We start from the raw sequence: 54,174 nt of genomic DNA on the forward strand, positions 1-54,174 counted from the left end.
CCGTCAGTGGCAGGCTTGGTCCCGCAGACGTCAGGTCGAGCGCAAAATCGCTGGCGCCGTTGGGATTGATGGTGCCGGTGGCCTTGCCGGAAATCTTGTCGCCGGAAAGATTGGCATGGTCGAGGGCAACTCCGCCGGCCATCGTGTAGATGCCCGCGGCATCGAGAGCCAGCGAGCCCAGTCCCGCCTGGCGGGTCTGGCTGGTTTCGAGGTTGGCGAGCTTTGCGTCGAACCGGACTTCCGGCGCAGCCGGCGTTCCCGTTACCTGGGCGGAGCCGCCCAGCGTTCCGGCCGCATCGAGGCCCGGCGCGAATTCATTGGCAAGGGCCGCCGGCAGGTCCGAGAACGTGGCAGCGAGATCGAGCGTCTGGCCTGATGTGCCCGACAGCGTCACCGAACCGCCGCCGACGTCGAGCGCCAGGCTGTCGATGCTGGCCGTGCCGTTGGCGATGGAGAGCGAGGATGGAGCCGCGATTGCGACCTTGATGCCGCGAACCGTGGCCTCGCCCGAGGCAATCTCGACATTGGTGGTGCCGCCGGCGATTTTCACCCGGCCGGCGGCGGTCGCCGGAATGCCGGCGATCGTGGCGCCACCGGTAAAATTGGTCCAGTCGCCGTCGCGCTTCAGGTCGACGCCGATGCCGCCGATTTCGGTTGTTCCCGAGATGACCGCGTCGGCCTTGATGGTGCCGGAAATGGCCGGCGCCTTGAGATAATTGGCTATCAGCGCGTTGATGGCGATCGCCTTGGCCGTCACGTCGCCGCGCGCGACCGAGTTGCTTTTCGCATCAATGGCGACAGACGGGGCGTCGCCCTCCTTGGCGAAATTGATGGTGCCATCGATATCGCCCGTCACCGCCTGGCCGGCGAGCGCCGCCAGCTGGTCGATCGCGGGCGCGGCGAGCGTCAGGGTGCCCGAAGGCAGGAATTTGTCGTCGAGCGCGAGATCTCCCGACACCTTGTTGTCGCCGAGCGCGATCAGCAAGCCGTTGACCGAACGCCTGCCTTCGTTGGTTACCAGCGCCGCCTTGACGTTGAGCGGCTGATCGTTGACGGCGCCGGTCAGCGACACGTTGGCGGACGGGTTGACGATGTCGGCCTTGCCGCTCGCCGACAGCTTGATCGCCTTTACCGTGCGGCCAGAGGCGGTCAGGCTGTCGCTGCCGGCGGAGACGGTGAAATCGGGCGCGGAACGCGGGCCGGTCGCCGAGAGCTCGAAATCCAGGCCGCCGGCGACCGGCACGCCGACCATTGGCGACAGCACCGAGACGTCGCCCAGCGTACCCTTGATGTCGGCCTGGATATCGCTGCCTTGCGCGCTGGCGGTGCCGCTGGCGCTGAGCGAGCCCGACGTCAGCGAGATCGAATTGGCGGCGAAACCGCCTTGCGGATCGCGGGTCGCCGCGGCCGAGAATTTCACCCGCTCGCCCAGCACCGAGCTGATCTGTGGCGGCAGGGCGGTCGACACCGCATCGGCATTCATCTTGAGCTGCACCGACAGATCGGCCAGCGCCACGGTCATGGTCAGGCCGGCGTCGAGCGCATCGGAATGCAGCGTGCCCTTGTCGATGATGATGGCGTCCTTGCTCAGCGATCCCGCGAGGTCGACAGCGACCTTGCCGGTGATCAGCGGCGCCAGCGTCGCCAGGTCCGTCTTCAGGCCGCCGGCCTGCAGCTTGACCGCCAGGGGCCCGCTGCGGTTCTGAATGTCGAAGCCGTCGGAATGGATCTGCCCGGCCAGATCGTTGAGCTGGGTACCGCCCGCCACCACCGAAGCCAGCGAAGCACCGATGTCGACGATCGGCGCCTTGCCGTCGCCGAACGCGCGCGCGGTGGCGTTCCTGATCGCAAGCGTGATCGGCTGCGCGGCGCTGCCCACCGTGATCTGCACGGGCGCGCCCTTGGCGGCGATCTCGACCGAAAGGTCGCTGGCGCCCGCCGGATCGGCGATGCCGGTCGCGGTGCCGTGCACGGCATCGCTTTCGATGCTGGCCCGGTCGATGCTGACGCCGCCTGCCACCGTGGCGGTGCCCGCGACATCGAAACTGGTCTTGCCGGCAAACAACGGCTTCAGATTGTCCGGCAGGAAGCGGGCGAAGTCGCCGTCACCCTTGGCCGTGACGTGATTGCCCTTGTCGGTCAGCTTGTGGGTGCCGGACAGTTGCGTGACCACCTGGCCGTCGACGGCGAAAGTGCCGGTGCCGCTCCAATTGCCGAGCGGCCCCTGCCCCGAGACCGCTATGTCGACGGGCGGGGCGCCGGGCAGCTTGAGCAGATTGGCGATGATGCCGCCTGCCGGCTCCGACGCCTTGAGGTCGAGGTCGAGCTTGTTGTCGGCCGGCGAGAAATGGATGTTGGCATCGACATTGCCCTGCTTGCCGTCATGGCGGGTGACGTTGAGCACGCTTTCCACCGCCAGCGGCGTGGCATCGACCTTCACGGTGCCCTTCGCCGCGAGTTCGGCGATACCGCTGCCGGCCAGTTGCTCGCCAAGCGCGATTTCCGGCAGGTCGATCTGCTTGATGTCTATGGAAACCGGCAGGGTCGTCGTGCCGCTTTGTGCCGGCGGCTGCTTGCCGGCCACCGGCAGGCGGGCGAGTTCGATGCGCTCGGCGGCAATGCGCTCGGCGCTGAAATTCTTCGACAACAGCGCCATCGGCGACCAGTCGACCGCCACCTTGCGCGCCACCAGCCAGGCGCCGTTGCGATCCTCAAGCACGACATTGTCGACGCTGAGCGCTCCGGACCAGATGCCATCTATACCGTTGACGGTGACCTTGCGGTCGTCGCTCGAGGCCAGCCGCGAAATGATGGCGGCGAGATTGTCGCGTCCGCGCTCGGTCTTGGTCAGCACGACAAGCGCGCCGACCGCGCCCGCGACCACGATAAGCAGCGTGTAGAGAACAATGCGAAGGATGCGCCACACCGTCTTCATTCAGAATGCCTGTCCGATGCCGGCATAGATGCCGAAGCGCGGATCGCCGGGACCACGGTTGAGCGGCAGGGCGGCGTCGATGCGCAGCGGTCCGAACGGCGTGACATAGCGCAGGCCGACGCCGGCGCCCACCTTGACGTCGGAGAAATTGGGAACCGATTTGGTCGACACCGTGCCGGCATCGACGAACGGCACGATGCCGATCGTGTCGGTGACGGCGATGCGCATTTCGACGGAAGTTTCAAAGAACGACAGGCCGCCGGTCGGCTGGCCGGTGAAGTCCTTCGGACCGATGCCCTGATAGGCATAGCCGCGCACCGAGCCACCGCCGCCGGAGTAGAAGCGCCGGTCGGCCGGCACGCTTTCGAGCCCGGTGCCGACGATCGAGCCGCCCGCGACGCGTTCGGCAAGCACGAACTTCGAGGCCGTATCCAGCGATTGATACGCCGAACCCTCGCCCTTCAGCTTGAGGAAGGCGGCTCCGCTCAGGATGTCATAGCTCGGCTCGGCATAGGCCAGCACCCTGAAGCCCCGGGTCGGGTTGAGGCGGCTGTCCCTGTTGTCATAGACATATTGCAGCGGAACGCTGGCGATCAGATAGGTGTGCTTGCCGAAGGCGTCGCGGATCCGGGAATAGTCGAGCGCGACCTCCGCCGACACGGTCTGCTTCTTGTCCAGTTCGTAGGACAGGCCGGCACTGCCCTTGACCGAGAAGTGGTCGTAAGCGTCGGGATGCTCGAAGACCGTCTTGACGTTGGCGAAGAATTTCGAGGCCGGCCCGATCACGCCGGGTTTCTCGAACATGATGCCTGCATTGTAGTTGAGGCTGGAGAGATCGTTGCTGCCGATGCCGCTGATAGCGCCGTCGATGCGCAGCTTCTCGGCCTGGCCGAACAGGTTCCGGTGCCCCCAATAGCCTTCCAGGCCGAGCCCTTCCGTGTTCGAGAAGGTGCCGCCCAGGCCGAAATAGCGCGGCTTGCGCTCGCTGACCTGGACGCCGATCGGAATGTTGCCGTCGGCGTCGAGCTTGTCGGCTTCCTTCAATGTCACGCTGTTGAAGACTTCCAGCGCCAGCAGCCTGTCGCGGGCGTCGCTGATTTCCTGTGGCGAATATTGCCTGCCGCGCTTCAGCCCGGTCATGTATTCGGTGAAGTCGCGGTCGACCTTCTCGGTGCCTTCCACCGTGGTCGCGCCATAGCCGGCGACGGGTCCCGCGGCGACGATCAATGTCACGTCGAGCGTCGAGGTGGCATGATCGGCGACGATCTTGCGGTCAGTCACCTTGGCCAGCGGCCTGCCCTCTTCCTTCAGCGTCCGCACGATCAGCGCCTCGGCCTTGAGCACCGCGCCGGATCCGGCATCGCCGCCCGAGATCAGGCCGTAATCGGCCCCCATCAGCCCCGCCGCGTCGCCCTCCAGCCGGATGGTGCCGAGGGTGAATTTGGGGCCGGCCGCGACGTCGATGGAAACGGGGATAGGTTGCGGCCCTTTGAATTCGGCGTCCGGCGGCAGGTCGTCGAGAGGCTTGCCGTCGATGGTGACGGTGACGACGCCTTCGTAGCGGGCGTCGGCATAAAGGGCGGCGACAAGCTGTTCGCGATCGCCGCGCGCCTTGGCCATCAGGCCGAGCGAACCGGACACCGGGCGTTTCTCGTCGCTCTTCAGCGCCGAGGCGTTTTCGAGCTTCTTGACCAGGTCCTTGTCGGCGTCCGGGGCCGAGATCGTCACGGAATAACGGAGCGGGTCGACAATGTCGGCATCCTCGTCGCTGGAGGATCCCCACAGCTTGATGCCGAAAATCTCGAACGCGGCCACGGACCTTGATTCGGCAACCAGAACGGTCGAGCACATCATGGCCAAAAGCAGGGCGCGCGGAAGAGCGCGCCCTGGCGCGATCCTTCCTGACATCTGCTTTTCATGCGCCGGCATTAAGACAACCTAGGTTACAAAACTAAAATTGGAATGAAGTTCTGAAGCGCTCGTAAAGGGGCCACAATCCAATTGTCTGAAATAGGACGGGCTTGGAATTCACACCTTCTGCGCTTCCGCAAGAAAGCGTGATCCCCGTCCTATGGAGGTTACTGTCCGCATACCGGTCCTTGGCCGGAAAATAAACCGTTGGCAGGCGGAACCTGCCGCGTCCGCGCGTTGACAAGCCAGACTGAAGCTTGAACATGTCCGGACGTCTGCAAATTGTCCGGAGGGTGTTATGGCAATGCGCGCGGCTCGTGGTCTGTCGATTCTTATCCTTTTTTTCGTCGCCTGGGCCAATGTCCTGGCCTGGAACGGCGTCGCGCAAGCGGCCGAAGCCCGGCGAATCGCGACAACGGACAATTCCGACTATTTCGGCTTTGACCTCAGATCCGACCAGAATGTCACCCTCGACCAGTGCAAGACGACATGCCTTGGCGATCCGGCCTGTCGCGCCTTCACCTACAACACCAAGGCCAAATGGTGCTTTCTCAAATCCGACTATAACCAGCTGAAGCCGTTCAACGGCGCGGTGGCCGGCAAGATCGTCAACATCGACGGCGATCCCGATATCGGCGCCCCGCCGGAACTCGCCTTCTTCCCCAACTGGATGGCCGATCAGGCCCAGCAGTACCGCAACAAGCTGCTCGGTCCGGCCTTCGACAAGCCGACCGAGGGCATGGCGGCCCTGATCGGCGCCGCCGAACAGGCGGTCCAGACCGGCGACCATCGCTCCGCCATGCAGAAATACGAGGCCGCGGTCTCGGTGATGCCGGACGACGGCAAGCTCTGGCTCAACCTGGCGCGCGAGACGCTGGCCGTGCAGCCCGCCGCCAACACCTCCGAAGCATCCACTTTGCCGGCAAACGGCACCTCCGCCGCCTTCAATGCCTACAAGCTGCTGCGCACGGGCAAGACCCGCGCGGATGTGTTGGCGCTGCTCGGCGCCGGCCTCGACAAGCGCGATCTCTACCGGCCCGCTTTGCAGGCCTATGAGGCGAGCCTTGCGCTGGTGCCTTCGCCTGCCGTCCAGGCCGACTATGCCGATCTGAAAGCCCGCAAGGGTTTCCGCGTCATCGACCACAGCGTCGACGCCGACACCAGCGCGCCGCGCATCTGCGCCCAATTCTCCGAGGAGCTGGTCAAGACCGGCGTCGACTATGCTCAGTTCGTCACCGTCGACAACGCGCCGCCCAAGGGCGTCGAGGCCAAGGACAAGCAGATCTGCGTCGAAGGGCTCCAACACGGCCAGCATTACGACGTCACCTTCCGTGCCGGCCTGCCGGCCGCGATCGGCGAAGTCACCGCCGCGCCCACCGTGCTGTCGATCTATGTGCAGGACCGCGCCCCGTCCGCCCGCTTCACCGGCGACAGCTTCGTGCTGCCGGCCGGCGCGCGCCGCGGCATTCCGGTCGTCACCGTCAACATGAACGCGGCCCAGATGAAGCTCTATCGCATCGGCGACCGCTCGCTGGCGCAGCTTCTGTCGGGCTACCAGTTCCTGCACCAGCTCGACGGCTACGACATCTCCAACATTTCCGAGCAGATGGGCGCGCCGGTCTGGCAAGGCCAGCTCGACATCGTCAACGACCTCAACAAGGAGGTCACCACGTCCTTCCCGGTCGACGAGGCGCTGCCGCAGCGCAAGCCCGGCGTCTATGTGCTGACCGCTCAACCCGTCAACGACAAGAGCGACAGCTACAATTCGCTGGCCACGCAGTGGTTCGTCGTCTCCGACATCGGCCTGTCGACCTATACCGGCCAGGATGGGTTGAACGTATTTGCCCGTTCGCTGGGCTCCGCCAAGCCGATCGCGGGGGCCGAACTGACCCTGGTTGCCAGGAACAACGAGGTTCTCGGCACCGCGACGTCGGATGCCGAGGGCCACGCCGTGTTCAACCCGGGCCTGACGCGCGGTGACGGCGGCATGGTGCCCGCCGTGCTGATGGCCAAGCAGGGTGACAATGACTTCGTCTTCCTCGACATGGCCAAGGCCGGCTTTGACCTCTCCGATCGTGGCGTCACCGGGCGCGCAGCACCCGGCGCGCTCGACGTCTATGCCTGGACCGAGCGCGGCATCTACCGCGCCGGCGAGGATGTCCATGTCGCCGCCCTTGCCCGCGATGGCGCCGCCAAGGCGGTGGAGAACCTGCCGCTGACCTTCATCTTCTCGCGTCCCGACGGCGTCGAGGACCGTCGCATCGTCAGCGACGGGGCATCGGCCGGCGGCCACGCCGTCGACCTGCCGCTCGAACCCAATGCGATGCGCGGCACCTGGTCGGTTTCGGTCTACACCGATCCCAAGCAACCGGCGGTGGCCAGCCAGATGTTCCTGGTCGAGGACTTCGTGCCGGATCGCATCGAATTCGACATGAAGGCCGACAAGCAGGAGATCGCGCGCGGCGAAACGGCCAACATCAACATCGACGGCCGCTTCCTCTATGGCGCGCCGGCGGCGGGTCTTGCCCTGGAAGGCGAGTTGACGCTGTCGACCTCGCGCGACTGGGACCGTTTCCCCAACTTCTCCTTCGGCCTCGCCGACGAACAGTCGGCGGAACCGACGGTCACGCCGCTCACCGATCTGCCGGTGGTTGGCGATGACGGCAAGGCGACCTTCCCGGTCTCCGTCGACCAGTTGCCTTCGACCACGAAGCTCGTCGACGGCAAGGTGACGGTGCGCATGCGCGAGACCGGTGGGCGCGCCATCGAGCGCTCGCTCAACATCGGCATCCGCCCGCAAGGCCATATGATCGGCATTCGTCCGGATTTCGCCGATGGCGAGGTGCCGCAGGGCGGCACCGCCAAGTTCAGCCTGATCGCGGTCGATCCGGATGGCAAGCGCGAGGCGCTGAAAGGCGCGCAGTGGACGCTGGTCAAGGTCGAGCGCAATTACCAGTGGTACCGCTCCAACAATTCGTGGAGCTACGAGCCGGTCACCTTCACCAAGTCGATCGCCAACGGCCAGATCGACCTTGGCGCCGACCGCGACGCCACCGTCTCCGTTCCGGTCGACTGGGGCCAGTACCGGCTCGAGGTCGAAACCGCGGATCCGGAAGGCCCGGCGACCAGCTACGAGTTCGACGCGGGCTGGTATGTCGCCTCGACGACCACCGAAACTCCCGACGGCCTGGAGATTGCCCTGGACAAGGACAATTATGCCGCCGGCGAAGTCGCCAAGCTCAAGGTCTCGCCGCATTTCGCCGGCGAACTGCTGATCAACATCGGTTCCGACAAGCTGCTGAAGACCATCACGGCGTCAGTGCCGGCCGGCGGCAGCACCGTCGATATCCCGGTCGGCGACGACTGGGGCGCCGGCGCCTATGTGACGGCGACCCTGTTCCGGCCGGGCGATGCGCAGGAAACGCGCATGCCGGCCCGCGCCATCGGCGTGAAATGGCTTAAGGTCGATCCCGGCGCCAAGAAGCTCGCGGTCACCTTGACCCCGCCTGACAAGACCATGCCGCGCCAGCAGCTGTCGATCCCGGTTTCCGTTGCCGGCGTGCAGCCGGGCACCAACGCCTATGTCATGGTCGCCGCTGTCGATGTCGGCATCCTGAACCTGACCAACTACAAGGCTCCGGATCCGGAAAACTGGTTCTTCGGCCAGCGTATGCTGGGCATGGAGATCCGTGACATCTATGGCCGCCTGATCGATGGCTCGCTCGGCACCACCGGCAAGCTTCGGACCGGCGGCGACGGCGCCAACATGCAGACGCAGGGCAGCCCGCCAACCGAAAAGCTGGTCGCCTTCTTCTCCGGCCCGGTGCAGCTCGATGCCGACGGCAAGGCACGCATCGACTTCGACATTCCGCAATTCAACGGCACGGTGCGCGTCATGGCCGTCGCCTGGACCAAGGAAGCGGTCGGCCATGCCCAGTCGGACGTGATCGTGCGTGATCCCATAGTGATCACCGCCGGCCTGCCGCGGTTCCTCGCCCCTGGCGACAACGCCGTCATGCGGCTGGACGTCGCCGACACCGACGGCCCCGCCGGCGACTACGCGCTGTCGATCGACACGACGGGAGACCTCTCGACGGGGGACAAGCCCCTGCCCCAGAAGCTGACGCTCGCCCAGGGCAAGCGCCAGACGCTGACCGTGCCGCTGATCGCGAAAACGCCGGGCAATGCCTCGCTGACCATCAAGCTGGCGCATGCCGACGGCACCAAGGTCGAGCAGACGCTCTACGTGCCGGTGCGACCGGCGCAATTGCCGGTCACCACGCGCCTCGTGGTCGACCTCAAGGGCAATGGCGGCGCGCTGCGCGTCGACAAGGAACTGCTGGCCGCCAGCCTGCTCGACGGCGCGTCGGTCAGCGTCGGCGTTTCGCAGGCGGCTGCCTTCGACGTGCCATCGCTGCTGATGACACTCGACCGCTACCCCTATGGTTGCGCCGAGCAGACCACCAGCCGCGCCATGCCGCTTCTCTACGTCAACGAGATGGCGTCGGGCATCGGCATGGAAAGCGACCCGGACCTGCATGACCGCATCCAGGACGCCATCTACAAGGTGCTGAGCTACCAGTCCTCCAGCGGCAGCTTCGGCCTGTGGGGCCCCGGCTCCGGCGATCTGTGGCTCGACGCCTATGTCAGCGAGTTCCTGACCAGGGCGCGGGAGCAGAAATACGATGTCCCGGCGCTCGCCATGAACCAGGCGCTCAACAACCTGCAGAACTCGCTCGGCTACGATCAGAGCGTACAGGACCGCGGCAGCGAGATCGCCTACGCGCTCTACGTGCTGGCCCGCAACAAGAAGGCCTCGATCGGCGATCTGCGTTACTACGCCGACACCCAGCTCGAAGCCTTCTCCAGCCCGATGGCCGTCGCCCAGCTGGCGGCGAGCCTGGCGCTCTACGGCGACACGCAGCGCTCGGAGGCGACGTTCAAGACCGCGCTGCAGCTGGCCAAGTCGCAGACCGACTATGACTGGTACCGCTCCGACTATGGCTCGGCGCTGCGTGACGGCGCCGCGATGCTGTCGCTGGCGGCGGAGTCCAAGCCGGTCTCGACGATCGTGCCGGAGCTGATCAAGCTGGTGACCCGGGAACGCGCCGAAGTGCGCTGGACCACCACCCAGGATGATTCCTGGATGCTGCTGGCCGCCCGCGCGTTGAAGGAAGGCAACGACTCGATCGCGCTGACCGTCAATGGCGCGCCGCATTCGGGCGGCTATTCCAACCAGGTCAGCGGCTCCGACCTGGTGGACAGCCCGCTCGAAATCGCCAACACCGGCAAGACCCCGCTGCAGGCCGTCGTCACCACCGTGGCGTCGCCGATCCAGCCGCTGCCGGCCGGCGGCGACGGCTTCACCATCGACCGTACCTATTACAAGCTCGATGGCACCGAGGCCAATGTGACGGAGGCGACCCAGAACGAACGTTATGTCGTCGTGCTCAAGGTGACCGAGCAGAACAGCTGGCCGTCGCGCCTGCTGGTCACCGACCTTCTGCCGGCCGGCTTCGAGATCGACAATCCCGGACTGGTCTCCAGCGCGCAGCTGTCCAACTTCTCGTGGCTGGCGCAGACCGACGCCGCGCATCTGGAATTCCGCGACGACCGCTTCGTCGCGGCATTCAACCCCGCCGACGGCGACCACGACCACAATCTGACGCTCGCCTATGTCGTGCGTGCCGTGACGCCCGGCACCTACGCGCATCCGGCGGCGACGGTGGAGGACATGTACCGGCCGCAGTTTTCGGCCCGCACCGCCACCGGCATGATGGAGATCAAGGCGCCGTAAGGTGCCCTTGGTGGATATGAACGTGAGGTTTGCGCTGCCCCTCATCCGCCTGCCGGCACCTTCTCCCCGTATAGTGACGGGGAGAAGGGAGCTGTCACGATCGTCGGCGCCAGGTCTGCAACTTTCGACGTTGGCGAAAGCCTCTGCGAAGGCTCCTTTCTCCCCGTCTCCATGCGGGGAGAAATGCCCGGCAGGGCAATGAGGGGCGGCGCCATGCTCTCAAGAAAATTCCTCCGCCGCGCAACCATAACACTGGTGTCCTGCGCCGGCATTCTGGCCCTTTCGGTCGCCTCCCTCTGGGAGCTCGACCGTGCCTTCCCGCCTCCACTTCCTGAAAAGCTGACCGTCTCGACCGAAGTCTGGGATCGCGACGGCCAGCTGCTTCGTGCCTTCGCCACGCCGGACGGTTACTGGCGGCTGGAAACCCGCCTGGACCAGGTCGACAAGCAGTTCGTCGACATGCTTGTCGCCTATGAGGACAAGCGCTTCTGGGATCATGAAGGCGTCGACGTGCTGGCGCTCGGCCGCGCGGCGGGCCAGCTCATCACCAGCGGCCATATCGTCTCCGGCGGCTCGACGCTGTCGATGCAGCTTGCCCGCCTGATCGAACCGCGCGAAAGCCGCAGCATCGGCTCCAAGATCAAGCAGATGCTGCGTGCCATCCAGATCGAGCGGCGGCTGTCCAAGCGCGAGATCCTGGAGCGCTATCTCACGCTGGCGCCTTATGGCGGCAATCTCGAAGGCGTGCGCGCCGCCTCCCTCGCCTATTTCGGCAAGGAGCCAAAGCGGCTGACAGTATCGGAATCAGCCCTGCTCGTGGCCTTGCCGCAACTGCCGGAGAGACGACGGCCCGACCGCAACCTGGAGATCGCGCACGCGGCCCGCGACCGAGTGCTGACCCGCATGGTCTCGTCGGGCCTGATCGGCGAGCGCGAGGCGGCGCGCGCGGCACTTGAAGATGTTTCGGGCCTGCGGCGCACGCTGCCGGCGCTCGCCCCGCATGCATCCTATGCGATGCTGCCCAAGGCCGTTCCGGGCCAACCGCTCAAGCTGACGATCCGCAAGAGTGTCCAGCAGGGTCTCGAACAGGTGGCCAGGGACGCAGCCACCAGGCTCGGGCCGCGGCTCTCCGTCGCCATGGTGCTGGCCGACTCCCGCACCGGCGATATTCTGGGCGAAGTCGGTTCAGCCAATTTCTTCGACTCCAGCCGCTCCGGCTGGATCGACATGACCAAGGTCGTGCGCTCGCCGGGCTCGACGCTGAAACCCTTCATCTACGGCCTCGCCTTCGAGCAGGGACTGGTGGCGCAGGAAACGCTGATTGAGGACAGTCCGGTCGATTTCGGCGGCTACCGGCCGAGGAATTTCGACATGGGCTACCAGGGCGATGTCTCGATCCGCCAGGCGCTGCAACTGTCGCTCAACGTGCCGGCGATCCGGGTGCTCGACGCCGTCGGCCCGGCGCGGCTGACGGCGCGCTTCCGCCAGGCAGGCGTCAACCCGATCCTGCCCGTCAACGAGGCCCCGGGGCTTGCCATCGGCCTCGGCGGCGTCGGCGTGACGCTGCGCGACCTCGTCCAGCTCTATACGGGGCTCGCCAATGGCGGCAAGACGCACACGCTGCACGACGGCACCGAACCGGCCAACGCCGAGACCACAACCGCCACCATCCTCAACGAGCAGGCGAACTGGCAGATCATCGACATCCTGTCGGGCGTGAAGCCGCCCGAAGGCGCCTCGCAGCGCGGCATCGCCTACAAGACCGGGACCTCCTACGGCTACCGCGATGCCTGGTCGGTGGGTTTCGACGGCCGCTACGTGCTGGGCGTCTGGGTCGGCCGGCCCGATGCCGGCGCGGTGCCGGGCCTTTCCGGCTATGTCTCCGCCGCCCCCATCCTGTTCGAGGGTTTTGTCCGTTCGGGGCTGGCGACGGTGCCGCTGCCAGGCAAGCCGTCGGGCGCCTTCACGCCGCGGCGCAACGAATTGCCGGTTACGCTCGCCCGCTTTGGCGCCGGCGCGGACGGCCTGGTGCAGGCGGTGGCGACCGAACCCGCGCCGACCATCATCTTCCCGCCGGACGGCGCCCGCGTCGATCTCGCCACCAACTCGGCCGACGCCTCGCCATTGGTGCTCAAACTGCAAGGCGGCCGCGCGCCATTTCGCTGGCTGGCCAATGGCAAGCCGCTGGTCGGCCTCGATCGCCGCCGCACCGCGACCTGGCTACCCGACGGAGCCGGTTACTCGACGCTGACTGTAATCGATGCGGCGGGACGGGCCGCGAGTGTGAAGGTCTTCGTTCAATAGACCGGTCCAAGTGATTCATCGAACTGGGTTTCGAGGTCCGCGCTAATGGGATACTCGCCCATGCCTGTTCCAAGGCACCTCCCTCTGGCCTGCCGGCCATCTCCCCCGCAAGGGTGGAGATCTGCAGCTTCGGCGCTCCGCTCATTCCTGCAACGATGTAGACTGGCGAAAGCGGCTGTGCGCTCAATCTCCCCCCTTGCGGGGGAGATGGCCGGCAGGCCAGAGAGGGGTGCTTCGCGCAACCTTTTCTCATCGGCAGCCTCAGCACTGGCGGCAACAATCCTTGTCACGGCAATTCCTCTCGCCGCTCTGGCCGACGCCCTGCGTCAGGGCTTCGTCCGCCTCGCCGAAGTCGACGCTTCGATCCGCCAGGACATACGCTACGCCGGCACGGACAACTTCCTCCACCGCAAGGTCAATGGCTATGACGCCCCCGACTGCATCCTCACCCGGCAAGCGGCGTTGGCTCTTGCCGGCGTCCAGAAGGCGATTGCCTCCGAAGGCCTGACATTGGTCGTCTTCGATTGTTACCGCCCTGCCCGCGCCGTCGCCGACATGGGCAACTGGGCCGCCCAGGGCGGACCGTCCGACCCGCAATGGTACCCGAAGGTCGGTCGTGGCGATCTCATCGCCAAGGGCTTTCTCGCCCGCCTGTCGGCGCATTCGCGCGGCTCGACCGTCGATCTCTCCATCGCACGGATCAACGATCGCTCCATCGAGAAGCCTGCCTGCGGCGCCATCGATGCCGATACGCTCGACTTCGGCACCGGCTTCGATTGTTTCGACCCCGCAAGCGAGACGGCGCACCGCCCTCTTGGCAAGCAAGCCGTGTCAAACCGAAAATTGCTGGTCGAGGCCATGCAAGCAGGCGGCTTCAAGAACTATGGCCGCGAATGGTGGCACTTCACACTTGTTGGCGAACCATTCGACGAACAGCGTTTCGACTTTCCTGTCAGCCGCGATTAGAGTTGGGCGTGAGTGGTGATCGCCTGTGTTTGCAAGAGACAAGCTGGCTAAATTGTACCTGTACAACAGTAAATTAGCGGGTTGTTGCATTAATACAACATAATTTATTGATCACTAAAATTCCCACTGCGAATGTAAGACTCAAATTGCATTTTTTTTGTGCAGGCGTACCCCTGTCCAGGGTTGGGAGGGCTTTAAATGGGTTTGTCCGCTGGTTCTGACGCTGCATTTTCGCGCGGCAATGTCCAATCATGTCCAAGGCGCCGCCATTTGCTGCTCCTCGGCACGGCGCTCGGCTCGACGCTGATAGCATTCTCCGCCTCGCCCTCCTTGGCCGCGAATTGCACGCAGCCGGCCTCGCCGTCGCCGATCACGGTCACGGGCGCGGCGACACCGATAGCCTGCACCAACACCGTTCCGCGCACGGCAACCGTGGCCGGCGACAATGCGATCGGCATCGTCACGACCGGAAACGGCAACACCGTCGACATCACCAACAGCGGGCTGCTGACGACGAATTCAACCGCCCTCATCCCCGGCCCCAGCTTCGCGCAGTCGAAAGGCGCACGCGGCATCTATGCCGGAACCAACGGCATCGGCGCCGACATCACTATAAACAACACCGGCGCGATCAACTCCTACAGCGACAGCATAAAGGCGGTCAGCGCCGCCACGAGCGGCCCGGTTTCCAGCAGCGACACGCATATAAGCATCACCAATTCGGGCGCCCTGAACGCCGGCCCCAACGCCGAGGGCATCTTCGCCAACGCCAGCTACGGCTCCAACAATGCGGTGACCATCAACAACAGCGGCGCCATCCAGACCGGCGCCAGTGCCTCGTTGAGCGGCACTTCGTCAGGCATCTTCGCCGATGTCGATGGTGACAATGGCAAGATCAACGTGACCAACAGCGCCGCGATCAGCACGTCGGGCGCAAGTGCCGCCGGCATCTCGGCGATCGCCAGTTACTATCATGGCGACAACAGCAGCATCGTCATCAACAACAAGGCGGCCGGCACGATCACCACCACGGGCGCCAGCGCCTACGGCATCTTCGCCCAGGCCGGCAGCATCAATCCGAACAACTCACCGCCCAATCCCGACAATGGCGGCACCATCAAGATCACCAACGCGGCCACCATCAGCGCGGGCTACACCGGCGTCGCCGGCTTCACCTATGGCAGCGGCGGCAACATCACCATCGACAACAAGGGCAACATCACCTCCGGCACCGGCGGCGCCGACGGATCCGACGGCATCAAGGCGTCCGCCAACAGCGGCAACTCCACCATCACCGTCACCAACAGCGGCAACATCGACACCACCAGCGGCGGCGACAAGTCGGTCGGCATCGAGGCCGTCAATGGTCCCGGCTTCACCGGTTCGAACCTTGCCATCTCCGTCACCAACTCCGGCAACATCACGACTGGCGCTGAGTCCGCCGGCATCAAGGCCGCCTCGACCGGCGACAATGGTTCCGTGACCGTCGACAACAGCGGCGCCATCCAGACCGGCGCCAGCGTTTCGACCATCGGCGGTTCGACCGGCATCTTCGCCGATGCCGACGGCGACAACACCAAGGTCAGCGTCACCAACAACGGCGCCATCAGCACGATCGGCACCAGTGCGGCCGGCATTTCCGCCATTGCCAACTACTATCATGGCAACAATGGCAGCGTCGTCGTCAACAACAAGGCTGGCGGCACCATCACGACAACGGGCAACGAAGCTTACGGCATCTTTGCCCAGGCCGGCAGTATCAACCCGACCAACTCGCCGCCCAATCCCGACAATGGCGGCACCGTCAAGATCACCAATGCGGCCACCATCAGCGCCGGTTATATGGGCGTTGCCGGCTTCACCTATGGCAGCGGCGGCAACATCACCATCGACAACAAGGGCAACATAACCTCCGGCACCGGCGGCGCCAACGGGTCCGACGGCATCAAGGCGTCCGCCAACAGCGGCAACTCCACCATCACCGTCACCAACAGTGGCAACATCGACACCACCAGCGGCGGCGACAAGTCGGTCGGCATCGAGGCCGTCAACGGTCCCGGCTTCACCGGTTCGAACCTTGCCATCTCCGTCACCAACTCCGGCAACATCACGACTGGCGCTGAGTCCGCCGGCATCAAGGCCGCCTCGACCGGTAACAATGGTTCCGTGACCGTCGACAACAGCGGCGCCATCCAGACCGGCGCCAGCGTTTCGACCATCGGTGGTTCGACCGGTATCTTCGCCGATGCCGACGGCGACAACACCAAGGTCAGCGTCACCAACAACGGCGCCATAAGCACGATCGGCACCAGTGCGGCCGGCATCTCGGCGATCGCAAACTACTATCACGGCAACAATGGCAGCGTCGTCGTCAACAACAAGGCCGGTGGCACCATCACGACCACGGGCAACGAAGCCTACGGCATCTTCGCGCAGGCGGGCAGTGTCAACCCGACCAATTCACCGCCCAACCCTGACAATGGCGGCACGGTCAAGATCACCAACGCGGCGACCGTCAGGGCCGGCTATATGGGTGTCGCCGGCTTCACCTATGGCAATGGCGGCAACATCACCATCGACAACAAGGGCGACATCACCTCCGGCACCGGTGGCGCCGGTGGCTCCGACGGCATCAAGGCGTTTATCCACGGCAATGACACGACCATCACGGTCACCAACAGCGGCGACATCGACACCACCGCGGGCGGGCTGAAATCGGTCGGCATTCAGGCCCTTGGCGGCAGTGCGTCCACCAACTCCAATGTGAATATCTCAATCACCAACTCGGGCGACATCCGGACCGCTCAGAATTCCGTCGGCATTTTTGGCAACGCGGGCGGTCTCGATGCCGTCGTCACAATCGACAACAGCGGCCGTATCGAGACCGGGGCCAGCACGTCGACTTCTGGCGGATCGAGCGGCATCTTTGCCGATGTCGACGGCGAGAATGGCCAGGTCAACGTCACCAACAACGGCGCGATCGTGACGACCGGCCTCACCGCCGCCGGCATTTCCGCAATCGCCAATTACTACAATGGCAACAACGGCAGCATCGTCATCAACAACAAGGCTGGCGGCGTGATCACGACAACCGGCAGCGATGCATCCGGCATCTCGGCCATAGCCGGCAGTTTGAACGCGGTCGGCACCGGCCCCAACAGCAACGACAACGGCACCATCGACATCACCAATGCCGCCCGGGTCAATGCAGGCGGCAAGGGCATTGCCGCTTATACCTACGGTTCCAACGGCACCATTACCGTCAACAACAAAGGCGATGTCTATTCGGCAAATGAGGAAGGCATCTACGCCAAGACAAACGGCGCCGACGCCACGATCATCATCACCAATGACAGTGATGTTTACGGCAAGACTGCCGGCATCAGGGCCGATTCCATCGGCGGGTCCACCATCAATGTCGGCACGTCGGGCTATGTCGGCGCCGACAACTATCTCGCCATCAAGTCCATGGCCGGGACGGCTCAGATCAACGACAACGGCATCATTGCCGGCCGCGTCGAATTGAGCGACGCCGGCAATGTCATGAACATCAACGACAAGGGCGTCTTCCGGGCCTTCACCGACAGCAAATTCGGCGCCGGCAATGACACGCTCTACAATTCCGGCATCGTCAACGCGTCAGGCAGCTATTTCGGGTCTGCACCAAACACGGTCAGCATCACCGGCCTTGAGAATTTCGTCAACGGCAGCCTTGGTTCCGGCCGAGGCATGACAACGATGATCGACGGCGTGGTCGGCGACAAGCTCACCACCTCCGGCAACTTCACCGGCCGGGGCAATTCCAAGCTCGGTGTCGACACAAACTTTGCGAACAACACTTCGGACACGCTGACGATCGGCGGCAACTCCTACGGCCACACCAATCTGGTGGTGAACGTCACCGCGATCGCGCCCGGCGTGCCGACCGCGACCTTCATCCCGGTCGTCACCGTCACCGGCACGACGTCGGACAGCAATTTCGACGTCCCCGCCCCGGTCAACGCCGGTCTCTTCGCCTACGACCTGTTCCTGCAGGGCAACCAGCATGGCCTGCGCTATGTCGGCCTCGGCAACGCCGCCTTCGAACTGCCCGCCGGCATCACCGGCGCGCAGGATGTGTGGGAGGACACCACCGGCTTCTGGCAGGACCGCATGGCCGACCTGCGCAGCGACGCCACCGGCACCCACAATGCCGACATGCCGGAAGAACATCTCGCCGCCCGCATGGGCGGTGTGTGGGCCCGCGCGATGGGCGACTGGTCGAGCCGCGACGCCGATACCAGCTATACCGATCCGATCTCGCAGCAGACGGAAACGCTCAATCTCGACCGCAGGCAGCGCACCGGCGCCTTCCTCGGCGGCATCGACATGGGCCTGCAGGGCGTGGCCGGCGGCGACATGCTGTTCGGCGTCATGGCCGGCTATGTCACCTCCACGCTCGACTTCACGGCGACCGGCGACAGCTGGACCTACAAGGGCGGCACGGTCGGCGCTTATGCCACCTACATCAATGGCGGCTTCTACCTCGATGGCCTCGTCAAGGCGGACTTCCTCAACGTCGACATCAACGACGGCCAGGGCGCCATCGGCGACAAGGCGAGCACCAACGCCACCAATATCGGCGTGCGCCTCGACACCGGCTACCGCGTCGGCATGGGCTGGGGCTTCATAGAGCCGCAGGCCAGCCTGCAATGGGTCCACACCAATATGGACTCGGTCTCGATCTTCGGCGGCGCCGTCGACTTCCAGAACGGCAGCAGCGGCCGCGCCAAGATCGGCGTGCGCGTCGGCACCGACTTGCAGATGAACGGCTTGACCGTGACACCCGACCTGACGCTGAGCGTGTGGAACCACTTCGGCAGCACCAACTCCGTCAACATCGACTTCCCCGGCAATGCCTTCTCGGCGACCGACAGCGCCGGCAACGGCACGTTTGGTGAAGTCGGCGTCGGCGTGAATGTAGCGAGCGCCAACAACTGGTCCGGCGTGGTGCGCGGCAGTGTCCGCTTCGGCGACCACTACAGCGCCGGTTCCATCGGCGCGTCCGTCCGCTACGGCTGGTAGCCGGTCAGGTCCTGGCTGAAATGCTTGCGCCGGCCCTCGTGGCCGGCGTAGTCATGACCAGGACAATTTCGGGAAAACGTTGAGCAGTTGCCGTTCAGGGCTATGTCAGACAAAGCTCTGAAGTCCATCCATGGAGCGAGCGTGAACACACCCAAGGCCGCCGACGAAGCCACCGCAAACCCGGCGCAGGCGGAGCCGGCCGAGCAGCAGACCAATGTCTCGCTGTCGCGCGGCTTCATCGCCTGGCTGGAGACGGCGAACTGTTCCCTGGCCTTCACCTCCTACCAGACCGGACAATTGTTCCTCGTCGGCCTGACCGCCGACAAGAAGGCCTCGATCCACCAGACCAGCTTCACCAGGGCCATGGGCGTCACCATTGCCGGCCAGCGCATCATCCTGGCTTCCGACATCGCGGTGTGGCGGCTGGAGAACATTCTTGGGCCCGGCCAGGTCGCCAACAATGTCTACGACCGCATGTATGTGCCCCGCGCGGCCTCCTACACGGGAGACCTCGACATTCACGAGCTGGCGGTGCGCGAGGACGGCCAGATCGTCTTCATCAACACCAAGTTCTCGTGCCTGGCGACGCTCAGCCCGACGCATTCCTTCCGGCCGCTATGGAAGCCTTCCTTCATCAGCAAGCTTGTGCCGGAGGACCGCTGCCACCTCAATGGCCTCGCCATGCAGAACGGGCGCGCCCGCTATGTCAGCGCCATCAGCCGCTCGGACTCGGTCAGCGGCTGGCGCGACCGCCGCTGGGAAGGCGGCATGATCATCGATATCACCGAGGATAAGGTCGTGGTCGACGACCTGTCGATGCCGCACTCGCCGCGCGTCCATGACGGCGCGCTGTGGGTGCTGGATTCCGGCCGCGGCTTCCTGGTGCGCATCGATCCGAAGACCGGCGAGAAGCAGAACATAGCCTTCTGCCCCGGCTTCCTGCGCGGCCTGAGCTTCCACGGCCGCTTTGCCATGGTCACCACGTCGCTGCCGCGCGACGGCCTGTTCAAGGACCTGCCGCTCCAGGCCAATCTCGAGGCGCGCGACGCCGAGCCGCGTTGCGCGCTCTACATCATCGACCTGCACACCGGCGGCATCGCCGAATGGATCGAGCTCAAGGGACATATCACCGAGCTGTTCGACATTTCAGTCATTCCCGCCTGCCGCTGCCCCTCCTCGGTGCCGCTCAACAGCCCCAACATGGCCTCGCTGATCACCATAGACAGCGAAGCCTGAGCGGCCAGCAGCCGCCTCCCACCACAACGCCTGCCCCCGGCGGGCCCTCGGCCTGAGTGAACCGCGGGCAAATTTGCCCCGGGCGCAAGGGAGGAAGAAATTTCTCATCGGAGCCAAATGCCGTCGAAGATTTTCTTCGAAGGGGCAAAAAAGGCAACATTCAATGCATCTTATTTCTATCAATTCGCTAGATTTGGCGCGGGTTCAACGGAGGCAGAAATGACCAAACCTCATTTCCGGAAACTGCTCGGCGCGCTGGTCGCCACATCTGTCCAGTTCGGCACGCTCGGTTTCGCGTTCGCCGACACCACCATCCTCAACGTGTCCTACGATCCGACGCGCGAGCTCTACAAGGCCTATGACGAGGCCTTCGCCGCGCACTGGAAGGCCGAGACCGGCGAGACGGTGACGATCCAGCAGTCGCATGGCGGATCGGGCGCGCAGGCGCGTGCCGTGATCGACGGCCTCGACGCCGATGTGGTGACGCTGGCGCTCGAGGGCGACATCAACGCCATCGTCTCCAAGTCGAAGAAGATCAACCCCGACTGGCGCACGAAATTCGAAAACAATTCAGCGCCTTACACCTCCACGATCATCTTTCTCGTGCGCAAGGGCAACCCCAAGGGCATCCATGACTGGGGCGATCTCGTCAAGGACGGCGTCCAGGTGATCACGCCCAACCCCAAGACGTCAGGTGGCGCGCGCTGGAACTATCTGGCCGCCTGGGCCTACGCCAATGCCAATGACGGCGGCGACGAGGCCAAGACCAAGGAGTTCGTCGGCAAGCTCTACGCCAATGCCCCGGTGCTCGACACCGGCGCGCGCGGCTCGACCGTCACCTTCGCGCAAAAAGGCCTCGGCGACGTGCTGATCGCCTGGGAGAACGACGCCTATCTGGCGCTCGACGAATTCGGCGCCGACAATTTCGACATCATCTATCCGCCGACCTCCATCCTGGCCGAGCCGCCGGTCGCCGTGGTCGATGCCAACGTCGACGCCAGGGGCACGCGCAAGGTGGCCGAGGCCTATCTGAACTACCTTTATTCCAAGGAAGGCCAGACCATCATCGCCAAGAACCACTACCGGCCGTCCAAGCCCGAACTGGTGCCGGCCGAGGATCTCGCCAAGCTGCCGCCGATCAAGCTGATCACCATCGACGATCCGCTTTTCGGCGGCTGGAAGAAGGCACAGCCTTATCATTTCGGCGACGGTGGTATATTCGACCAGATCTACAAGCCGGCCCAGTAAGCTAAACCTAGATCAGGACGACATGACCACAGCACCCGCGCAGGCGGGGTGGCGATTCAGACAGCCGAGCGTCATTCCGGGTTTCGGATTGACGCTCGGCTTCTCGCTTGCCTACCTCACCCTCATCATCCTCATCCCGCTGTCCGGGCTGATCTGGCGTTCGGCCTCGCTTGGCTGGGTCGATTTCTGGGCCATTGCCTCGGATCGCCGCACGATCAACGCGCTCCAGATCAGCTTCGGCACCGCTTTCATCGCGGCTGCCGTCAATGTCGTCTTCGGCACGCTCGTCGCCTGGGTGCTGGTGCGCTACCGTTTTCCCGGCCGGCGCATCGTCGATGCCATGGTCGACCTGCCTTTCGCGCTGCCGACGGCTGTGGCCGGCATAGCGCTCACCACGCTCTACGCGCCGAATGGCTGGATCGGCAAACTGCTGATGCCGCTTGGGCTGAAGGTCGCCTACACACCGCTCGGCATCGTCATCGCGCTGATTTTCATCGGCCTGCCCTTCGTCGTGCGCACCGTGCAGCCGATCATGGAAGAGATCGACAAGGAAGTGGAGGAAGCAGCCGCCACGCTCGGCGCGAGCCGCTTCCAGATCATCACCCGCATCCTGTTTCCGGGACTGGCGCCGGCCATCATCACCGGCTTTTCGCTCGCCTTCGCGCGCGGTGTCGGCGAATACGGCTCGGTCATCTTCATCGCCGGCAATCTGCCTTACAAATCCGAGATCGCGCCATTGCTCATCGTCATCCGGCTCGAGGAATACAATTACCCCGCGGCAACCGCGATCGCGGCAATCATGCTGGCGCTGTCGTTCCTCATGCTGTTGATCGTCAATCTGGTGCAGACATGGAGCCGCAAGCGCTATGGCTGACCCCGAGATCAAGTCCTGGGAACCGCATCACGACAGCAAATCGGCGGCGGTGACCGAAAGCCGGCCGGCGCAGGCCGTGCTGATGGCGATCGTCTTCGTCTTCCTCGCCGTTTTCCTGTTGCTGCCGCTGATCATCGTCTTCAAGGAAGCCTTCGCCAAGGGCATCGGCACCTATCTGCAATCGCTTGGTGACGCCGACACCCGTTCCGCGATCCGGCTGACCCTGCTTGTCGCGGCGATCTCCGTGCCGCTCAACATCGTCTTCGGCATTTCCGCCGCCTGGGCGATCGCCAAGTTCGAATTCAAGGGCAAGGCCTTCCTCACCACGCTGATCGACCTGCCCTTCTCGGTCTCACCCGTCATTTCGGGTTTGGTCTATGTTCTTCTGTTCGGCGCCCAGGGCCTGCTCGGCGAGTGGCTGAAGGCGCATGGCATCCAGATCCTGTTCGCCGTGCCCGGCATTGTGCTCGCCACAGTCTTCGTCACCTTCCCCTTCGTTGCTCGCGAACTGATCCCGCTGATGCAGGAACAGGGCAATGGCGACGAGGAAGCCGCGCTTTCGCTCGGCGCCAATGGCTGGCAGACCTTCTGGTATGTGACGCTGCCCAACGTTAAATGGGGCCTGCTCTATGGCGTCCTGCTCTGCAACGCGCGCGCCATGGGCGAGTTCGGCGCGGTCTCCGTGGTGTCAGGCCATATCAGGGGCCTGACCAACACCATGCCGCTGCACGTCGAAATCCTCTACAACGAATACAACGCCGTCGGCGCTTTCACCGTTGCCTCCTTGCTTGCCGGACTGGCGCTTGTCACGCTGGTCTTGAAAACACTGCTCGAGATGCGCTACGGCGCCGAACTCGCCGCGACGCGCGGACACTAATGCATGTCGCCCAAAAGTGGAGACCGGTTTTTGGGGACAACGACATGCATGCACTAAAAAAGGTTCTTTAGATGGAAGTTCGCGTTGCCAATGTCCGCAAGGAGTTCGAGCGCTTTCCGGCGCTCCACGATGTCTCGCTCGACATCAAATCCGGCGAGCTGATCGCGCTGCTGGGGCCATCCGGTTCCGGCAAGACGACGCTGCTGCGGCTGATCGCCGGGCTGGAACGGCCGACGCGCGGGAAAATCTTCTTCGGCGACGAGGACGCCTCGCAGAAGTCGATCCAGGAGCGCAATGTCGGCTTCGTCTTCCAGCACTACGCCCTGTTCCGGCACATGACGGTGGCCGACAATATCGGCTTCGGCCTTAAGGTTCGGCACGGAGCTTCGCGGCCGCCGGCGGCAGAAATCCGCCGCCGCGCTTCGGAGCTTCTCGACCTCGTCCAGCTTTCCGGTCTCGAAAAGCGCTATCCCGCGCAGCTCTCCGGCGGCCAGCGCCAACGCGTGGCGCTGGCGCGCGCCATGGCGATCGAACCCAAGGTGCTGTTGCTCGACGAGCCGTTCGGCGCGCTCGACGCGCAAGTGCGCCGGGAATTGCGCCGCTGGCTGCGGGAAATCCATGACGCCACCGGCCACACCACCGTCTTCGTCACCCATGACCAGGAAGAGGCGCTGGAGCTTGCCGACCGCGTCGTGGTGATGAGCCAGGGCCGCATCGAGCAGGTCGGCACCGCCGACGATATCTACGACACGCCGAACTCACCCTTCGTCTACGGTTTCATCGGCGAATCCAGCTCGCTTCCGGTAAAGATCGAGAATGGCGAGATCTGGCTCGCAGACCGTCCGATCGGATTGCAGGCACCGCACGCACCGTCGGGCGACGCGACATTGTATTTCCGCCCCCACGATGTCGAATTGCTGGAGGGCTGCAGCGGCTGCATCGCCGGCACGGTCGCCGCCAGCCGCCGCGTCGCGGGCACGCGCCGCGTCGAACTGGAGATCGGCGGCGAACGCCAGCGGGTCGAGATCGAGCTGCCCGTCGACCATCCTGCGGCGCAGAAAAGCCGCGTCGCTTTCCGCCCTGGGCGCTGGAAACTGTTTCCGGCGGCCTGATCCTCGGCTCAATGGCTGGCAGCCGGATCGTTGATCTCGGAAAGTGTTCTTCAATGGCAAGAGGTGCCGGCCTTTGGCCACCGGGCGAGCAACGCACCGAGGCCAAGGTTGCGGACCTGGTTCGATCATCAGACGATCGCTTTCGAGACTGACATCGCCTACCCCTTCACCAAGCCCTTCAAAGATAGGACCAGGATCATCGGGTTCTTCGGAGAGGCCGCGAAGCCGTAGTGCTCATAAAAGGCTTTCGCCTCATCCGATATGGCGTGAACAAAAATGCCACGAATTCCCAGGATCGTCGCGGCGTGGCCGGCGCGCCATACGGCATCTTGCAGCAGCGCAACGCCCAGCCCCTTTCCTTGCCAGCCTGCATCCACAGCAAGACGCCCAAGTACGACCATCGGGATGGGATCCGGCATATTCCGACGGATGGGGCCAGGCGCCGCGGCAAGATCAAGCCCACCCGAAGACAGGCAGCAGTAACCGACAACGCGCTCGCCTTCCGCGGCTACATAAGTCCGGGATGCGCCACTTACCTGGTTGGCCCGTGCCCGGCGGCGAAGCCATTGGTCGAGGCTTTCATTCCCGCTCTGGAAAAGCTCGAGATCGTGGTTCTCGGCCAGGGGCATGGGCTTTGACAGCATTCAGTCCTGCCATGGCTTGGGCGCGTTCATCAGGCGCGCAAAAGCTTCCCCGCTCGGCGCTTCGTCAAGGATGTCGAGATAGTGCCGATAGCTCTCGGCATCCACCTTGATCAGGGTTTGGTCGAGTAGCGTGTCTTCAGCCGCGCGGTAGGCCGCGTCTATCATGAAGTCGGAGCGGGTTTTCCCGCGTATTTTCGCGGCGCGGTCAATCAGTACGCGCATGTCCTCTCGGATGCGCAGATTGACAGGCTTGGCATGGGTCTCAGGTGCGGCCTTTGTCATGCAGGACTCCTTTTCGGCATGATAGCACCTTGCATACACAATGTGTATCTATTTATCGGAAGGGACCGACGGCAACGGCCAGACAAAGTGACAGCACTTGAAAGAAAATCCTACGATCCGCCTGTTCTGGCAACGATTTTTCCAGCAACGAGCGCGACGCCCTTGAACCCATGCCTCGCCCTGCCCCATGCGCCACGGCTATGGTCGCAACCATAACCGCATTGCATCCGGAGCCTTTTCATGAAGCGATTTTTCCTCGGCGTCGCAGCCGTCGCCGGCCTGTTCCTCGCATCCTCCCAAGCTTGGTCGGCCGACAAGCTGCTGAATGCCTCCTATGATGTTGGCCGCGAGTTGTTCGTTGAGGTCAACAAGGCTTTCATCGAGAAGCATCCGGGCGTGACCATCGACCAGTCGCATGCCGGCACCTCGGCTCAGGCCCGCGCCATCGCCGAAGGGCTTGGCGCGGACGTCGTCACCTTCAACCAGGTCACTGACGTCGATTTCCTGGTCAAGAAGGGCCTCGTCTCCGCCGACTGGCAGAAGGATTTCCCCGACAACGCCTCGCCCTTCTATTCGCTGCCGTCCTTCCTGGTGCGCGCCGGCAATCCCAAGCACATCAAGGACTGGGGCGATCTGGTGCGCGATGATGTTCAGGTGATCTTCCCCAACCCGAAAACCTCGGGCAATGCGCGCTATACCTATCTGGCGGCCACCGCCTACGCCAAGGAAGCCTTCAAGGGCGACGACGCCAAGGTGAAGGAGTTCATCACCAAGCTGTTCAACAACGTGCCGATCTTCGACACCGGCGGGCGCGCCGCGACCACCACCTTCGTGCAGCGCGAGATCGGCGACGTGCTGATCACCTTCGAATCCGAGACGCGCGGCATCCGCAGGGAATATGGCGACGACAAGTTCGAGCAGGTCACACCCTCGGTCAGCCTGCTCGCCGAATTCCCGGTGGCGATCGTCGACAAGGTCGCCGACGAACACGGCACGCGCGATCTCGCCAAGACCTATCTCGACTTCCTTTACACGCCCGAGGGCCAGGACATCCTCGCCCAGAACGGCAACCGGGTGCGTGACGCGGCGGTAGCCGCCAAGTACAAGGCGGAGTTCCCCGAGGTGCGGCTGCTGACGGTCGAAGACGTCTTCGGCGGCTGGGACAAGATCCAGAAAGAGCATTTCGCCGCCGGCGGCCTGCTCGACCAGGCTTACGGCAGCCGGTAAAGCTCCGCCCGACATCGGACAGATCAAGGAAGCCGGCAAAGAGCCGGCTTCTTTGTTTTTGCCGCCGGGCACGGGAAGCGGGGCTTGCCGGGTAAAACGTTACGAAGAATCAACGCGTTTGTGCCTAACGTGCCATGGGCGGCCTTGTTTTCGCGAAACATCGTCAGGCAGTGCAATCGTCATCATTTGCACACAAACAGCCCCCAGATGCGGGTTGATTGGGGCTTCAACGGGCTGACTCGGGTATGCTGACAAAAAAAGGCAAATACGGCCTCAAGGCCTTGGTGCACCTTTCCGGTCTTCCGGCTGGCCAACTGGCCTTCGTCAACGACATCGCCGTCGCCAACAACATTCCCAAGAAGTTCCTCGACGCCATTCTTGGCGAATTGCGCAATGCCGGCTTCGTCCAGAGCCGCAAGGGCAAGGAGGGCGGCTATCGCCTCGCCCGCCCTGCCTCCGAGATCAAGATCGGCCACGTCGTGCGCGTGCTCGACGGGCCGCTGGCGCCGATCCCCTGTGCCAGCCGCACGCAATATCAGCGCTGCGAGGATTGCGACGAAGCGACGTGCCAGGTCCGGCACATGATGCTGGAAGTCCGCCAGGCCATCGCCGAGGTGCTCGACAACCGCAGCCTCGCCGCCATGCGTGATGCCGACAACGACGATTTTCCGGTCGAACTGACCTCCCAGATATAGGTCGGCCACCACCGGTACGGCCTTCATCGCCCACCATCGCCGGATTGCGTGAAGCGTTCAGGCACATTAAAGCGGTTGGCAACAGGAACATCTGGATGCCCGCTGGATGAGGCTGCTGAAGTTCGCGAGACCCTCCAGAACCGTGCGCAGGCCGTCCGCGGCCGCCAGTTTCCAGACTGAAATCATCGCCGACATCCCCGTGCCGGAAAGGTCCGAGGATGTGCGTTTCTTCAGCCGCAAGGTGGTCCGCCCCGGCAGGAAGCGCCGGTTCTCGAACCAGGATCCGCGCGAAACCCTGCTGGCTGTCTTCTATCTCGCCGTGGCGGCCTTGTTGCCGGTGCGCTGGTGGCCATCGGTCTGCCTGCACATGTCCAGGATCGATCTCAAGCGTCATATGCGCAAGGAGTTTGCGCTCTACGCCGATGCCATGCGGTCGGTCCTTGGCGATAGCATCGATGCGCGTGGGCTTTTCGAGGCGCTGCTTGCCGCGCGCCACAGACGCCGGCTGCAGATCGCGGCGCATCTGGTCGCCGCCCGCTGGTCGCCTGCCATCTCCCTGGAAGGACTTGACGGGTTGCAGGCAGCCCTGCGGCGCGGCAACGGCGCCATCATCTGGTGCGATCAGTTCACGGCCCAAACCATTATCGGCAAACGCGCGCTGCACGAGGCCGGCATCGAGGCGCATCAGGTCAGCGTCGACACCCACGGCGTTTCGGAATCCGCATTCGGGGTGCGTTTTCTGAACCCGCCCATGGTCAATGTCGAGAACAGGTTCCTGAAAAGCCGGATCGTCTTCGACCGCGAAGATGCTTACCGGGTCACCATCCGCATCCAGAAGATACTGAAGGCCAATGGCGTCGTGTTGATGACCAACACGATCCACGCGGGTTCGACCTTCACCGAGGTTGCGCTCGGCGAACGCGGCTGGGCGCACCTTGCGTCGGCGCCGGCGAATTTCGCCGCCAGGAGCAAGGCGGCGCTGTTTGCGATGTCGACCTTCGAGACCAGTCCGTGCCGCGAATACCGGGCCGTCCTCGGCCCGGAACTGCTGCCGGCCGAGGCGGACATGGCCAGGGATGGGGCAAGGGACGGAGCCAAGAACATGACGCTCCAGGCACGCTACATCCTGCTCAAGCGCGACCGGTTGCTCGAAGCGCTCAAGCTGTTTCCCGAACAGATGCTTAGCTGGTCCGGCAGCCAAAGGCTGACGGAGGGCAAGGGAGATACTGCCATGGCGGGCGACGAAACCGGCTCATGAAGCCGCCAGCGCCCGCACCGCCTCCGCCACGATATCGGCGACGGGACGCGTGGCATCGAGCGTCAACGCCCGCTCGTCCGCTGCTGGAGGCTCCAGGATGGCGAACTGGCTGTCGACCAGGCTTGCCGGCATGAAATGGCCTTTCCGGCTGGCGACCCGCTGCCTGGCCGCCGCCGGCTCGATCTCCAGATAGAGGAAGACGATGTCATCGCGGAAGCCGCGCAACCGATCGCGATAGCCGCGCTTCAGTGCCGAGCAGGCGGCGACCACGCCCTGCCCTTCCCCGGCCAATGCCGCGATACGCGCACCGATCGCATCGAGCCATCCTTCCCGCAATTGATCGGTGAGCGGTTCGCCGCGCGCCATGCGGGCGACGTTCTCTGGCGGATGGAGACGATCCCCTTCGATGAAGACGGCGCCCAGCGCGGCCGCGAGCCTGGCGCCGACCGCCGACTTGCCGCAGCCGGCGACCCCCATCACCACAATCGCCGGTGGCTTCGAACTCGAAGCGGCAGCCGGCGCAAGCGCCGCGTCCTCGTCCATCGTCAGCGACTTGCCGGGGCGCGGCCGTAGAGCAGCAGCATGGCGACGATGACGACGCCGTAGATGATCTGCCGCCCCGCCTCCGGCATCTGCATGACCGACAGGATGGACTGCAGCAGCGTGATCAGGATCACGCCGGCGACGGTGCCGAGATAGGAACCGCGCCCGCCGAGGATGGACGTGCCGCCAAGCACCACGGCCGCGATCGACGGCAGGAGGTAGGCGTCGCCCATCGACTGCGCCGCCTTGGACGCGTAGCCGGCCAGGAGCACGCCGCCGAAGGCGGAGAGCCCGCCCGAAACGGCAAAGGCGATCATCACCACGCGCCTTGTGTCGATGCCGGAGAGATAGGCCGCCCGTTCGCGGTTGCCGATGCCGTAGACGGCACGGCCGAAGCCGGTGCGGGTCAGCACGAACACCATCGCCGCGCCGATCAGCGCCCAGATGATGACCGAATTGGGCACCCCCGGAATGGCAAAGCCGGTGGCCAGGTAGCGCATGGCGCCGGTCGCTGAATCCTGTGGCGAGAAGCCGCCGGTGTAGACCACCATCAGCCCTTGCGCGACGGCGTTGGTGGCGAGCGTGATGATCATCGAGGGAATGCGCAGATAGGCGACGCCGATGCCGTTGACGATGCCGATCAGCACGCCGCAGAAGATGCCGAACGGAATGGCGAGTGCCACGCCAACTGGACCGTAGGCGGCCGCCGCGCACGCCATCATGGCGCCCGCCGCCACCGACCATGGCACCGACAGGTCGATCTGGCCGAGCAGGATGACCAGCATCATGCCGGTGGCGATGACGCCGAGGAACGAGGCCACCTTGAGCTGCTGCAGCAGATACTCAGGCGACAGGAAGCTTCTGGAATAGAGACTGCCGAGGAACAGCAGCAGCACGATGCAGGCGAAAGCCGTCAGCACCGCCGGATCGGCGCGGCGGATGAATTTGGGCAAACGGCCGGTAATACCGCCCAATGTCGTTTCGCTCACAGGAACCACTCCAGCCGGTTGCGGACCCGAAACAAGGCAAAGGCGCCGAGGCTGACGGCGACCAGCAGGATAACGCCCTGGAACAAGGGCTGCCAGAGCGGGTCGAAGTCGAACACGAACAACAGGTCGCCGATGGTGCGGAAGGCGAGCGCGCCGAAAATGGCGCCGATGGCGCTGCCCTTGCCGCCAAACAGCGAGACGCCGCCCAGCACCACCGCGGCGATCGAAAACAGCGTGTAGGAGTTGCCGCTCGCATAGGCCGCTTCGCCCGTGTAGGTGAAGAACGTCAGGAACAGGCCGCCGATCGAGGCCAGCAGCCCGGCCAGCGTATAGGCCGCGAATTTGCCGCGCCGTATCGGCACACCCGACATGTAGGCTGCCGTTTCCGAAGAGCCCGCCGCATACGCCGCGCGGCCGAGCACCGAGCGGCTGAACGGCACCCAGATGACCAGGACGATGGCGAGCAGCACCACGAGGCTCGCCGGCACCACGCTGAACACGCGGCCCGTCAGCGCGTCGGCCAGGTCCTCATTGACCGAACCGCCGGGAAACGGACGCAGCAACAGGCCGATACCGTAGTAGACCGCCCCGGTGGCGATGGTGGCGACGATCGGCTGCAGCCGTCCGTAGATGACGATGGCCCCGTTGATGGCGCCGCAGAGCAGGCCGATGGCCAGCACCGCAACGACGCCGAGCGCCGTTTGCGTCGGCGTGCCCACCACCAGCCAGGAAGCCAGGCAATTGGTGAGGAGAAAAATCATGCCGACCGACAGGTCGATGCCGGCGGTGATCACCACCAGGGTCTGCGCCATGGCGACGAAGGCGAGCAGCACGCCCTTGTTCGCCGCCGTCTGCACCACATTGGCGGTGAAGCCCGCCGGATGGTTGGAGGTGTAGATGACGAACATGACGATGAAGATGCCGAGCGCCAGCAGCGTTCCGCGCTGCTCGGCCAGCCAGTAGCGCCAATCTTTCACGCGCTTGCTCCCAGGCCCACCGGGCTCTCCTCGCCATGGATATTGAGCGCGCTCGATATCAGCGCCCGCTCGGTGATCTCGGCGCCGACCAGCTCGCGCTTGACCGCCCCGTCATAGAGCACCAGCACCCGGTCGCAGCAGCCGATCAGTTCGTCATAGTCGGTCGAATAAAACAGGATCGCCGCCCCCGCATCCGCCAGCTTGCGCATCAGTTGGTAGATCTCCTGCTTGGTGCCGACATCGATGCCGCGCGTCGGATCGTTGAGCAGGATGATACGCGGCTGGCGCATCAGCCATTTGGCGATGACCACCTTCTGCTGGTTGCCGCCCGACAGCGCGCCGACCGGAATGTCGAGGCCGGCCGTCTTGATCGCCAGAAGGCTGACCATGTCGTCGATGAGACGCTGTTCGGCGGCGCGGTCGATGATCCCGCCCTTCGCCAGCCGGTCGAGCGCGGCGAAGGACAGGTTCTCGCGCACCGTCATCGGCAGCATCAGCCCTTCGGTCTTGCGGTCTTCGGGGATGAGCGCCATGCCGATGCCGTCCTTGCGGGCCGCCGCTGGGCTGCTGATCGCCACCGGCTTGCCGTCGATCAGCACCTCGCCCGAAAGACCGCGCAGCACGCCGAAGAAGGCAAGCAGCAATTCACGCTGGCCCTGGCCGTCGAGACCGCCGAGACCGACCACCTCGCCTGCCCTGACCGTCAGCGAGATGTTGTCGAGCCGGTCGGCCCAGGACAGCTTGCGCGCTTCGAGCCTGGGAGCGGCGCCGGATGGCGCCGCCGCAGGCTTGGGCGGAAAGATATGGCTGTATTCGCGGCCGATCATCAACTCGACCACCTCATTGTCGCTCTTCGAGCCGGCCTCGTAGCTGGCGACGTTGCGGCCGTTGCGGAACACCGTGCACTGGTCGGCGAGCTCGGCGATCTCGTTCATGCGATGCGAGATGTAGAGCAGCGCCAATCCTTCCGAGCGCAACCGCTTCAGCACGCCGAATATCTTGGAGACATCCGTCGCGGTCAGCGCCGACGTCGCTTCGTCCAGGATGAGGATGCGCGGCTTGCGGGCGAGCGCCTTGGCGATCTCGACCATCTGCCTCCTTGAAAGCGGAAGATCCTTGACCAGCGCCAGCGGGTGGATGTCGTCGGCCCCGGCGCGCGCCAGGGCGTCTTCGGCGATGCGCCGCTGCGCCCGGCGGTCGATCATGCCGAAGCGCTTGGGCGGATCGGAAATGACGATGTTGTCGGCGACGCTGAGTTCCGGGATCAGCGACAGCTCCTGGAAGATGCAGACGATGCCGGCCTTGTTCGCCGCCCCGGGAGAAGCGAAGCTCACCTCGCGGCCGTCGAGCGTCATGCGGCCTTCGTCGGGCGCCACCACGCCCGACATGATCTTGATGAGCGTCGACTTGCCGGCGCCGTTTTCGCCTAGGATGGCGTGGATGCTGCCGGCCTCGACAGACAACTCCGCCTTCTCCAGCGCCCGCACGCCGCCATAGCGTTTGGATATGCCTTCCATGCGCAAGAGCGGAACCGCAGAGTTCATCGACCCTCCAGGGCAGTTACAGGACTGAACGCTGGCGCCGCGGCCCGCCGCGGCGCCAGGCGATGGCCAGCGATTACTGGTTCTCCTTGGTCTGCCCCATGATTTCCTGGGCGCTGAAATTGATGCCGCAGGTCGGGAAAGAATTGCCGACGAAGAAATTGTCGGATTCCTTGGGGAAGTAGTCCGTGCCTTCCTTCATGTTGGGATCCGTGGCGACCGCCAGCGGCAGCTTCACCTCCTGCGGCACCACCTCGCCTTCAAGCGCCGCGATCGCGGTCTTGATGGCGACGGCGACCTGGGCCGGGCCGGAACCGGCGGAGGTGCATTTCAGGCCATCGGCCGAATGCGCCGCGCAGAACTTGCGGAAGCCGTTCTCGGTCTCACCGCCGAACGGCACGAAGGGATGCTTGGCGTCGATCATCGCCTGGACGATGCCGGTGTCGCCGCCCTGTCCGGTGATGCCGTCGAAGGGACCGTTGGTGGCGATCGCGTCGGCCGTCACCTTCTGCGCCACACCGTCATCCCATTTGCCGGCGACCTCGGTCACGTCCCACTTCTTGCCGGAAGCGTCGAGCACTTCGTGGATGCCGTTGTGGCGGTCCGTGTCGACGGAGGTGCCGGCAACGCCGCGCACTTCGAGGATCTTGCCGCCATTCGGCACCTTCTCGACCAGCCACTTGGCCCACAATTCGCCAAGGCCCTTCTGGTCGACATTGACGTTGATGGCATCCTTGGTGTCGAGGATGTTGTCGAAGGCGACCAGCACGATGCCGGCTTCCTTGGCGCGCTTGATGACCGGGCCGAAAGCGGTCGGGTTCTGCGCGTCGGTGACGATGGCGTCATAGCCGGAATCGATGAAGTTGTTGATCGCCGAGATCTGCGCCGGCACGTCCTCGCCGGTCGACACGACCTTGAATTCCTTGATCTTGGCCTTGACGTCGGGCTGCGCGGCATACGCCTTGGCCGTCTGCACCATCTGGATGCGCCAGGTGTTGGCGATATAACCATTGGCGAAGGCGATGCGGAACGGACCTTCCTTCTTGGGATATTTGAAGAACTTCGTGTCGGCGCCCCAAGGGGCGAAACAGTCCGCCTGGGCGGCGGGACCGGATACGATTTCCGGACCGGCGGCCATGGCGGCCGAACTGAGCATGGCGAATGCGCTGGCGGCAACAATGCCGCCGACAAGTGACTTGATCATCGATAATCCTCCCGATTGCAGTGCTGATTTGTCGGTTCAGTTTTATGCAATTTCCGCGTCTCGGGCCGGCCCCCTCCGCCTTGTCCGATAACGCCTGCCAGGTGCCGAAGACCTCCGCGATCCCTCCCCTTGCCGTCCCCGCAGCGCAGCGAAAAGTTATCATATTATCCATAATAAACAAGCATGAGCTGTTGCTTATGTATAATAAACAGCCGCGTATCCCTGCCGGATTTGTGCCTTGCGCAATGTTGGTAGCGCTACCACAGCCGGCTGTAAACCGGCATTCGCACAGTCGCCTCTGCGTGTTTCAACGTGCGGTGCTTTCGCGCCGCATGAGCTCGAAGCCGAGATCGACGATCCGCTCGACCGGCCTGTTGCCGCCAATCGCGGCCAGCGCCATGGCCACCGCGCGGCGGCCGATCTCGTAGCGGTGGGTGCGGATGCTGGTGATCGAGGGGAACGACACCTGCATCATGTCGAGATCGTTGAAGCCGACGATGCCGATCTGCCTGGGCACGTCGATCGAAGCGCGGTGGCACTCGAACAAGACGCCGAGCGCGATATCGTCATTGTTGCAGAAGACGCCGTCGAGTGTCGGCATCTTGGCCAGTGCGTCTCGCAGCAACTCGCGGCCCAGCGAAACACTGGACAGCATTGGCGTGGTCGTGATCAGGCGCGGGTCGAACAAACCAGCGGCCTCCATCGCCGCGCGATAGCCCGCAAGCCGACGCTGCGATCGCGGATCCATCCGGGCGCCGATAAATCCGATCTTGCGGTATCCGACCTCCAGGAGATGCCGGGTGGCCGCCCTGCCGCTGTCGAAATGCGAGAAGCCGACCAGCATGTCTACCGGGTCGGGACAGGTCTCCATGATCTGCACCACCGGGCAGCCGGCGTTTTCCAACAGGCGTCGCGAGGTGGCCGTCTGGTCTATTCCCGCCACGATCAGCGCGGCAGGCCGCTGCGATCCGAACAGTTGCAGCAGCCGCTCTTCTTCCATGCCGGAATAATGCGTGTGGCCAAGCTGGATGCGGAACGGACTGTCGGAAAGATTGTCGTAGATGCCGCGCACCACCTCCGCGAAGACATTGTTGGTCAGCGAGGGCACCAGCACTCCGAAGACCTCGGCCCGCGCCGAGGCGAGCGCGCGGGCATTGGGATCGGGCACGTAACCGAGTTCGTCCACCGCCGCCTGGATCTGCCGCCGCAAATCCTCCGAGACCCGCCCGGGCTCGCGCAGGGCACGCGACACGGTGATGGCGCCGACGCCGGCCTTGCGCGCGACATCGGCAATGGTCGGCCGGCCGCCGCCCCGGCGCGAGCGCGGCTTGGTCAAGACGTTGCCCCCCACGCCTCGTGACCGAAGCGCGCCCGCAATACGATGATCCCAGCTGTTGCCATCCCGCCCGCCTGTTGCCGCACCCCCAAGCCTCTGGGGTCGCGCAGCGCCTGCCCGTTGTCAAGCCGAGCGGCTGAAGGCCGTCCCTGACTCAGGCGGCCGCGACGGCCCGGTGCCTCGCCTTCCACATGAACAGGCCGATCGCCAGTATGTTCAGGAGGTTCCAGGCGATGCCGTTGAGGAAGGCGGCGGCATAGGAGCCGGTCAGGTCATAGATCCAGCCGGACATCCAGCCGCCGATCGCCATGCCGAAGATCGTCGCCATCATGACGATGCCGATGCGCTGGCCGGCCTCCTTGGCGGGCAGGTATTCGCGCACGATGATCGCATAGCAGGGCACGATGCCGCCTTGCGACAGGCCGAACACCAGCGACACGACGTAGAGCGAGGCGAGCCCGTCGAACGGGATGTAGAACAGCAACGACAGGCATTGCAGCACCGAGCCGATGATCAAGGTTTTCACACCGCCGATGCGGTCGGCGACAAAACCCGAGGCAATCCGGCTGACGACACCCGCCGCCATCATGATGGACAGCATGTCGGCGCCGTGCGCCATGCCGTAGCCGAGATCCATGCAGTAGGCCACGATATGCACCTGCGGCATCGACATCGCCACGCAGCAGCCGAGGCCAGCGACGACCAGCAGCGTCTGCAGCGCTGCCGGCGACATCGCGATCGGCTGTACCGGACGGCTTCCCGGCGAGCCGGCCGCCGCCGCGTCCGGCGCACGCCGCCGCAACAGCAGCACCAGTGGCACCATGGTGACCAGGCAGAAAATGCCTATGGCGGCATAGGTGAAGCGCCAGCCTTCCGCCTCGATCAGCTTCGGCATGATGGTCGGCCAGAACGCGCCGGCGAGATAGTTGCCGGCAGCCGCTCCCGTGACCGCGACGCCGCGCCGGCGGTTGAACCAATGCGAGATGTCGGCGATCAGCGGTCCGAAGATCACCGACGTGCCGAGGCCGATCAGCACCCCCTGGGCAAGCGTGAACTGCAGGATCGATGTCGACAGCGCCGCCAGCAGAAGCCCGGCGGAGAGCGCGATCGAAGAGACCAGCGCCGGGATCCAGTAACCCATGCGGTCGATGGCGCGGCCGACCAGCACGTTGCCGGCGGCGAAGCCCACCATGGTCGCGGTATAGGGCATGGAGGCGGCGGCGCGGTCGACGCCGAACTCGGCCTGCACGGCCGGCAGCACCACGACGACGGCCCACATGCCGACCGCGCCGATCGTTGCCAGCAGCATCGAGATGGCCAGCCGCATCCAGGCGTAGGAGCTGTCGATGCCGGGGTTTTGCCGGCCGATATCGGTTCGGGTCAAAGGCGTTTCCTGCCGGTGGTCTCGATAATCGGCCGCCGTTTTGGCCACTATCGGCTCATTGCCGGTTCATAGCAGCGCCACGGCAGGCAAATCCGTGGCTCCAGAGCGAGCCGCAGGCAAACCGGCAGAGGCGCCGGCAGAAACTGCCGGCGCCTTGCAAAAAGGTGCTCAGGGATGCGAAGGACGAACGCAGCGCCACGTTCGGGCGAAGGCGATCGGCTGACCGCCCTCTTCGAACCGGCCGGCGTCTTACTGGTTGATCTCGGGTTCTGCGAGCTTGGCCAGATTGCGCAGCGATTCCTGCCAGCCGAGATAGCAGGCCTCCGCAGGAATGGCGTCCGGAATGCCGGCCTGGGTGATGTTCACTTCGGTGCCGACGGACACTTTCTTCAACGTTACGGTCACCTCGATCTGGCCTGGCAGATTGGGATCGTCGAACCTGTCGGTGTAGCGCAGGAGTTCACCCGGAACGAGTTCGACATATTCGCCGCCAAACGCATGGCTGTCGCCGGTGGTGAAGTTGCGGAACGACATCTTGAAGCTCCCGCCGACCTTGCCTTCCAAGTGATGAACCGTGCAGGTGAAGCCGTTGGGCGGCAGCCATTTGGCCAGCGCATCGGCCTCGAGAAACGCCCGGTAGACCTTCTGCGGGCTGGTCGTCAGGACGCGATGCAGGTGTATGGTGCTTGGCATTTTTCACATTCCTTCGTGCTTTGTGATCGATGTCCCAAGGACGGGCGGTGCCCGGCCGATCCGACACGGCCTCACGGATTTTTTGAGAAGACAGCGAATTGAACTGACTTGGCCCGCGCCGGTTTCCTGGCGCGCTGGACAAGGGCCGTCATCTTGCGCACCCTGACTGCGAAAACGGAGGCACACATATGAACGCTTCGATCCGCTTCGGCATTGTCGGCGGCGCTGGCTGGCTGGGCGGCGCCATTGCCGGCGCGGCCCTTGCGGCGGGCGTCGTGCAGGCGCGGGATATCACGCTTTCGTATCGGCGCACGAAACCGCAGCGCTTTCCCGGCGCCTTCTGGACCGACGACAACCAGGCGCTCACTGAGCGCTGCGATGTCATCCTGCTGTCGGTCCGGCCTGAGGATTGGCCCTCTCTCGCCATCGATGCCGGCGGCAAGCTGGTGATTTCGGTCATGGCCGGCATCCGCCTTGCCGAAATCGCAGAAAGGCATGCCACCGACCGCGTGGTGCGCTCGCTGCCGAACGCGGCGGCGGATGTGGCAAAGTCCTACACGCCGTGGATCGCGAGCAGCGGGACATCAGGGGCGGACCGCGCCATAGTGCGCGCGATCTTCGATGCTTGCGGCGTCCAGGACGAGGTCGCAAGCGAGCGCGACATCGACTATCTCACCGGCCTTACCGGCTCGGGGCCGGCCTTCCCTGCCCTGCTGGCGGACGCGATGCTGCGCGACGCGGTTCGCTTCGGCCTGCCGCCCGATGTCGCGCGGCGTGCCGTCAACGCGGTCCTGACGGGCACCGGCCGGTTGCTGGAATTGCGGGATGCTTCGCCCGCCGACACCGTGGAAGCCTTCCTCGACTATCGCGGCACCACCGCCGCCGCCATCGAGACCATGCGCGACGCCGGTTTCGACGAAGCGGTGGCGAAGGGACTGGCGGCGGCTTTCACGAAATCGATCGCCATGGGCAAAGGCTGAGCCGGCACCGGACCACATTGGGGCCGGACAGATCCTCAATCCCCAAGGGGGCGCTAAAGCTTTCCTGAAATTGCTACCGTGAGCGGATGACGCCGTCCGTGTTGGCGAGCAGCTTGCGCACGGCCGCGCGCGCCGCGTCGGGCCTCTGCAGGCGGATGTTCTTCTCGATCGCCTCATGCAGCTTCTGCGCATGATTGAGATCGTCGACCGCCCGCGTCGTGTAGGTGAAAAGATGATCGAAGGCGGATTCGATCAGCACGCCAAGCGGCACCAGAAGGTCGTTGCCCGAAGCGCGCAGGATGGCGAGGTGAAAGCGCGTATCGGCGCGGGTGCGCTCCTGCAGGCTGGCCGCCTCGCCCATTTCGCGGCAGGCCTGGCTGATCTCGGCCATCTGCTCGTCGGTGCGGCGCATCGCGGCGAAGGCCGTCGCCTCCGGCTCGATGATGTGGCGGAATTCCTGCACCGTCTTCAGGAACACTTCGCGGTCCGGCGACGTCGCGTACCAGGCAAGCACGTCGCGGTCGAGCAGGTTCCAGCGTTCCTTCGGCTCCACCCAGCTGCCGATTTTGGGGCGTGAGGCCAGTAGGCTCTTGGCCATCAGCATCTTGATCGCCTCGCGCACCGCCGAACGGCTGACGCTGAAGGTTTCCGACCATTTGGCCTCGTTGGGCAGGATGGTGCCGGGCGGATAGTCGCCGCGAACGATCCGCAGCCCGATCTCGCTCGCCAGCGAAGTATGGACGCTCGCGCCGGGAATGCGCGCCGCATCGGGCCGGCGTACACCAACCGGGCGATCGGCGGCTGCCGGCTTTTTCGGCGATTTTTCCTTGTTCGGCTTCGCGTCCCGCATACGCTTCACAAAGGCCGGTTTGCGGAAGCTGTCAAGCGCCACCCCGCGGTTGGGCAGCAAAGCCTGCCGCTATACACAGCCCAACCCGGCTCGCATGCCCGCTCAGGCTGTCTTGACGTATTTGCGCCAGCTATGTTGCGGACGGAAGCCGAGCATGTCGCGCGCTTTGCGGTTGGACAGCAGCGTCTCGTATTCGCCGAGTTCCGCCTTGACCGGCACGCCGGGATAAAACCGCTTCAGGAGTTCCGCCGTCGGCAGGTCGGACGACGTGTCGTCATTGGCGGCGTTGAACACCTGGTAGCCCAGCCCGTCCTTCTCGATGCCGCGCATCGTGATTTGTCCCAAGTCGCGGGCATCGATGTAGCTCCAGGCGATGCGCTTGCGGAAACCGGGGTCGGCGAACCATTTCGGGAACAGCGAATATTCGTGCGGCTCGATGACATTGCCGATGCGAAGCGCGTAGATATCCGTGCCGTTGCGCTGCGCGAAGGCGCGCGCCGTCTTCTCGTTGACGACCTTGGACAAGGCATAGCTGTCCATCGGATCGACGTCATAGTCCTCGTCGAGCGGGAAGTATCGGGGGTCGCGCGGCTCGTTGGCGAAGACCAGGCCATAGGTCGTTTCGCTGGAGGCGACGATCACCTTGCGGATGCCGAGTTTCACCGCGGCTTCGATGACGTTGTAGGTGCCCATCGCATTGATGCGGAACACCTCGTTGTCAGGCGTGATCATGATGCGCGGGATGGCGGCGAAATGCACCACTGCGTCGACCGGCTGCGGGCGCAGCGACGGGTCGAACTCGTGCAGGCCCATATAGCTCGACAGCGCGTTGAACACCTGCCCGCTGTCGGTGATGTCGGTGATCAGCGTGCGCACCTTGGGATTGTCGAGCGGCTTGGTGTCGATGTTGAGGACCTGGCAGCCCTGCTCCACGAGATATTGCACGACATGGCGTCCGGCCTTGCCGCTGCCGCCGGTGAACATGATCCGCTTCGTCATTCCGGTCTCCACAAAATTCCCAACGGGTTTTATGTGTATTGTCAGACAATATTGCTTTCCGCAACCGCATACGCTTAAACAGCGGTGGGATTATCGATAATTTGAAAACAGGACGCAAAGCATGACAACCACCGCCGCAAGCGAGAAGATCGGCTTCATCGGCCTCGGCCTGATGGGGCACGGCATCGCAAAGAACATCGTCGACAAGGGCTATGCCCTGACCTTCCTCGGCCGCAAGAACCGCAAACCGGCGGAGGACCTGGCCAGCCGGGGCGCCACGGAGGCGTCGACCTCGGCCGCCGTCGCGGCGGCTTCCGATATCGTCTTCATCTGCGTTACCGGCTCTCGCGAAGTGGAGGCCATCATTCGGGGCCCCGGCGGACTCAAGGAAGGTTTGAAGAAGGGCTCCGTCGTCGTCGACTGCTCGACCTCCGATCCGGTCTCGACCGTGGCGCTGGCGGCCGAACTCAAGGCGCTTGGCATCGACTATGTCGACGCGCCGCTGAGCCGGACGCCCAAGGAGGCCTGGGAGGGTACGCTCGACGCCATGGTCGGCGCCCCCGATGCCATCTTTGCCCGGGTGAAGCCGGTGATCGACACCTGGGCCGGCCGCATCGTCCACATTGGTGACACCGGCGACGGCCACCGCATGAAGCTGCTCAACAATTTCATCTCGCTGGGCTATGCCGCGCTCTACTCCGAAGCGCTGGCGCTGGCTGAAAAGGTCGGCATCTCGCCGCCGCGTTTCGACAGCGTCATCCGCAACGGCCGCATGGATTGCCCCTTCTACCAGACCTTCATGCGCTGGACGCTGGAAGGCGACCGCGACGCCCACAAATTCACCATCGCCAACGCCTTCAAGGACCTGACCTATCTGGAATCCATGGCCGGTGCCGCCGGCATCGCCAACCCGCTCGGCAACGCCACCAAGAATTCCTTTGCCGGCGCCCACGCCACCGGCCCGGCCGAACAGTTCGTGCCGATGCTGGCCACGCATATCGCCAAGGTCAATGGCGTCGACCTGATGCCGACGAAGGACGGCAAGAAGCAGACGATTTGAGACGCTCCCACCGATGGTTTCACCGGTTGGCAGCGTGGCAAGATGGACGCCAGCATCGCGGCCAGCCCCTTCTCCCCGTCACTATACGGGGAGAAGGGCCCGGCAGGGCGATGAGGGGCAGCGCCAACGCTACGAGTGATCGAGCGGGCATGGCCAGTGCAATCCGTCTGACGCCCCGCCGGCGAACCGGATAGAAAACACAGGGCAGTGCATGGTCTCGCATCATGAGCGCACGTCAGCGCCGCCCCTCATTGTCCTGCCGGACATTTCTCCCCGTATAGTGACGGGGAGAAAGACGCTCTCGCCGATGCTTTCGCCAATCATCGTCGTTGCAAGAAGGGCGCAGCCTCACGGATGAAACTAGCGCCGCCGGCTCCCAATTCCCTCATCGGTGTCGGCGAGCAGCCTGTGCACCGCACTGCGCGCCGCCGCCGGGCGCTGCAGGCGAATGTTCCTCTCGATCGCCTCGTGCAGCTTCTGCGCCCGCCCTTGGTCGCCGACCTGCTGTGTCGTGAAGACGAAGAGATGGTCGAGCGCCGACTCGATCAGCACGCCGAGCGGCACCAGAAGGTCGTTGCCCGAGGCGCGCAGGATGGCGAGATGGAAGCGCGTGTCGGCGCGGATGCGGTCGGGCAGGTTCGCCGCCTCGCCCATCTCGCGGCAGGCCAGGCTGATCTCGGCCATCTGCTCGTCGCTGCGCCGTATGGCAGCGAAGGCCGAGGCTTCCGGTTCGATGATGTGGCGAAACTCCTGCACGGTGCGCAGGAAGGCCTCGCGGTCGGGAGCGGTCGCGTACCAGGAAAGCACGTCGCGGTCGAGCAGGTTCCAGCGCTCCTTCGGCTCGACCCAGCTGCCGATCTTGGGGCGCGAGGCCAGCAGGCTCTTCGCCATCAGCATCTTGGTCGCCTCGCGCACCGCCGAGCGGCTGACATTGAAAATCTCGGCCCATTTGGCCTCGTTGGGAAGAATGCTGCCGGGCGGATAGTCGCCGCGAACGATCCGCAGCCCGATCTCGCTGGCCAGCGACGCGTGCACGCTGGAACCGGAAAAGTGCGCCGCGTCCGTCCTGCGCATGACAGCCGGATCGCGGCTGGCTTTCGCCTTGGCCCGGCCGGCTTTTCTCTCTGCCTTCTCTTGCGGCATCCACGTTCCAATAGGCCGGCTGCCTTTGGCCCGGGAGCCCCGAACCAGCGTGGCGCGCCCATCCCGTCGCCGAAGACCCAAACCATGGACGCGACAAGGCCGGAGCCTGTTGCCCCTTGCCATGGCGTCCCGCTCAGGAGTTGACGGGGCGCCCGTCAGCCGGGCGCCCCGCGTCGAAAGGCTATTTCTGGATACAGGTGTCGACCGTATCCTTGGTGCACTCGTCGAGACCGGTGAAGACCGGATCGTCGACCTTCTTGCCCGTGATCAGGTCGATCATCACCGAGGGCGCCTTGTAGCCCATCTCGAAGGGCCGCTGGCCGACCAATGCGGTGACGAGGCCGTCCCTGGCAATCGCCACCTCGTCGCCGATCGTGTCGGCGGCGCCGATGACGAAGTCGTTCTTGGCCAGCCGGTCCTTCAGCGGTCCGACCAGGTCGCGATAGGGCTGCGGCGCGCCGAACAGCGGCCAGCCGCCCATGATGCCGAACGCATCGAGCTTGGGATTGGCGGCGAGGATGTCGGTCATCGCCTGCACGCCCTTGGCGCCGTCGTCATTGGTGAACACCGGGCAGCCGGCGACTTCGGTCCAGCCGCCTTCGCCGGCAAGCGCGGCGAGGCCTTCCTTGCCCGTCAGGGCGTCACGCATGCCCTGCGCGCGGCGCAGGATGTTGTCGGCAGCCGGGTTGCCTTCGATGGTGCAGATCGTGCCGCCGTTCGGCTTGGCCTTCTTGATGTATTCGCCGATCTTCTTGCCCATCAGGTAGTTGTCGGTACCGAGATAGGTCTTGCGCAGCGCCGCGTCCTCCTTGGCGAGGTCGGCGTCCACCGTCATGATCGGGATCGTCGGATTGGCGCTCTTCAGCGTCTGCGCGATCAGCGGCGCGTTCGACGGCGAAATCGCCACCGCCGCCGTGTCCGGCTTGCTCAGAATATCCTGAAGGATCTGCGCCTCGCCGGCCTCGTCCGATGTCGACGCCGGGCCGGTGTAGAAGCATTCATATTCCGAGCTGGCGTTTTCCTTGTTCCACTTCTCGCAGCCCTGGTGGATGGCCTCAAAGAACGGATTGTCGAGACCTTTCACCACGATGACGAGCTGCTTCTTGGCCAGAGCCGGCCCGGCGCCCAGCGCCATGGCGGCGACGGCGGCGAGCAAAACTGTTTTCCTCATATCAGTCCTCCCTTGGAAACAGACGGACACGGCGTGCCCGCCACACAAATCGACCCGGATGCGAAAATGGCAGGACGAACGTTCGTACCGCCAGGCTGGGCCGACAAGCATTTGCAGATGCGACCGACCGGCAGCGCCGGCACGACCGATGACCTCCAGCCGGCCACGCCGCTAGCCACGGCTTCATCGACCGGCATGACTTCCTCCGGCACTCAGCTAATAACGGCCAGCCGTCAACGTCAATTGCAATTTGTCCTACAAAACGGATTTTTCAAAACAACACTTCACTATTCGTCTGACAATTGCCTGTTCGACAATTGACGCCCGCGCGGCCATTTGCGTAAATGACGGGGTCGCTGTTTCCGGGAGGAGCTGGGGAGAGCGAAAGCAGACCGTCGCCGCTCCGCGGGCGGATGGCGAGGCATGGGGAGGCAACAGTCTGGTGGCGGTTCTCGAACTCACCAACATCTCGAAGCATTTCGGCGCCATCCAGGCGGTCAACGATGTCTCGCTGTCGATCGACCCCGGACAGGTCGTCGGCCTGATGGGCGACAACGGCGCCGGCAAGTCGACGCTTGTGAAGATGATCGCCGGCAATTTCCGGCCGAGCCATGGCACGATGCGCCTGGACGATCGCGAATTGATCCTGCACAAGCCTGCCGAAGCGCGCCAGCACGGCATCGAGATCGTCCACCAGGACCTGGCGCTGTGCAACAATCTGACCGCCGCCGCCAATGTCTATCTCGGCCGCGAATTGCGGCGCGGTGTCGGCCCGTTCCGCATCCTCGACTATGCCGCCATGTACAAGCGCGCCGGCCAGCTCTTCGCCGAACTGAAATCCGAGACCCGCCCGCGCGACCTGGTCAAGCAGATGTCGGGCGGCCAGCGCCAGGCGGTGGCGATCGCGCGCACCATGCTGTCGCAGGCCAAGATCGTGCTGATGGACGAACCGACGGCGGCGATTTCGGTCCGGCAGGTCGCCGAAGTCCTGAACCTCATCCGCCATTTGCGCGACCAGGGCATCGCGGTCGTGCTGATCAGCCACCGCATGCCAGACGTCTTCGACGTGGCCGATCGCGTCATCGTCATGCGGCGCGGCAGGAAGGTCGCCGACAAGAAGATCGCGGCGAGTTCGCCCGAGGAAGTCACCGGGCTGATCACCGGCGCCATCGAGCAGGCGGCATGACGGCGGGATATCCGGATTTCACCACCCCGGCACATCGCGCCGGCAGGAAAGGTCGATAATGGCAGTCACACTTGACCAGACGATCGCGCAGAAGCAGCACACTTTTCTGTCGCGGATGTTCTCCAGCCAGACCTTCTGGGTGGTGATCGCCGTCATCCTGGCCTGCATCTTCCTGTCGTTCGCCACCGATGCCTTCGCCACGTCGAAGAACCTCTACAACATCACCCGCAACGTCACCTTCGTCGCCATCGTGGCGCTCGGCATGACCTTCGTCATCATCACTGGCGGCATCGACCTGTCGGTGGGGTCGGTGCTGTGCCTGTCGTCCATGGTGCTGGCCGTCACCATGCATGCCGGCTATTCGATCGAGATCGGCATCCTGGCCTCGATCCTCACCGCGCTCGCCATCGGCGCCTTCAACGGCGTGCTGATCGCTTATCTCGGCTTTCCGCCTTTTGTGGTGACGCTCGGCATGCTGTCGATCGCCCGCAGCCTGGCCATGGTCGCGTCCAACAACACGGTCGTGTTCCAGTTCGGACCGGATCACCAGAAGCTGCTCGCGCTCGGCGGCGGCGCCTGGGTATTCGGCATCGCCAATCCGGTGCTCTACATGATTATCCTGGCGCTGATCACCGGCTTCATCCTGCGCTGGACCAAGTTCGGCCGCCATATCTTCGCCATTGGCGGCAACGAGCACGCGGCGACGCTGACCGGCGTGCCCGTGAAGCAGATCAAGGTCGCCGTCTACATGATCTCGGCGCTGTCGGCCGGCATTGCCGGCATCATCCAGACCGGGTGGCTGGGCGCCGTCACCACCAATCTCGGCACCGGCATGGAACTGCAGGTGATCGCCGCCACCGTCATCGGCGGCGCCAACCTGGCCGGCGGCGTCGGCACCGCCTTTGGCGCGATCGTCGGCGCCGCGCTCATCGAAGTGATCCGCAACAGCCTCGGCCTGCTCGGTATCAACGCCTTCTGGCAAGGCACCTTCATCGGCGGCGCCATCCTGATGGCCGTGCTGTTCGACCGCATCCGCAACTTCAGGCGCAGCGACTGATATCGAAGCGCCTCTCCTTCTCCCCTTGTGGGAGAAGGTGGCCTCGCGAAGCGAGGTCGGATGAGGGGTGCTCCAGAAAACACCAACGCCTCACTCCCGCTGGAACACCCCTCAACCGTCTCGGCGCTGCGCGCCGATCCACCTTCTCCCACAAGGGGAGAAGGAAAAGGCCAAAGCGCTATTCACTTTGGTTCCTATCGCTCAGTCTGAAAATCCGCCGCCACGCCGCACGCCTGACGCCTCCCCCGGCCCCGCGCCTTGACGCGCCCCGGACTGGGCCGCAAAATCGGCGGTGCGGGCGAAGGGAGGCCAGTCGTCCGCGGGAGGATATGCCCATGACGGAAGCGATCAGGCTCTACTGGGGCCGGTTCGGACATGTTTCTGTCCTGAATGTCGCGAGCGACTTCGTCACCCATGCCCATGTCGAAGCCCATCTGATCATCTGGCTGGAAGGCACCGCCGGCGAGATGACCATCGGCCGCGAGACGGTCCGGCTGGGGCCATGCACCGCCGCCGGAATCAACTCGCTCCAGCCGCACAGCCACGTCCTGTCGCAGGACGGCAGGCCGGGCCTGTTCCTGGCCTTCTACATCGATCCCGACTGGGCGCGGCGCCGCCGCGACCTGCCCTCCTCCGCGCCGCTGTTTTCGCAGGCCGCGATCACGCTCGAGCCATGGCTGCACGAAGCAGCCGCCAGCCTGCTCGACCATCTGAGCGACAACGAAAGCGTCGACGATGTCGCCAATTACGAGATCGAGCGCTTCATCGATAGCGTGCTCGACGCCGCCGATGCCTCGGCGCCGCAGGAAGGCCGCATGCGCATCAACACCATGCAGGATTTCCGCGTCCGCAAGGCGATCCAGCTGATGAAGGCCAATGTCTGCGAGCGTATTTCCTTCGACGATGTGGCGCGCAGCGTCGGCCTGTCGCGTCCGCATTTCTTCGCCCTGTTCAAGGAACAGACCAATCTGACGCCCAACGTCTACTGGAACACGCTGCGCATGGAGGAAGCGGTGCGGCAGCTGCAATGGTCGCAGGAGCCGCTGATCTCGGTCGCCTGCAATCTCGGCTTCACCACGCAGGGCAATTTCTCGCGCTTCTTCCGCGACCATGTCGGCGTGCCGCCGACGCTCTACCGCGAAGCCGCGCGGGCCACTGCCTGACCCTGCCTGTTTTTCAGACTCCTTGATACACGTCCAAGACGCATTGATAAGCGCCGTCGCGGCCCTCGCCCTACCCTTGCCTCAACGACCATTCGCGAGGGAACATCCTATGGCCAACGTCACCATCTCCAGCGTCATCGACGCGCCGGTCGAAAAGGTGTGGGCGCGCATACGCGACTTCAACGGCCTGCCGGGCTGGCACCCGCGCATGGTGGAGAGCCATATCGAGGACGGCAAGGATGCCGCCACCATCGGCTGCGTGCGCAACTTCCAGCTCGCCAGCGGCGCGCGCCTGCGCGAAAAGCTGGTCGATTTCTCCGACGCCAATTTCCTCGTCAGTTATTCCATCCTGGAAACGCCGCAGCCGCTCACCAACCACAAGGCGACGCTGCAGCTCAGGCGCGTTACTGACGGAGACCGCACCTATGCCGAATGGAGCGCCAGCTTCGACGCGGCGCCTGAGGAAGCCGACAAGATCGCCGCCGGCATGGGCGCCAACGTCTTCCAGGGTGGCTTCAACGCCCTGAAGGACCATTTCGCCAGCCAGGGCTGAGGGAGCGGGCGATGGCGCTGGCCCTGCAGACTTTCGCGACCGTGAAGGACGCCAACGCGGCGCTGAAGGCGGCCGGCACCCGCTATCTCGGCGGCGGGACACTCGTGGTCCGCGCGGCCAATGAAGGCGATGTCTCGGTCTCCGGCCTTGTCAGGTCGACCGATCCGGCGCTGTCGGCCATCGAGATCAATGACGGCAAGGTCAGCATCGGCGCCTCCGTGACCATGGCGGCGATCGCCGGCCATCCCGACCTCGGCGCCCTCGCCAGGGCCGCGCGTGCCGTTGGCGGCCCGGCCATCCGCAACATGGCGACCGTCGGCGGCAATCTGTTCGCGCCGGCGCCTTATGGCGATTTCGCCGTTGCCTTGCTGGCGCTCGATGCAGCAGTCGGCACCGGTGACGCCGAATTGCCGATCGAGACCTTCCTGGCGGACAGGGACAACAGCCGCGCCATCGTCACATACGTGCGCTTCGCGCTTCCGAAAGGTGACAGCTTCCGTTTCCTGAAAGTGTCCCGGATCAAGCCCAAGGGCGTCTCCGTGCTGAGCATCGCCGTCGTTCTGGAGCACGCAGGCAATGGCACCGTCTCCTCGGCGCGGATAGCGCTCGGCTGCATGGCCGACCGACCGGTGCGCGCCAGGGCCGCGGAAAACGCACTGTTTGGCAAGACGCTCGATCCGGATGGCATCGCGTCGGCATTGGCCGCGGTCGGCGAAGGCATCGCGCCCATCACCGATCCGATCGCCAGCGCCTGGTATCGCGCCGAAGTGCTGCCGGTCCATCTCGGCCGGCTGCTGCTGGGCTGAAACATCCGTCGGGGGGCGCGCGTCTGTCCGATCCTTCGGGCAGGCGCGCAAGGGAGGAAACATGGCGAAGGTCCCGGTCCAGTTCACACTCAACGGCTCTGAAAAGGCCGAGTTCGTCGAGAGCGGCACCACGCTGCTCAACACCCTGCGCGACAAGATCGGCGACACCTCGCCGAAAGGCGGCTGCCAGCAAGGCACGTGCGGCGCCTGCTCCGTCATCGTCGACGGCGAACTCAGGCTCTCCTGCCTGACGCTGGCCGAAACCTGCAATGGCGTGGCCATCACCACCACATCGGGGCTTGCCGAAGGCGGCGTGCTGCATCCACTGCAGCGCGCCTTCCTCGATACTTTCGCCACGCAATGCGGCTTCTGCACGCCGGGCATGATCATGGCCGCCAAGGTGCTGCTCGACCATACGCCCAATCCGAGCCGGGAGGACGTCGTCGAGGCGCTGTCGGGCAATATCTGCCGCTGCACCGGTTACGAGCCGATCATCCAGGCGGTGCTCACCGCCGCCCGCGCCAATTCGCAGAACGCGGCCTGAGGAACGACAGAATGGAACTGCGCAAGAGCTACTTCGCCGATGTCCGCAAGGACGATCTGCACGAGATCGGCCAGCCGAGGCCGCGTTCGGATTCGCCCGGCCACGTCACCGGCAAGACTGCGTACTTTGCCGACCACAACTTCCCCGGCATGCTGCATCTGAAGATGGTGCGCAGCCCGCACCATCACGCCCGCATCCGCTCGATCGACACCTCCGAAGCCGAGAAGCATCCGGGCGTGGTCCGCGTGCTGACCGCCAGGGACGTGCCGCACAATGTCTACACCATCCTCATCCTGATCCAGATCGGCCCGGAGGACGAGACGGTGCTGGCCGACGGCAAGGTCCGCTGGAAGGGCGAGGCGGTGGTGGCGGTGCTGGCCGAGACGGAGCGGGCCGCACAGGAGGCGGCCGCCAAGGTCAAGGTCGACTACGAAGTGCTGCCGGCCGTCTTCGACATGGAGGAAGCGCTGAAACCCGGCGCGCCGATCGTCAACGAATATCACGGGCAGAACTACTATCTCTATGACAGCGGCGAATGCCGCAAGGTGCGCTTCGGCGATGTCGAGGCAGGCTTCGCCGAAGCCGACCATGTGCTGGAGCAGAGCTACCAGTCCTCGCCGATCGAACACGCGCCGACCGAAACGACCGGCTGCGTGGTGATGCCCGAGGGCAACGACCGCTTCACCTGCTACACCAACACGCAGGCGATGTTCTTCACCCTCGACAACACCTCGATCATCCTGCAGATGCCGGGCTCGAAGCTGCATTTCGTCGGCGGCACGGTCGGCGGCGGTTTCGGCGGCAAGGTCGATGTCATCGTCGAGCCGATCGCCATCCTCGGCGCCAAGCTCACCGGCCGCCCGGTCTCCTTCATCTACAGCCGCGAGGAGGAGATGCAAATCTCCTCGCCGCGCGCCGCCGAAAAGGTTGTCATCAAGGACGGCGTCATGAAGGACGGCCGCATCGTCGCCCGCAAGGTCACCGGCTACACCGATGCCGGCGCCTATTCCCGCCACTCGCCCTATGGCGCGCAGAAGGGCGCCGGGCACTATCCCGGCCCCTACACCATCCCCAACGTCTGGATCGACACCTACTGCGTCTACACCAACCGCACCCCCTCCTCCGCCATGCGCGGCTTCGGCGTCACCATCGGCGACTTCGCGCTGGAGGTGCAGATGGACAAGCTGGCGCGGCTGATCGGCATGGACCCGCTCGAATTCCGCTTCATCAACGCCTACCGCGACGGCGACATGAAGGCGCATCGCCAGCCGACGGAAGGGGCAGCACTCATCGAGTGCATGCAGGAAGCCTCGCGCGCCGCCAACTGGCCGGTGGCGGAAAAGTTCATGGCGATGTCCTCCTACAAGAAGGGAGCTTGAGATGGCGATCCGGCGCGGACGCGGCGTCGCCGCGATCAACTATCCCACCGGCATGAACCTTGGCGGCGACCCGACCCAGGCGCTGGTGCATTCGACGCCGACCGGCAACTTCATGGTCACGCTCTCGTCCGTCGATCTCGGCCAAGGCATGAAGCAGATCATGGCGCAGATCTGCGCCGAGACGATCGGCGTGCCGACCGACCACGTCGTCGTCGACACCGCCGACACCGACACCGGCCCGCATTGCATGGGCACGTTTGCCTCGCGCGGCACGCACCGCGCCGGCAATGCCGTGATCCAGGCCGCCAAGGAAGCTCGTCAGGTGATGCTGGAGGTGGCCGCGGAAGAGCTGGAAGTGAATGCTTCCGACCTCGAAACTGATGGCCAGGGCAACATCCTGGTCAAGGGCGCGCCGCAGAAATCGATCTCGATCTTCGATGTCGCCTTGTCGGCGCATTTCAAGCGCGGCCGCTCGATCTCCGGGCGCGGCATGTTCCTGATCCCGCGCTCCTATCCCGAGAAGGAAACCGGCGCGATGAAGCCGTCCACCTGCTACGCCCATGCCTGCACGGTGGCCGAGGTCGAGGTCGACGACGAGACCGGCGAAGTCACGGTCTTGACGGTCAAGAACGTCTTCGAGATCGGCCGGGCGCTGAACCCGAAAATGGTCGAGCAGCAACTGGTCGGCGGCTCCTGGATGGGCATCAGCCACGCGCTCTATGAGACGACCGAGCCCTACTACCCCAACCGCGACCATGGCGGCACGGACTTCAACCAGTATCTGATGCCCGGTCCCGGCGACCTCGCCGAGACCGAGATCATTGTGCTGGAGAGGCCGTCGGCGGATGGGCCCTACGGCGCCAAGGGGCCGGGCGAAATGTGCGCCAATCCGCAGATACCGGCGGTCGCCAATGCCGTCTTCGACGCCGTCGGCGTGCGCATCGACACGTTGCCGATCACGCCGGAGCGCATTTTGCGCGCGCTCAAGGCGCAAGCGGCAAACTGACATGCCCGAGGTGAAAGCAGAGACTGTCGCGACCTCGCCGGTAGCGGTGGCGTCGCATCTCGCCGCCGCGCGCTATCTGGCCGACGACAGCCTGGCCACCGCCATCTTCCTGGCGATCCGGCTGGGCAAGCCGCTGCTGCTCGAAGGCGCGCCGGGCGTCGGCAAGACCGAAGCCGCCAAGGCAATCGCCGAATTGCTCGGCCGCGATCTGGTGCGCCTGCAATGCTATGAAGGCATCGACGCCGCGCACGCGCTCTACGAATGGAACTACCAGCGGCAACTGCTCGCCATTCGCCACGCCGGCGAACAGGAGGTCGACATCTACGACGACCGCTTCCTGATCGCCCGCCCTTTGCTGCAGGTTCTGAAAGCGCCGGAGCAGCGCGTGCTGCTGGTCGACGAAATCGATCGCTCCGACCATGAGTTCGAGGCGCTGCTTCTGGAATTCCTCTCCGATTTCCAGATCAGCATTCCCGAGCGAGGCACCATTCGCGCCGCCGCGCAGCCGATCGTCATCCTCACCTCGAACCGCACGCGCGAGCTTGCCGAGGCGCTGCGCCGCCGCTGCGTCTACCACTGGATCGGCTATCCCGACGCCGGGCGCGAGGCCGAGATCATCATGCTTCGCGCCGGCGACGTGGCCGAGGCCACCGCGCGCGCCGTGGCTTCGGCGGTTCAGACGATCCGCGCCCGCCCGCTCGCCAAGCCGCCCGGCATTGCCGAGGCGGTCGAATGGGCCAATGCCGCGACCATTCTCGAAAAAGGCGGCAGCCCCTGGCCGGAAGCCTTCCGCCGCGCCATCGGCGTTCTGATCAAGGACGAGGAGGACCTGTCCTACATCGCACCGGAACTCGGCCGGATTGTCGAGGAGGCGCTGGGGTGAGCCGGAAACGCTGGCGGGACAGCACCCCTCTCTGGCCTGCCGGCCATCTCCCCCGCAAGGGGGGAGATCAGCTGTCATCCCGGCTTTCGCCAATTACCAGCGTCGAAAGGATGCTGCCGCCATCCGAACTCCTAATCTCACCGCTTGCGGGGGAGATGTCCGGCAGGACAGAGGGAGGTGCGAAGGAATGAGGCCTTCCGAAAACCTGCCTCCCGCCGCCGCTCCATTTCTCGGCTTCGCTCGCCTGCTGCGCCGCCACGGCTTCGCCATCGCTCCCGAACAAGTCACCGGCTTCATGCAGGCAGTAACACTCCTCGGGCCCCGCTCCATGGCCGATATCCGTGAGGCCGCCCTTGCCACACTTGCCCCACCACCCGATCGCCGGGGCGAATTCGAAGCGCATTTCCAGAGCCATTTCTACGGCAACGCTTCGGTCGTGATTGAAGGCGAAGAGGACGAGGAGACCCGGATCAAGGACGATCACAGCGCCCGTCAGGAGGAGAACCAAACCACGCGCCAGGAAAAAGGTGGGGAACTGTCGTCTGCGGTCGAACAGCTGAGCACGCGCGATTTCCAGCGCGACGATGACGGGCTGGCCGCCCTCCGCCGCAAGCTCTCCTGCGCCCTGCCCGCGCGCCGTTCCTTCCGCACCGTGCGCACCCCTTCGCGCGGCAGGCTCGACCTGCGCCGCTCGCTGCGCGAAATCGTCAGCGCCGACGGCGATGTCCCCTCGCCTTTGCTGCGCCGCCGCCAGACCGTGCCGCGCAAGCTGCTTGTGCTCATCGATGTCTCCGGCTCGATGAAGCTGCATACGGCGGACTATCTGAAGCTCGCGCATGCATGCGTGCAAGGCGCCGGCCGCACGGAAATCTTCACCTTCGGCACGCGGCTGACGCGGATCACGACGGCATTGCGCATCCGGGACCGCAGCCAGGCGCTGGCCCGGGCGGCCGCGCAGGTGGACGACTGGGACGGCGGCACCCGCATGGGGCCGACACTGCTTGCCTTTCTCTCGGTGCCGCGCTTTTCCGCCTTCGCGCGCGGCGCGGCGGTCGTCATCCTGTCGGACGCTCTCGAGCGCGGCGGCCATGAGGAGCTGGAGATCGCCATGCGCCGGTTCAGCGCCCGCGCTTTCCGCCTCTCGCTGGCGACGCCGCTTGCCGGCGACCCGCGTTTCCGCCCGGCGACGGCAGCGCTCAAAGCCATCCTGCCTTCGCTCGACGACCTCGTCGACGGTTCGTCCATGGAAAGCCTCACCGAGTTCATCCTGTCGCTGGCCCGCCCCGCGCCCGCGGCCGCCACCATCTGGAAAAGGGTATCGTGATGCAGAAAGCCATCGACGCGCATTTCCACATCTGGCGCCAGAAGGACCAGCCCTGGCTGGTCGGGCCGATGGTGCCGCGCATCTTCGGCCCCTACGAGCCGATCCGCCGCGACTATCCGATCACGGAATTCCTCGAGGACCAGAAAGGCTCCGGCGTCGAGAAGGCCGTCTATGTCCAGACCAACTGGGCCAGGGAGGATTTCGAGAAGGAAGTCGCCTTCCTGCAGAAGACATCGGACGAAACCGGCTGGCCGCACGCCATTGTCGGCTATGCCGACATGACCGTTGACGATGTCAGGCCCCAGATCGACAGGCTGATGAAATACAAACTGCTGCGCGGCGTGCGCATGCAACTCCATTGGCACGAGACGCCGGCCTTTCGCTTCGCCGCCTCGGCCGACCAGGTCATCGACCCCAAGGTGCGGAAGAACGTGGCGCGGCTGAAGGACTACGGCCTGTCCTTCGACCTGCAACTCTTTCCCGCCCAGATGAAGGACGGCCTGGCGCTGGTCGGCGAAAACCCTCAGACCAGTTTCATCCTCACCCATGCCGGCATGCTGACCGGCATGGAGCCGGAAACCACCGAAGCCTGGAAAGCCGGCCTGCGCACGCTGTCGGCAGCGCCGAACTTTTACGCCAAGCTCTCTGGCCTCGGCACATTCGTCCACCGCAACGACCCGGCGCTGATTGCCTACATCGTCGACAATGCGATCGAAATCCTCGGTAGCGACCACCTGATGTTCGGCTCGAACTTCCCGATAGAAAAGCTGTGGACCAGCCACGCCGAACTGATCAGAGCGCACCGCGCGGCAGTGGCAAAGCATGGCGCGGCGGAGGAGGCCGATATCTTCTGGAACACGGCGGAACGTGTCTACCGGCCGGTGTAGCGCCGCATCTTCCTTCCCCCTTTGCGCTGGTCGACCCCCACTCCGTCGAGCTTCGCTCGACACCTCTCCCCCGATCGACGGGGGAG

Annotated in this window: 42 protein-coding genes (1 of these 42 running past the window's edge); 26 read left to right on the forward strand and 16 right to left on the reverse strand. The window is 64.7% G+C overall.

The annotated features are described in order from the left end of the window. Both FFS37_RS16445 and FFS37_RS16450 read right to left on the reverse strand, forming a co-directional pair. A protein-coding gene (locus tag FFS37_RS16445) for a translocation/assembly module TamB domain-containing protein (protein ID WP_137931998.1) crosses the window boundary here: on the reverse strand, positions 1-2,935 show its 5' portion. The gene continues 3,119 nt to the left of window position 1, outside the view; only the first 2,935 of its 6,054 coding nucleotides appear in the window; its start codon is at positions 2,933-2,935; its stop codon lies beyond the left edge, outside the window. Beyond that, complete coding sequence (locus FFS37_RS16450) at positions 2,936-4,864, reverse strand: autotransporter assembly complex protein TamA (protein ID WP_137931999.1); 1,929 nt, start codon at positions 4,862-4,864, stop codon at positions 2,936-2,938. A gap of 280 nt (positions 4,865-5,144) precedes the next feature. Here FFS37_RS16450 and FFS37_RS16455 point away from each other — a divergent pair, with 280 nt between their 5' ends. From FFS37_RS16455 to FFS37_RS16500, 9 genes are all read left to right on the forward strand, one after another. After that, positions 5,145-10,643, forward strand: coding sequence for an alpha-2-macroglobulin family protein (locus tag FFS37_RS16455; RefSeq protein WP_137932000.1), 5,499 nt, complete (start codon positions 5,145-5,147; stop codon positions 10,641-10,643). 213 nt (positions 10,644-10,856) lie between these two features. Beyond that, positions 10,857-12,947 carry a penicillin-binding protein 1C gene (gene pbpC / locus FFS37_RS16465; protein WP_137932001.1) on the forward strand — a complete coding sequence of 697 codons (2,091 nt, stop codon included), beginning with the start codon at positions 10,857-10,859 and terminating at the stop codon, positions 12,945-12,947. Positions 12,948-13,154: 207 nt separating this feature from the next. Then, the gene (locus FFS37_RS16470; RefSeq protein WP_232375691.1) at positions 13,155-13,913 is read left to right on the forward strand and encodes a M15 family metallopeptidase; all 759 of its coding nucleotides are present in this window, start codon (positions 13,155-13,157) and stop codon (positions 13,911-13,913) included. 270 nt (positions 13,914-14,183) lie between these two features. Next, on the forward strand, positions 14,184-18,977 hold the full coding sequence (locus FFS37_RS16475) for an autotransporter outer membrane beta-barrel domain-containing protein (RefSeq protein WP_137932003.1): 4,794 nt from the start codon (positions 14,184-14,186) through the stop codon (positions 18,975-18,977). 141 nt (positions 18,978-19,118) lie between these two features. After that, positions 19,119-20,213: a TIGR03032 family protein gene (locus tag FFS37_RS16480; RefSeq protein WP_171026301.1), complete on the forward strand. Its 1,095-nt coding sequence runs from the start codon at positions 19,119-19,121 to the stop codon at positions 20,211-20,213. Positions 20,214-20,432: 219 nt separating this feature from the next. Continuing rightward, positions 20,433-21,461 (forward strand): sulfate ABC transporter substrate-binding protein, encoded by a 1,029-nt coding sequence (locus FFS37_RS16485; RefSeq protein ID WP_137932005.1) that lies wholly within the window; start codon positions 20,433-20,435, stop codon positions 21,459-21,461. A 22-nt stretch (positions 21,462-21,483) separates the two neighbouring features. Then, complete coding sequence (cysT, locus tag FFS37_RS16490) at positions 21,484-22,335, forward strand: sulfate ABC transporter permease subunit CysT (RefSeq protein WP_137932006.1); 852 nt, start codon at positions 21,484-21,486, stop codon at positions 22,333-22,335. Next, positions 22,328-23,212, forward strand: coding sequence for a sulfate ABC transporter permease subunit CysW (cysW, locus tag FFS37_RS16495; protein WP_137932007.1), 885 nt, complete (start codon positions 22,328-22,330; stop codon positions 23,210-23,212). The genes cysT and cysW overlap by 8 nt, the downstream gene beginning before the upstream one ends. A 71-nt stretch (positions 23,213-23,283) precedes the next feature. Next, positions 23,284-24,324 carry a sulfate/molybdate ABC transporter ATP-binding protein gene (locus FFS37_RS16500; protein ID WP_137932008.1) on the forward strand — a complete coding sequence of 347 codons (1,041 nt, stop codon included), beginning with the start codon at positions 23,284-23,286 and terminating at the stop codon, positions 24,322-24,324. Positions 24,325-24,482: 158 nt separating this feature from the next. Here FFS37_RS16500 and FFS37_RS16505 read toward each other — a convergent pair whose 3' ends face one another. Both FFS37_RS16505 and FFS37_RS16510 read right to left on the reverse strand, forming a co-directional pair. Further along, positions 24,483-24,968 (reverse strand): GNAT family N-acetyltransferase, encoded by a 486-nt coding sequence (locus tag FFS37_RS16505; RefSeq protein WP_137932009.1) that lies wholly within the window; start codon positions 24,966-24,968, stop codon positions 24,483-24,485. Next, on the reverse strand, positions 24,969-25,250 hold the full coding sequence (locus FFS37_RS16510; RefSeq protein ID WP_137932010.1) for a type II toxin-antitoxin system TacA family antitoxin: 282 nt from the start codon (positions 25,248-25,250) through the stop codon (positions 24,969-24,971). Between the two features lie 240 nt (positions 25,251-25,490). Here FFS37_RS16510 and FFS37_RS16515 point away from each other — a divergent pair, with 240 nt between their 5' ends. The 3 genes from FFS37_RS16515 (at position 25,491) to FFS37_RS16525 (ending at position 28,430) form a co-directional block, all read left to right on the forward strand. Further along, on the forward strand, positions 25,491-26,477 hold the full coding sequence (locus FFS37_RS16515) for a sulfate ABC transporter substrate-binding protein (protein WP_137932011.1): 987 nt from the start codon (positions 25,491-25,493) through the stop codon (positions 26,475-26,477). 245 nt (positions 26,478-26,722) lie between these two features. Then, positions 26,723-27,172 carry an RrF2 family transcriptional regulator gene (locus tag FFS37_RS16520; RefSeq protein WP_013530871.1) on the forward strand — a complete coding sequence of 150 codons (450 nt, stop codon included), beginning with the start codon at positions 26,723-26,725 and terminating at the stop codon, positions 27,170-27,172. Positions 27,173-27,278: 106 nt separating this feature from the next. Continuing rightward, positions 27,279-28,430 (forward strand): lysophospholipid acyltransferase family protein, encoded by a 1,152-nt coding sequence (locus FFS37_RS16525; protein ID WP_137932012.1) that lies wholly within the window; start codon positions 27,279-27,281, stop codon positions 28,428-28,430. Here the strand turns inward: FFS37_RS16525 and FFS37_RS16530 are convergent. The 8 genes from FFS37_RS16530 to FFS37_RS16565 form a co-directional block, all read right to left on the reverse strand. Continuing rightward, positions 28,425-28,973: a gluconokinase gene (locus FFS37_RS16530; protein ID WP_137932013.1), complete on the reverse strand. Its 549-nt coding sequence runs from the start codon at positions 28,971-28,973 to the stop codon at positions 28,425-28,427. The genes FFS37_RS16525 and FFS37_RS16530 overlap by 6 nt on opposite strands. A gap of 2 nt (positions 28,974-28,975) precedes the next feature. Then, a complete protein-coding gene (locus FFS37_RS16535; RefSeq protein ID WP_137932014.1) occupies positions 28,976-29,962 on the reverse strand; it encodes an ABC transporter permease in 987 nt (328 codons plus the stop codon). Then, positions 29,959-30,939, reverse strand: coding sequence for an ABC transporter permease (locus FFS37_RS16540; RefSeq protein WP_137932015.1), 981 nt, complete (start codon positions 30,937-30,939; stop codon positions 29,959-29,961). Before FFS37_RS16540 ends, FFS37_RS16535 begins: the two co-directional genes overlap by 4 nt. Beyond that, complete coding sequence (locus tag FFS37_RS16545) at positions 30,936-32,483, reverse strand: sugar ABC transporter ATP-binding protein (RefSeq protein WP_137932016.1); 1,548 nt, start codon at positions 32,481-32,483, stop codon at positions 30,936-30,938. The genes FFS37_RS16540 and FFS37_RS16545 overlap by 4 nt, the downstream gene beginning before the upstream one ends. Positions 32,484-32,556: 73 nt before the next feature. Beyond that, positions 32,557-33,684 (reverse strand): sugar ABC transporter substrate-binding protein, encoded by a 1,128-nt coding sequence (locus FFS37_RS16550; RefSeq protein WP_137932017.1) that lies wholly within the window; start codon positions 33,682-33,684, stop codon positions 32,557-32,559. Between the two features lie 307 nt (positions 33,685-33,991). Beyond that, a complete protein-coding gene (gntR, locus tag FFS37_RS16555; RefSeq protein WP_137932018.1) occupies positions 33,992-35,020 on the reverse strand; it encodes an HTH-type transcriptional regulator GntR in 1,029 nt (342 codons plus the stop codon). A gap of 154 nt (positions 35,021-35,174) precedes the next feature. Then, positions 35,175-36,347 (reverse strand): MFS transporter, encoded by a 1,173-nt coding sequence (locus FFS37_RS16560; RefSeq protein ID WP_408631439.1) that lies wholly within the window; start codon positions 36,345-36,347, stop codon positions 35,175-35,177. 306 nt (positions 36,348-36,653) lie between these two features. Beyond that, on the reverse strand, positions 36,654-37,097 hold the full coding sequence (locus FFS37_RS16565) for an SRPBCC family protein (protein WP_137932020.1): 444 nt from the start codon (positions 37,095-37,097) through the stop codon (positions 36,654-36,656). A 188-nt stretch (positions 37,098-37,285) separates the two neighbouring features. Between FFS37_RS16565 and FFS37_RS16570 the strand changes: the two genes are divergently transcribed. Then, a complete protein-coding gene (locus FFS37_RS16570) occupies positions 37,286-38,077 on the forward strand; it encodes a pyrroline-5-carboxylate reductase family protein (RefSeq protein WP_137932021.1) in 792 nt (263 codons plus the stop codon). A 73-nt stretch (positions 38,078-38,150) separates the two neighbouring features. Here the strand turns inward: FFS37_RS16570 and FFS37_RS16575 are convergent, their stop codons facing one another. Beyond that, positions 38,151-38,927 carry a FadR/GntR family transcriptional regulator gene (locus tag FFS37_RS16575; RefSeq protein WP_137932022.1) on the reverse strand — a complete coding sequence of 259 codons (777 nt, stop codon included), beginning with the start codon at positions 38,925-38,927 and terminating at the stop codon, positions 38,151-38,153. A gap of 102 nt (positions 38,928-39,029) precedes the next feature. Beyond that, positions 39,030-39,926: an NAD-dependent epimerase/dehydratase family protein gene (locus FFS37_RS16580; RefSeq protein ID WP_137932023.1), complete on the reverse strand. Its 897-nt coding sequence runs from the start codon at positions 39,924-39,926 to the stop codon at positions 39,030-39,032. A 121-nt stretch (positions 39,927-40,047) separates the two neighbouring features. Between FFS37_RS16580 and FFS37_RS16585 the strand changes: the two genes are divergently transcribed. Beyond that, positions 40,048-40,986: an NAD(P)-dependent oxidoreductase gene (locus FFS37_RS16585; RefSeq protein ID WP_137932024.1), complete on the forward strand. Its 939-nt coding sequence runs from the start codon at positions 40,048-40,050 to the stop codon at positions 40,984-40,986. A gap of 360 nt (positions 40,987-41,346) precedes the next feature. Here FFS37_RS16585 and FFS37_RS16590 read toward each other — a convergent pair whose 3' ends face one another. Beyond that, positions 41,347-42,129, reverse strand: coding sequence for a FadR/GntR family transcriptional regulator (locus tag FFS37_RS16590; protein WP_137932025.1), 783 nt, complete (start codon positions 42,127-42,129; stop codon positions 41,347-41,349). 181 nt (positions 42,130-42,310) lie between these two features. Further along, positions 42,311-43,300: a sugar-binding protein gene (locus FFS37_RS16595; protein ID WP_137932026.1), complete on the reverse strand. Its 990-nt coding sequence runs from the start codon at positions 43,298-43,300 to the stop codon at positions 42,311-42,313. A gap of 66 nt (positions 43,301-43,366) precedes the next feature. Between FFS37_RS16595 and FFS37_RS16600 the strand changes: the two genes are divergently transcribed. The 12 genes from FFS37_RS16600 (at position 43,367) to FFS37_RS16660 (ending at position 54,088) form a co-directional block, all read left to right on the forward strand. After that, a complete protein-coding gene (locus FFS37_RS16600) occupies positions 43,367-43,621 on the forward strand; it encodes a hypothetical protein (protein ID WP_137932027.1) in 255 nt (84 codons plus the stop codon). Positions 43,622-43,742: 121 nt separating this feature from the next. After that, positions 43,743-44,486, forward strand: coding sequence for an ATP-binding cassette domain-containing protein (locus FFS37_RS16605; protein WP_137932028.1), 744 nt, complete (start codon positions 43,743-43,745; stop codon positions 44,484-44,486). Between the two features lie 58 nt (positions 44,487-44,544). Beyond that, positions 44,545-45,543, forward strand: a complete 999-nt coding sequence (locus tag FFS37_RS16610) for an ABC transporter permease (protein WP_137932029.1) — start codon at positions 44,545-44,547, stop codon at positions 45,541-45,543. 335 nt (positions 45,544-45,878) lie between these two features. Next, on the forward strand, positions 45,879-46,706 hold the full coding sequence (locus FFS37_RS16615) for an AraC family transcriptional regulator (protein ID WP_137932030.1): 828 nt from the start codon (positions 45,879-45,881) through the stop codon (positions 46,704-46,706). 109 nt (positions 46,707-46,815) lie between these two features. Then, entirely contained in the window at positions 46,816-47,259 is a 444-nt protein-coding gene (locus FFS37_RS16620) for an SRPBCC family protein (protein ID WP_137932031.1), read from the forward strand. Between the two features lie 11 nt (positions 47,260-47,270). After that, a complete protein-coding gene (locus tag FFS37_RS16625) occupies positions 47,271-48,065 on the forward strand; it encodes an FAD binding domain-containing protein (protein ID WP_137932032.1) in 795 nt (264 codons plus the stop codon). Positions 48,066-48,126: 61 nt separating this feature from the next. After that, on the forward strand, positions 48,127-48,609 hold the full coding sequence (locus FFS37_RS16630; RefSeq protein ID WP_137932033.1) for a (2Fe-2S)-binding protein: 483 nt from the start codon (positions 48,127-48,129) through the stop codon (positions 48,607-48,609). A gap of 11 nt (positions 48,610-48,620) precedes the next feature. Next, entirely contained in the window at positions 48,621-49,988 is a 1,368-nt protein-coding gene (locus FFS37_RS36460; protein ID WP_137932034.1) for a xanthine dehydrogenase family protein molybdopterin-binding subunit, read from the forward strand. A 1-nt stretch (position 49,989) separates the two neighbouring features. Next, the gene (locus FFS37_RS36465; protein ID WP_137932035.1) at positions 49,990-50,994 is read left to right on the forward strand and encodes a xanthine dehydrogenase family protein molybdopterin-binding subunit; all 1,005 of its coding nucleotides are present in this window, start codon (positions 49,990-49,992) and stop codon (positions 50,992-50,994) included. Between the two features lies 1 nt (position 50,995). Further along, on the forward strand, positions 50,996-51,877 hold the full coding sequence (locus tag FFS37_RS16645) for an AAA family ATPase (RefSeq protein WP_137932036.1): 882 nt from the start codon (positions 50,996-50,998) through the stop codon (positions 51,875-51,877). Between the two features lie 187 nt (positions 51,878-52,064). Further along, the gene (locus FFS37_RS16655; protein WP_137932038.1) at positions 52,065-53,201 is read left to right on the forward strand and encodes a vWA domain-containing protein; all 1,137 of its coding nucleotides are present in this window, start codon (positions 52,065-52,067) and stop codon (positions 53,199-53,201) included. After that, on the forward strand, positions 53,201-54,088 hold the full coding sequence (locus FFS37_RS16660) for an amidohydrolase family protein (RefSeq protein WP_171026302.1): 888 nt from the start codon (positions 53,201-53,203) through the stop codon (positions 54,086-54,088). The genes FFS37_RS16655 and FFS37_RS16660 overlap by 1 nt, the downstream gene beginning before the upstream one ends. Positions 54,089-54,174: the final 86 nt, after the last annotated feature.

This window comes from Mesorhizobium comanense (genome assembly GCF_005503535.1).
GTDB lineage: Bacteria > Pseudomonadota > Alphaproteobacteria > Rhizobiales > Rhizobiaceae > Mesorhizobium > Mesorhizobium comanense.

Coding starts and splice junctions, on each gene's coding strand:
- FFS37_RS16450 (WP_137931999.1), bottom strand. CDS start 4,864: ATGCCGGCGCATGAAAAGCAGATGTCAGGAAGGATCGCGCCAGGGCGC.
- FFS37_RS16455 (WP_137932000.1), top strand. CDS start 5,145: ATGGCAATGCGCGCGGCTCGTGGTCTGTCGATTCTTATCCTTTTTTTC.
- pbpC (WP_137932001.1), top strand. CDS start 10,857: ATGCTCTCAAGAAAATTCCTCCGCCGCGCAACCATAACACTGGTGTCC.
- FFS37_RS16470 (WP_232375691.1), top strand. CDS start 13,155: ATGGCCGGCAGGCCAGAGAGGGGTGCTTCGCGCAACCTTTTCTCATCG.
- FFS37_RS16485 (WP_137932005.1), top strand. CDS start 20,433: ATGACCAAACCTCATTTCCGGAAACTGCTCGGCGCGCTGGTCGCCACA.
- cysT (WP_137932006.1), top strand. CDS start 21,484: ATGACCACAGCACCCGCGCAGGCGGGGTGGCGATTCAGACAGCCGAGC.
- cysW (WP_137932007.1), top strand. CDS start 22,328: ATGGCTGACCCCGAGATCAAGTCCTGGGAACCGCATCACGACAGCAAA.
- FFS37_RS16500 (WP_137932008.1), top strand. CDS start 23,284: ATGGAAGTTCGCGTTGCCAATGTCCGCAAGGAGTTCGAGCGCTTTCCG.
- FFS37_RS16505 (WP_137932009.1), bottom strand. CDS start 24,968: ATGCTGTCAAAGCCCATGCCCCTGGCCGAGAACCACGATCTCGAGCTT.
- FFS37_RS16510 (WP_137932010.1), bottom strand. CDS start 25,250: ATGACAAAGGCCGCACCTGAGACCCATGCCAAGCCTGTCAATCTGCGC.
- FFS37_RS16515 (WP_137932011.1), top strand. CDS start 25,491: ATGAAGCGATTTTTCCTCGGCGTCGCAGCCGTCGCCGGCCTGTTCCTC.
- FFS37_RS16520 (WP_013530871.1), top strand. CDS start 26,723: ATGCTGACAAAAAAAGGCAAATACGGCCTCAAGGCCTTGGTGCACCTT.
- FFS37_RS16525 (WP_137932012.1), top strand. CDS start 27,279: ATGAGGCTGCTGAAGTTCGCGAGACCCTCCAGAACCGTGCGCAGGCCG.
- FFS37_RS16530 (WP_137932013.1), bottom strand. CDS start 28,973: ATGGACGAGGACGCGGCGCTTGCGCCGGCTGCCGCTTCGAGTTCGAAG.
- FFS37_RS16545 (WP_137932016.1), bottom strand. CDS start 32,483: ATGAACTCTGCGGTTCCGCTCTTGCGCATGGAAGGCATATCCAAACGC.
- FFS37_RS16550 (WP_137932017.1), bottom strand. CDS start 33,684: ATGATCAAGTCACTTGTCGGCGGCATTGTTGCCGCCAGCGCATTCGCC.
- FFS37_RS16560 (WP_408631439.1), bottom strand. CDS start 36,347: ATGCGGCTGGCCATCTCGATGCTGCTGGCAACGATCGGCGCGGTCGGC.
- FFS37_RS16565 (WP_137932020.1), bottom strand. CDS start 37,097: ATGCCAAGCACCATACACCTGCATCGCGTCCTGACGACCAGCCCGCAG.
- FFS37_RS16570 (WP_137932021.1), top strand. CDS start 37,286: ATGAACGCTTCGATCCGCTTCGGCATTGTCGGCGGCGCTGGCTGGCTG.
- FFS37_RS16575 (WP_137932022.1), bottom strand. CDS start 38,927: ATGCGGGACGCGAAGCCGAACAAGGAAAAATCGCCGAAAAAGCCGGCA.
- FFS37_RS16580 (WP_137932023.1), bottom strand. CDS start 39,926: ATGACGAAGCGGATCATGTTCACCGGCGGCAGCGGCAAGGCCGGACGC.
- FFS37_RS16585 (WP_137932024.1), top strand. CDS start 40,048: ATGACAACCACCGCCGCAAGCGAGAAGATCGGCTTCATCGGCCTCGGC.
- FFS37_RS16590 (WP_137932025.1), bottom strand. CDS start 42,129: ATGCCGCAAGAGAAGGCAGAGAGAAAAGCCGGCCGGGCCAAGGCGAAA.
- FFS37_RS16595 (WP_137932026.1), bottom strand. CDS start 43,300: ATGAGGAAAACAGTTTTGCTCGCCGCCGTCGCCGCCATGGCGCTGGGC.
- FFS37_RS16600 (WP_137932027.1), top strand. CDS start 43,367: ATGGCAGGACGAACGTTCGTACCGCCAGGCTGGGCCGACAAGCATTTG.
- FFS37_RS16610 (WP_137932029.1), top strand. CDS start 44,545: ATGGCAGTCACACTTGACCAGACGATCGCGCAGAAGCAGCACACTTTT.
- FFS37_RS16615 (WP_137932030.1), top strand. CDS start 45,879: ATGACGGAAGCGATCAGGCTCTACTGGGGCCGGTTCGGACATGTTTCT.
- FFS37_RS16620 (WP_137932031.1), top strand. CDS start 46,816: ATGGCCAACGTCACCATCTCCAGCGTCATCGACGCGCCGGTCGAAAAG.
- FFS37_RS16625 (WP_137932032.1), top strand. CDS start 47,271: ATGGCGCTGGCCCTGCAGACTTTCGCGACCGTGAAGGACGCCAACGCG.
- FFS37_RS16630 (WP_137932033.1), top strand. CDS start 48,127: ATGGCGAAGGTCCCGGTCCAGTTCACACTCAACGGCTCTGAAAAGGCC.
- FFS37_RS36460 (WP_137932034.1), top strand. CDS start 48,621: ATGGAACTGCGCAAGAGCTACTTCGCCGATGTCCGCAAGGACGATCTG.
- FFS37_RS36465 (WP_137932035.1), top strand. CDS start 49,990: ATGGCGATCCGGCGCGGACGCGGCGTCGCCGCGATCAACTATCCCACC.
- FFS37_RS16645 (WP_137932036.1), top strand. CDS start 50,996: ATGCCCGAGGTGAAAGCAGAGACTGTCGCGACCTCGCCGGTAGCGGTG.
- FFS37_RS16655 (WP_137932038.1), top strand. CDS start 52,065: ATGAGGCCTTCCGAAAACCTGCCTCCCGCCGCCGCTCCATTTCTCGGC.
- FFS37_RS16660 (WP_171026302.1), top strand. CDS start 53,201: ATGCAGAAAGCCATCGACGCGCATTTCCACATCTGGCGCCAGAAGGAC.